Annotated in this window: 37 protein-coding genes (2 of these 37 running past the window's edge); 21 read left to right on the forward strand and 16 right to left on the reverse strand. The window is 44.8% G+C overall.

Annotation, left to right across the window (positions count from 1 at the left end; all coding sequences use genetic code 11):
- From NSQ91_RS08585 to NSQ91_RS08595, 3 genes are all read right to left on the reverse strand, one after another.
- Nucleotides 1-382, reverse strand: partial view of a SpoVR family protein gene (locus tag NSQ91_RS08585; RefSeq protein ID WP_340917358.1) — the start only. The gene continues 1,010 nt to the left of window position 1, outside the view; 382 of the gene's 1,392 nt are visible here — the first part of the coding sequence; it begins with the start codon at nucleotides 380-382; its stop codon lies off the left edge, out of view.
- A gap of 635 nt (nucleotides 383-1,017) precedes the next feature.
- Complete coding sequence (locus NSQ91_RS08590) at nucleotides 1,018-2,031, reverse strand: bifunctional glycosyltransferase family 2/GtrA family protein (RefSeq protein ID WP_076301347.1); 1,014 nt, start codon at nucleotides 2,029-2,031, stop codon at nucleotides 1,018-1,020.
- Nucleotides 2,028-2,999: a phosphodiester glycosidase family protein gene (locus tag NSQ91_RS08595; RefSeq protein WP_076303870.1), complete on the reverse strand. Its 972-nt coding sequence runs from the start codon at nucleotides 2,997-2,999 to the stop codon at nucleotides 2,028-2,030. The genes NSQ91_RS08590 and NSQ91_RS08595 overlap by 4 nt, the downstream gene beginning before the upstream one ends.
- Before the next feature lie 158 nt (nucleotides 3,000-3,157).
- On the opposite strand from NSQ91_RS08595, the gene NSQ91_RS08600 reads away from it, so the two are divergent.
- From NSQ91_RS08600 to NSQ91_RS08620, 5 genes are all read left to right on the forward strand, one after another.
- Entirely contained in the window at nucleotides 3,158-3,874 is a 717-nt protein-coding gene (locus NSQ91_RS08600; RefSeq protein WP_036684414.1) for a response regulator transcription factor, read from the forward strand.
- Nucleotides 3,874-4,809 (forward strand): sensor histidine kinase, encoded by a 936-nt coding sequence (locus NSQ91_RS08605; RefSeq protein WP_076301345.1) that lies wholly within the window; start codon nucleotides 3,874-3,876, stop codon nucleotides 4,807-4,809. Before NSQ91_RS08600 ends, NSQ91_RS08605 begins: the two co-directional genes overlap by 1 nt.
- A 117-nt stretch (nucleotides 4,810-4,926) precedes the next feature.
- Nucleotides 4,927-5,847 (forward strand): ABC transporter ATP-binding protein, encoded by a 921-nt coding sequence (locus tag NSQ91_RS08610; RefSeq protein ID WP_076126453.1) that lies wholly within the window; start codon nucleotides 4,927-4,929, stop codon nucleotides 5,845-5,847.
- Nucleotides 5,831-6,532, forward strand: coding sequence for an ABC transporter permease (locus NSQ91_RS08615; RefSeq protein WP_256716475.1), 702 nt, complete (start codon nucleotides 5,831-5,833; stop codon nucleotides 6,530-6,532). Before NSQ91_RS08610 ends, NSQ91_RS08615 begins: the two co-directional genes overlap by 17 nt.
- Before the next feature lie 209 nt (nucleotides 6,533-6,741).
- Entirely contained in the window at nucleotides 6,742-8,379 is a 1,638-nt protein-coding gene (locus tag NSQ91_RS08620; protein WP_076303872.1) for a PAS domain-containing protein, read from the forward strand.
- A gap of 64 nt (nucleotides 8,380-8,443) precedes the next feature.
- Here the strand turns inward: NSQ91_RS08620 and NSQ91_RS08625 are convergent, their stop codons facing one another.
- The 6 genes from NSQ91_RS08625 to NSQ91_RS08650 form a co-directional block, all read right to left on the reverse strand.
- Complete coding sequence (locus tag NSQ91_RS08625) at nucleotides 8,444-9,295, reverse strand: DegV family protein (RefSeq protein WP_076126458.1); 852 nt, start codon at nucleotides 9,293-9,295, stop codon at nucleotides 8,444-8,446.
- 158 nt (nucleotides 9,296-9,453) lie between these two features.
- Nucleotides 9,454-10,317 carry an AraC family transcriptional regulator gene (locus NSQ91_RS08630; protein ID WP_179088144.1) on the reverse strand — a complete coding sequence of 288 codons (864 nt, stop codon included), beginning with the start codon at nucleotides 10,315-10,317 and terminating at the stop codon, nucleotides 9,454-9,456.
- 145 nt (nucleotides 10,318-10,462) lie between these two features.
- Nucleotides 10,463-12,145, reverse strand: a complete 1,683-nt coding sequence (locus tag NSQ91_RS08635; protein ID WP_076303874.1) for a glycoside hydrolase family 13 protein — start codon at nucleotides 12,143-12,145, stop codon at nucleotides 10,463-10,465.
- Between the two features lie 88 nt (nucleotides 12,146-12,233).
- Nucleotides 12,234-14,552: a glycoside hydrolase family 65 protein gene (locus NSQ91_RS08640; RefSeq protein ID WP_076303875.1), complete on the reverse strand. Its 2,319-nt coding sequence runs from the start codon at nucleotides 14,550-14,552 to the stop codon at nucleotides 12,234-12,236.
- 319 nt (nucleotides 14,553-14,871) lie between these two features.
- Nucleotides 14,872-15,528 carry a beta-phosphoglucomutase gene (pgmB, locus tag NSQ91_RS08645; RefSeq protein ID WP_076279393.1) on the reverse strand — a complete coding sequence of 219 codons (657 nt, stop codon included), beginning with the start codon at nucleotides 15,526-15,528 and terminating at the stop codon, nucleotides 14,872-14,874.
- Between the two features lie 222 nt (nucleotides 15,529-15,750).
- Nucleotides 15,751-16,797, reverse strand: a complete 1,047-nt coding sequence (locus tag NSQ91_RS08650; protein WP_076195090.1) for a LacI family DNA-binding transcriptional regulator — start codon at nucleotides 16,795-16,797, stop codon at nucleotides 15,751-15,753.
- Nucleotides 16,798-17,485: 688 nt separating this feature from the next.
- Here NSQ91_RS08650 and NSQ91_RS08655 point away from each other — a divergent pair.
- Nucleotides 17,486-25,270 carry a pullulanase gene (locus tag NSQ91_RS08655; RefSeq protein WP_076303967.1) on the forward strand — a complete coding sequence of 2,595 codons (7,785 nt, stop codon included), beginning with the start codon at nucleotides 17,486-17,488 and terminating at the stop codon, nucleotides 25,268-25,270.
- Between the two features lie 163 nt (nucleotides 25,271-25,433).
- Here the strand turns inward: NSQ91_RS08655 and NSQ91_RS08660 are convergent, their stop codons facing one another.
- Nucleotides 25,434-27,179: an alpha-glycosidase gene (locus NSQ91_RS08660; protein ID WP_076303876.1), complete on the reverse strand. Its 1,746-nt coding sequence runs from the start codon at nucleotides 27,177-27,179 to the stop codon at nucleotides 25,434-25,436.
- A gap of 819 nt (nucleotides 27,180-27,998) precedes the next feature.
- Here NSQ91_RS08660 and NSQ91_RS08665 point away from each other — a divergent pair.
- The 6 genes from NSQ91_RS08665 (at nucleotide 27,999) to NSQ91_RS08690 (ending at nucleotide 36,451) form a co-directional block, all read left to right on the forward strand.
- Nucleotides 27,999-29,330: a sugar ABC transporter substrate-binding protein gene (locus tag NSQ91_RS08665; protein WP_076303877.1), complete on the forward strand. Its 1,332-nt coding sequence runs from the start codon at nucleotides 27,999-28,001 to the stop codon at nucleotides 29,328-29,330.
- 107 nt (nucleotides 29,331-29,437) lie between these two features.
- Nucleotides 29,438-30,751 carry a sugar ABC transporter permease gene (locus NSQ91_RS08670; RefSeq protein ID WP_036684375.1) on the forward strand — a complete coding sequence of 438 codons (1,314 nt, stop codon included), beginning with the start codon at nucleotides 29,438-29,440 and terminating at the stop codon, nucleotides 30,749-30,751.
- On the forward strand, nucleotides 30,748-31,590 hold the full coding sequence (locus NSQ91_RS08675; protein WP_076126471.1) for a sugar ABC transporter permease: 843 nt from the start codon (nucleotides 30,748-30,750) through the stop codon (nucleotides 31,588-31,590). The genes NSQ91_RS08670 and NSQ91_RS08675 overlap by 4 nt, the downstream gene beginning before the upstream one ends.
- 97 nt (nucleotides 31,591-31,687) lie before the next feature.
- Nucleotides 31,688-33,742, forward strand: a complete 2,055-nt coding sequence (locus NSQ91_RS08680; RefSeq protein ID WP_081383145.1) for a methyl-accepting chemotaxis protein — start codon at nucleotides 31,688-31,690, stop codon at nucleotides 33,740-33,742.
- Between the two features lie 167 nt (nucleotides 33,743-33,909).
- The gene (locus NSQ91_RS08685) at nucleotides 33,910-34,827 is read left to right on the forward strand and encodes an AraC family transcriptional regulator (protein ID WP_076279416.1); all 918 of its coding nucleotides are present in this window, start codon (nucleotides 33,910-33,912) and stop codon (nucleotides 34,825-34,827) included.
- Nucleotides 34,828-34,945: 118 nt separating this feature from the next.
- Nucleotides 34,946-36,451 carry an alpha-glucosidase/alpha-galactosidase gene (locus NSQ91_RS08690; RefSeq protein WP_340917385.1) on the forward strand — a complete coding sequence of 502 codons (1,506 nt, stop codon included), beginning with the start codon at nucleotides 34,946-34,948 and terminating at the stop codon, nucleotides 36,449-36,451.
- A gap of 1,457 nt (nucleotides 36,452-37,908) precedes the next feature.
- Here the strand turns inward: NSQ91_RS08690 and yhbH are convergent.
- The 4 genes from yhbH to NSQ91_RS08710 form a co-directional block, all read right to left on the reverse strand.
- Entirely contained in the window at nucleotides 37,909-39,072 is a 1,164-nt protein-coding gene (gene yhbH, locus NSQ91_RS08695) for a sporulation protein YhbH (protein WP_036684553.1), read from the reverse strand.
- Nucleotides 39,073-39,245: 173 nt separating this feature from the next.
- Complete coding sequence (locus NSQ91_RS08700; RefSeq protein ID WP_076303879.1) at nucleotides 39,246-40,931, reverse strand: DUF11 domain-containing protein; 1,686 nt, start codon at nucleotides 40,929-40,931, stop codon at nucleotides 39,246-39,248.
- The gene (locus NSQ91_RS08705; RefSeq protein WP_340917388.1) at nucleotides 40,928-47,665 is read right to left on the reverse strand and encodes a DUF7507 domain-containing protein; all 6,738 of its coding nucleotides are present in this window, start codon (nucleotides 47,663-47,665) and stop codon (nucleotides 40,928-40,930) included. The genes NSQ91_RS08700 and NSQ91_RS08705 overlap by 4 nt, the downstream gene beginning before the upstream one ends.
- Nucleotides 47,666-47,783: 118 nt before the next feature.
- Complete coding sequence (locus NSQ91_RS08710) at nucleotides 47,784-48,428, reverse strand: methyltransferase domain-containing protein (protein WP_340917391.1); 645 nt, start codon at nucleotides 48,426-48,428, stop codon at nucleotides 47,784-47,786.
- Nucleotides 48,429-48,628: 200 nt separating this feature from the next.
- Between NSQ91_RS08710 and NSQ91_RS08715 the strand changes: the two genes are divergently transcribed.
- Nucleotides 48,629-49,117: a hypothetical protein gene (locus NSQ91_RS08715; protein ID WP_340917393.1), complete on the forward strand. Its 489-nt coding sequence runs from the start codon at nucleotides 48,629-48,631 to the stop codon at nucleotides 49,115-49,117.
- A gap of 985 nt (nucleotides 49,118-50,102) precedes the next feature.
- On the opposite strand, the gene NSQ91_RS08720 is transcribed toward NSQ91_RS08715, so the two are convergent.
- Nucleotides 50,103-50,564: a hypothetical protein gene (locus NSQ91_RS08720; protein ID WP_076124771.1), complete on the reverse strand. Its 462-nt coding sequence runs from the start codon at nucleotides 50,562-50,564 to the stop codon at nucleotides 50,103-50,105.
- A gap of 170 nt (nucleotides 50,565-50,734) precedes the next feature.
- Here NSQ91_RS08720 and NSQ91_RS08725 point away from each other — a divergent pair, with 170 nt between their 5' ends.
- Nucleotides 50,735-51,118 (forward strand): DUF423 domain-containing protein, encoded by a 384-nt coding sequence (locus tag NSQ91_RS08725; protein WP_076124773.1) that lies wholly within the window; start codon nucleotides 50,735-50,737, stop codon nucleotides 51,116-51,118.
- A 78-nt stretch (nucleotides 51,119-51,196) separates the two neighbouring features.
- On the opposite strand, the gene NSQ91_RS08730 is transcribed toward NSQ91_RS08725, so the two are convergent.
- Complete coding sequence (locus NSQ91_RS08730; RefSeq protein ID WP_036684355.1) at nucleotides 51,197-51,724, reverse strand: hypothetical protein; 528 nt, start codon at nucleotides 51,722-51,724, stop codon at nucleotides 51,197-51,199.
- 214 nt (nucleotides 51,725-51,938) lie between these two features.
- On the opposite strand from NSQ91_RS08730, the gene NSQ91_RS08735 reads away from it, so the two are divergent.
- From NSQ91_RS08735 to sufB, 7 genes are all read left to right on the forward strand, one after another.
- Entirely contained in the window at nucleotides 51,939-52,241 is a 303-nt protein-coding gene (locus NSQ91_RS08735) for a YunC family protein (protein WP_036684352.1), read from the forward strand.
- 238 nt (nucleotides 52,242-52,479) lie between these two features.
- Nucleotides 52,480-52,941, forward strand: coding sequence for a Dps family protein (locus tag NSQ91_RS08740; protein WP_036684350.1), 462 nt, complete (start codon nucleotides 52,480-52,482; stop codon nucleotides 52,939-52,941).
- A gap of 279 nt (nucleotides 52,942-53,220) precedes the next feature.
- A complete protein-coding gene (gene sufC, locus NSQ91_RS08745; protein WP_036684347.1) occupies nucleotides 53,221-54,003 on the forward strand; it encodes a Fe-S cluster assembly ATPase SufC in 783 nt (260 codons plus the stop codon).
- Nucleotides 54,004-54,029: 26 nt separating this feature from the next.
- Nucleotides 54,030-55,331, forward strand: a complete 1,302-nt coding sequence (gene sufD / locus NSQ91_RS08750) for a Fe-S cluster assembly protein SufD (RefSeq protein WP_076303881.1) — start codon at nucleotides 54,030-54,032, stop codon at nucleotides 55,329-55,331.
- The gene (locus tag NSQ91_RS08755; protein ID WP_076219340.1) at nucleotides 55,328-56,554 is read left to right on the forward strand and encodes a cysteine desulfurase; all 1,227 of its coding nucleotides are present in this window, start codon (nucleotides 55,328-55,330) and stop codon (nucleotides 56,552-56,554) included. The genes sufD and NSQ91_RS08755 overlap by 4 nt, the downstream gene beginning before the upstream one ends.
- The gene (gene sufU / locus NSQ91_RS08760) at nucleotides 56,541-56,972 is read left to right on the forward strand and encodes a Fe-S cluster assembly sulfur transfer protein SufU (protein ID WP_036684339.1); all 432 of its coding nucleotides are present in this window, start codon (nucleotides 56,541-56,543) and stop codon (nucleotides 56,970-56,972) included. Before NSQ91_RS08755 ends, sufU begins: the two co-directional genes overlap by 14 nt.
- A gap of 24 nt (nucleotides 56,973-56,996) precedes the next feature.
- Nucleotides 56,997-57,671 carry the 5' portion of a Fe-S cluster assembly protein SufB gene (gene sufB / locus NSQ91_RS08765; RefSeq protein WP_036684335.1) on the forward strand. 723 nt of this gene lie beyond the right edge of the window, so only the first 675 of its 1,398 coding nucleotides appear in the window; the start codon lies at nucleotides 56,997-56,999; its stop codon lies beyond the right edge, outside the window.

The following is a 57,671-nucleotide window of genomic DNA, read 5'->3' on the forward strand; positions in this document are numbered from 1 at the left end:
TCTCGACCATATCTCGGTTGGACATGGAGAAACGCATATTATTTTTGAAAAAATCACAGTGCGCTAGCACATGGGCAACGATCAGCTTATTCTGAATCAGTGAATTTCCATCCAGCAGGAAGGCATAACAAGGGTTGGAGTTAATAACGAGCTCGTATATTTTGCTCAGTCCGAAATCGTATTGGGATTTCATTTTATGAAAGGTTTTTCCAAAACTCCAGTGTCCAAATCGTGTAGGCATTCCATAAGCGCCGAATGTATAAATAATATCTGCGGGGCATATTTCATAACGCATGGGATAAAAATCTAAACCGAAGCCAGTGGCTATTTCCGTAATCTCGGCAATGGCCCGCTCTAGCGCATTAATTTCTTCGCTTGGCATGAATCTTTCTCTCCCTCCAGCTTGGGCTTATGCTGCAACCTATTCTGACAAGGCTGCAAAGGTTCCGCGACAATGTCCGGGACTGTTCCATTTAAGTATATGGGAGAGAAGATGAGTGTATGACGTTCTGAATTTCTGAGTGAAGATAATGTGATTTTGTATACATTATTGGAAGGAAGCACTAGCTTTTTTTGTATGCGAATTCTATCAATGGCATCCTTCTCGGTGAATTCGGACTCAGCTGACGTTTTTTGCAAATTTCCAGCCTTTTGAACAGGGTTTCGGACCCCACAGACGCTATCCCACAGAAAGAGGCTCATATGTGGTGTCTTTCTTGCCAATAGCGGCTATGGGGTCCGTTAGCATACCAAAAGTGGAATAATACTGCGATTAGTGTCATCTGTGTCCGATAGGTGCCCAATAGGTGCCCAATAGGTACCCGATAGAAGCTCCATATGTGTTCGAAAAGTATTCCATAGGTACCCATAGTACTCCACAAGTATCCGATTAGTACTCCACAAGTATCCGATTAGTACTCCACAAGTGTCCAATTAGTACTCCACAAATTCCCGATTGCTCACCACACGAGCATAAGCAGTTCAGAGAACGTAACCTTCCCCATAGTTCCCAAACCCTCAGTACACAAACCTCCGTTGCGCCCAATAGCTGAATAGGAAGATTGAAGCCTCGGTCAGTAGCTTGGCGGCGACAAGCGGAATAATCAGCTTTTCATTATAGAAATAGAGTAGCCCATAGTTGAACAACAATACGAGGATCACCAGCGCAAAATATTTGGGAAGCGATGCCTGAATCTTGGAGCGTTTGCCGCCCGTGAAGACATATTTTCGGTTCATAGAATAGTTGAAGACAGAGCTGCACAATCTCGCGGCCGCGACGGACAGGAATAGGTTATGGCTGAGCCTTTGAAACAGGAATAAGAGTGTGAAGTCGAGCAGGGCTGACAGCAGCGAAGAAGTGCTGAACATCAGTATCGGCAGATAAATCCGGAAGGAGTCCATCAGAGGCCGGAAATGGGATGATTTATTATCGTCCAGATAGACGGTATCGATGTACTCTTCCGTAATGGTGTACCCCTCTTTATGGGCAGTCAGCAGCATGTTCATTTCATATTCAAACCGTTCGCCGGGAATCTGGCATAGCCAATCAAGCATTGATAGGGGGTAGCCGCGCAGCCCAGTTTGTGTATCATAAATCTTAGTACCTGTAGTTAAGGAAAAGACCGTCCGGGTTACAGAGTTGCCGAAGCGGCTGCGCAGAGGAATGGTTCCGGTGAACCGGCGGCTGCCGAGTACGATTCCCGGAGTAGTCTGGTTCCGCAGAGATTCAACGATCCGGTTAATATCATAAGGCAGATGTTGGCCGTCGCTATCCGCGCAGACTACATAATCCGGCAGACCGGCCTCCTGAATATACTGGAACCCTGTCTTCAGAGCACGTCCTTTTCCGAGGTTGACTTCATGGGTTAGGACAGTGCAGCCGAATGCTTCGGCCATATCGAAGATTCCACGGTAGTGCGGGCCGCTGCCGTCATCCACAAGAACAATAGGTTCAAGCTGGAAATTATACAGCTGTAAAATCAAATCGAGCAGTCGTTCATCGGGCTCATAGGCTGGGATCAGTATAGTCATGATGTTGCACCCTCCTTGATATAAAGAATGTCGCTGACGCCCCGCTCCTTGTTTTTGCCCTGCGGATTATTTACGACCCGTCCCATGAAGTACATAGTGGATGAACCACCGCCGTCCAGATTGTAGGCTTCTGTGGCGCCAAGGTCGGACATTACATCAGCTAGCTCAGTAAGGGTCATCCCACGGCTGTACCCTTCATTGCGCCCGTCAACTACGACAAACACATAATGGTTTGGTGCGATCATACCAACTGCGGTGCGGGGATTCGCGTTCTGGATGGAATGGTTGCCGAAGTTGGTATCGATTTTGACATTGCTGAAATCACTGGCAATCTCCCCGTCCTGAATCAGAATCGGACCAAAGGAAAGGGTATCGGTGGTCCCTTGCGCCAGCAGTTCAGAGGAAGAAATCTCTTCCTCGTTATAGGTTTGCATTGTCCCATCATCGAACAGCGCCATTGCATCCCGCACAGGATCATCACGATACACCGTGCCGTTACGGATTATCACTCCGTCATTGCGGAAGCCATAGTAATCACCATTGATGGCAAAAATCGCATGGTTCGCGGAAGCAATGTCCGAGGTATCCTCAGTGATGTTTGTTCCAAAGCTGTTGTCGGCAAAAGCAGTGCGCAGACTGCTCGCTTCCTTGAGGACGATATCAGCGACAAAATAAGTGATCTGGTCTGAACCGGAACCGGTCTGCACTTGGTCGATCTGGATCTGAATATCATCGCTGGAGTAATTCCAGTCGTCAGAGGTTGCGTTAACTTCGGCAGTTGTAACGGCTGTAGCTCCTGAGCTGCTAGTTGTAGCTGCATCATCCGCAACTACGACTTCGACATGTTCGATTAAGTAACGATCTGCCAGACTATATATCACTGTGCCGAGAAGCAGGAGGACAATGATCATCACGATCAGCAGCTTTCGTTTGAAGCTCCAGGCTTGCTTACTTCTCTTGTTCAACATTGAAGCATCACCTCATTTTGTAAGTTGTTAAGGCCATAATACCTGGGCTACCTTTAATGAAACTGAAATAAAAGCTGAAATAAAAACCGAAATAGTAAGAGCTCCGGGAAATTGGTATAATTTAACGAAGAGGTTTTCGACTACGGGGAGGTTTGGACATGCCACAGCGTGTGCTGCTGATTGAGGACGACGAAGCAATCAGTGAAATGGTCAGGTCTTATTTGGTAAAAGAAGGTTATGAGATTGAAGCTGTATTTGACGGTGAAGTAGCGGAGAGAACATTTCGGACCGGTGGTCCATTTGATCTTGTACTGTTAGACCTTATGCTGCCGAAGCGTAGCGGGACTGACATTCTTCAGACTATCCGTGCGGGGAGTCTGGTTCCAGTGTTGATCATGTCCGCCAAAGACAGTGATGTAGATAAAGCGCTTGGGTTAGGCTTTGGGGCGGATGATTATATTACGAAGCCCTTTTCTATGATTGAGCTAGCGGCTAGGGTGAAGGCAGCGATCCGTCGTGCAGGTTATGCATCTCCCAGTATCCAAGTGGAAGATCAAGCTCCGGTGAAGCAAATGATCTCCATTGGCCGATTGACTGTAGATTTAGATAACTTCTCTGCGTTGAAGAACGGGGAAGAAGTAAAGCTAACGTCGAAGGAATTTCATATTCTTAAGCTGTTTGTGACGCATCCGGGCCGAGTATTTACCAAAGCGCAGATTTATGCGAGCGTATGGGAGGATGATTATTTCGGGGATGAGAACGTCATTAATGTACATATGAGAAGATTGCGTGAAAAAATAGAAGACGATCCCTCCCATCCCGAATACATTAAGACGTTATGGGGCATCGGGTATAAGCTGGGAGAACAGCTATAATGATTGCGGTGCTAGGTGTTGTCATTGTGCTCTTACTCGCCGTCATTGTGTGGCAATATCAGAATTCGCGTAAAGCTTCTAATGATTTGCGATATATGCATGACAAGTTAAGCAGCATTATGGAGGAAGGCTCACATGAAAGATTGCTGCTGTTCAGCGGTAATTTGGAGCTGCAGAGCGTGCTGATTGACCTGAACCGGCTGCTGGATATCAATCATAAAGGAAGCATTGAGCGCGTAAGGCTGGAGAAATCCATGCGTAATATGCTGTCTAATATTTCTCATGATCTTAAGACTCCGCTAACGGTTGTGCTTGGTTATATTGAGACCATTCAACAGGATGAGCATTTGCCGGCCGGGGAACGGGAACGAATGATGAAGATGATTCATCAAAAAGCCCATGAAGTGATCCAGCTGATGAACAAGTTTTTTGATTTGTCCAAGCTGGAATCTGGGGATCGGGAAATTGCGCTTTCACGAGTTGAGGCAGGTGAAGTATGCAGACGCAACATCCTTTCTTTCTATGATATCCTCAGCGCTAAGGGCAGTGAGGTGGAGATTGAGATTCCGGATGAGGCTGTTTACTTCATGGGAAATGAAGAGGCTCTTGATCGAATATTGTCCAATCTGTTGTCGAACGCAATTTCTTATGGCGATGCTGGGAGCGTATTAGGATTAAGGCTCTATAGTGATGAGAACAAAGTATACATAGAGGTGTGGGACCGGGGAAAAGGCATCAGTGAAGTACACCAGGATAAAGTATTTGAGCGTCTGTATACGCTGGAAGACTCAAGAAATCGGGCTTATCAAGGCAGCGGTCTAGGTCTGACGATCACCAAAAGATTAACGGAGCAAATGAATGGAACGATTACATTGGTTAGTCAGCCGTATGTGAGAACGGTGTTTACCCTTACTTTTCGCAGATTACGCTTCTAAGGAATAGAATTGTGCGCAGCTTAAGATTTTCGTAAGAAACGAGTAATAAAAAAGAAAATTCTGCTGTGTACAATAAGAACTAAGGAAGACGAGACGAAAACAAAGGGGAGCGCGGAATTGACTACAATACTTCGGACAAGAAATTTAACGAAAACCTATCAAGGTAAAGAAGTCGTCAGCAATGTGAATATGAATATTAAGCAAGGTGAAATTTACGGGTTTCTTGGACCGAATGGTGCTGGCAAAACTACCGTGATGAAAATGGTCACGAACCTCGTTAAACCTACGAGTGGAGAAATTGAATTTTTTAATGAAAAAATGACTGAGCATTCTTACGAAATGCTGAAGCGGATGGGCTGCATCATTGAATATCCAGTGTTTTATGATAAATTGACAGCCAAAGAAAATCTGATTTTGCACGGAGAGTACATGGGCTATTATGATCCGCAAGCGATTGGTGAAGCGCTGGAGCTGGTAAAGCTCACAGGTGTCGATAAAAAGCCGGTGAAGCAATTTTCACTTGGGATGAAGCAACGTCTGGGTATTGCCAGAGCCTTCATGACGAAACCTGAGCTGCTCATTTTGGATGAGCCGATTAATGGGCTAGATCCTGTGGGAATCAAGGAGATGCGTGAAGTGTTCCGGATGCTTAGCCGTGAATATGGAATGACGTTACTTGTATCTAGTCATATTCTGGGGGAAATAGAGCAGATTGCTGATACGATCGGTGTGATCCGGCAGGGTGCTCTGGTAGAAGAAGTGGCGATGGATTCCATTCGTGGCCAAAATACTGAATATATCGAAGTGGTTACGAATGAGATTAATAAAGCAGTGTATGTGTTGGAGCATAAGCTTGGGCTTAATAATTTCAAAGTGCTGGACCATATTACAGTTAGAATATATGACGGTGGAATCTCACAACGTGATCTGAATAAGGCGTTAGTGCTAGCAGATGTGGAAATTGAAAGTATCAGCAAAAAACAACATACGCTGGAAGATCATTTTCTGCAATTGATTGGGGGTGAAGGCATTGCTTAAATTAATATCTTTGGAGATTCGGAAGAATAAGCTAAAAACGCTTCTTACAGGTGCAGTAATCGTCAATCTTGCGATTCTTGCGTTTATGATTATGGTTTTATTCGTTGATCAAAATGAGAGCGAACCGTCATTTGCTTCTTATAAAGAGTTGTTTGAGGGCGTGTTCGTTTTTGTAAAGGCTGCTTATATTATTTTCGCTTCGGTTATTATTAGCAAGTTGGTGATTGATGAGTATAAGAACAACACCATTACTCTTCTCTTCATGTATCCTATCTCACGTAAAAAGCTGATGACTGCGAAAATATTGATAGTGTTCGCCTTCACATTTGTTGCCATAATCGTGGCAGACATTGTAGTCGGCGCTATCCTAATAGGATTCAATTCCTTTGTAGGGCTTATTCCGGGTGAACTGACCCTTCATGTAATCACTTCAGAGCTGATTAAGTTAGGCGCAAACGCTTTTTACGCAGCGGGTATTGCTCTAATCCCATTGTACTTTGGAATGAAGAAAAAATCGGTCCCTGCCACCATCGTCTCAGCTGTGTTAGTTACCTCCTTAATTTCTGGGGGATTTGATCAAGCTCGCTTAGGTAATTTAGCGGCGGTGTCGATCTCACTTGGATTGCTAGGAGCAGGTATTGCCTATATGGCTATTCGCAACATTGAACATAAAGATATAGCCTAATAGATTCGGAATTCACCCCCTTTTATAACCCTTTTGTAACGATGAAAAAGCATCGTGATTGGGGTTATAAAGGGGGGATTTGACGTTTATCTACGACTGATTTCCGTAATTTTGATATAATAGATATGAAATATATTTTAAATTTTAGATGAACATTGCTCGTTTAGGGGTAATGATAATGGATGAGAGAGCCTGAGGGGATGTGAACTGTGGATAAAGACTGGACGTCCATTCTGAGACGGTTGCTTTCGGAAGAGAGCGCTTATAAATCGTTATATGACCAACATCCTGATTTGATATTCGTTCTGGATAGACAAGGTCGCTGCGTAGGAACCAACCGAACTTTTCATCTAGGCTTGAGCGCAGAAGCGAAGTTGCAAAATACAAGTCCGATATCAGCAAAGAGAAAAAATCTTGGCAATATTGCTAGTTTTGAGGCTGCTCTGCAGGGGAACTCCTCAAGCTTTGAGCTACAAGATTTAGAGAATCCCAAAAAAGGCTCGGGTTGCGTAGGCGTTAAACTTTTACCCATCAGAACGGAAGAAGGGATCGCCGGGGTATTCGCGATTACCCAAGTGGCTAACGGAAGCGCTCTTTTACATGCGGAACTGTTACAAGACTGGCTAGATGAATTAGCGGACACCTTAGATACTGAATTACCTATCACGGGCGAAGTGGAGATAAGCTCCAAAGATAGCTCAATAGTAGCTGTGAAGGATCAACAATCGAGCCTCATTCTGAATTCCGTCTCCGCGGGAATCTTTGTGCTAGATACAACGGGGCGTGCTCTATTTATTAACCGTGAGGCAGCGGATATGTTAGGCTACCAACCAACAGAATTGATGGGTCTGAAGCTTATGGATTATATCCATCATATCCAAGGTGATGGTTCGCGTTATTCGACACCTGATTGCCAGATTAGTCTTACGATAGAGGATGGAGTCATCCGCAAGAAAGATGATGAGATCTTCTGGCGTAAGGATGGCACCAGTTTTTTTGTTAATTATCGGGTAGCACCTCTTATTGATGAAGGGCTGATCGCAGGTGCGGTTATTGCCTTCAGTGATATTACGAATGAGCGAGAAATCATTCGTGCGAAAGAATCAGCAGAGCAGGCAGCGCAAGCCAAATCTGATTTCTTAATGATGATGAGCCATGAAATTCGGACGCCGATGAACGGGATGATCGGAATGGCTGATCTATTGTTGGATACTGAACTTGGAGAAGAGCAGCGAGGTTATGCCGAGATTTTACGCAGCAGTAGTTATACGTTATTACAGATCTTGAATGATATTCTTGATTTCAGCAAAATGGAAGCAGGTAAAATGTCACTGCAATCCGAGAAGTTTGATCTCCGCGAGATGATCTCAGACGTCATTGATTTATTTGCACCGAAAGCGGAAGAGAAGAAGCTGGCATTACGTTGGTGGATGGATACTAGCGTTCCAACCATAATCATTGCTGATCCGATCCGCTTGCGGCAGATTGTCGTGAATCTGGTAGGCAATGCGCTGAAATTCACGGAACGTGGGAGCGTGACCCTATCGGTGAAGAACATTCCACTATCTGATGAACAAGAATTTTTGTTGGAATTTTCAGTGCGGGATACAGGTGTAGGAATTGCCGGTAACAAACTCAATCTATTGTTTCAATCTTTCTCACAGCTGCATCCGTCCATAAACCGTAAATATGGAGGTACAGGATTGGGACTGGCTATTTGCAAGCAGCTTGTGGAGCTGATGGATGGGACGATCTTTGTAGAAAGTGAAGAGAATCAAGGTTCTACGTTTCGTTTTATGTTGCCTTGCAGAGCAGAAGATATAGAGCTGGAAGTAACTTCAAACTAGGGGGGTTACACACAAATCTCCGGTCCATTTGCTTAAGAGGCAATGGCCGGAGATTTGTGTGTTATTAGTCCTGAAGCATATACATGAGACCTACAGTATGCGGCCCACAATGGCTGCCAATTACACAACCCGCATGGAGGATTGCTATTTCATTAACTTGAGTTTTCTCTCGTAGTGCTGCCTCCAGATAGAGCGCATCTTCTTCCGCCAAGGTATGGACCACGATGAGCAACTCATTATCCATTCGATCGACATGAACCAAAGCGTTCTGGAGCATTTGTTCAACAGCTTTTTCTTTTTTGCCACGGATTTTGCTGGTAGGTATGATGCTTCCATCTACCAGTCTAAGAACAGGACGGATTTTGAGCAGACTACCGATGAAGTTCTGCATGCCTGAACAGCGTCCACCCATATATAAGTAATCTAGCGTATCCACAACGAATTCAGTTTCCACAAGGCTGCGGCTGTGCTCCAGCATGGCTGCAATCTCTACGGCAGAGTGGCCCTTTTCAGCAGCTCTGACAGCCTTCATAACAAGGAGGGCAATGCCTCCGCACAAGGTTTGTGAATCTATAACCTGTACGCGTCCCTCAGGAAATTCCCCGGCAGCCAAAAGTGCATTCTGATATGTAGAGGATAGTGAGGAGGAGAGACTGATATATACAATATCTTGTCCGCTGCTAATCACGGGTTGAAATGCAGCAATGAAATCTGCTGGCGAAGGTGCTGCCGTTTTCGGCAATACTCCACTAGCGGCTACACGGCGATACACTTCCTCGGGTGTAATATCTTCACCATCTTTGTAGGTACCTTCTTCAAATACAACATAAAGAGGAACGATGCCGATGTCATAAGTATCCTTCCAGTTTTGAGGTAAATCGGAAGTGCTGTCTGAAAATATTTTTACAGTAGACATGAAATTCTCCTTCACCGATAATTCGGATGACAATAATCAATAATCATTATAGAACTACATAATCTATTTATTATACCAAGACTATGCCAATTCTCAAAATGAAATAGTAGGCAATCACAAGAAAAAAGACTATCGGGATTTCGATAGTCTTTTTAGTTCTATTCTTTTTTCGTAACAGGGATCCATATCTCACAACGATAGTCCTCTACGTCTGGTCTCCCTGGAAGATATAGCTCAAACTCAGGTCCGCCTGTGTGCTCGTAGCCTGTGGAAGGGAACCACTCCTGGAAAATGCGTGCCCATACCTGCTGGATCGCATCAGGCATCGGCCCTACTGAGGTGAACACAGCCCAACTTGCAGCTGGGATTGTTGTAGAAGCAAAGCCCTGTGCATCAGTCTCTGGAGTAGCTTCGACAGCGATCCAATAGGAGAAGGTTTCTTTATCATGGTTCATGTCAGAGCAGATGCCTAATAAATCCTTATCTTCACCGAGCTCAATCAGCTTATCTGACGTACCATTTTCATTAGCCTCTATCCACAACTGAGGGATGCGGCGCAGATTCTCCCCATCCTTCGTTGTCATTTCCTCTACTAGTCCGATAACATTAAAAGCGTCTCTTTTCTCAATTCTGTAGTCCATTTCTTTATCTCCCTTCAGTGATAGATGGAAGGAGAGTCTAGGGAAAGCCTTGAGCTGTACCCCTGACTCCCGCGCAGCAGAAGGAGTAATTCCATGTGCCTTGCGGAATGCTTTGGCAAACGACTCGGGCGAGTCATATCCGTATTTCAGTGCAACATCCAGCACTTTAACTTTAGAAATAGCAAGCTCCTGTGCAGCCAGAGTTAATCTGCGCTTACGGATATAGTCTTTGATAGATACTCCGGTAAGCATATTGAACATGCGCTGGAAATGAAAGGGGGAGGAGTAAGCAACCTTGGCGATTTCTTCAATGGTCACAGATTCCTCCATCTTGCTCTCCATATAATCTAAAGCTTCTTTCATGCGGATAAGCCATTCCAAGTCCGTCATCTCCCTTTAAGTTCATACTATCAGGCTGCATTTGCAAAATCCTGTTATTCCGTGCTCTCTAATGACAGGTAGCAGGCAGAAGGATAATCTCATAAAAAATCATCCTAAATAGTATAACTCAGGAAGATAGACAAAGTTAGTCTTTCAATCGATACACTCTTGCTTCATAAGGTCGTAATAATTCCCGTGTGGGTGCATCATCAGGGTAATTTCCAATAATAAGTTCCGTAGCCTTACTTAGCTCTGCGGAAAGATCAACAGTCTGTGGAACCTCATTGAAATTGAGCAGCACCAGCCACTTCTCGTCATCCAGAGTACGCGTATAGGCATAAATATCCTCATGCTCTGGCAAAAGTAGCTTGTATTCGCCATAAGCCATGATCGGATTTTTTTTGCGCAAAGCAAGCAGCCTTTGGTAATAATAGAAGATGGAATCCGAATCCGCCAGGGCCTGCTCCACGTTAATTTCCTTGTAGTTCGGATTAACTTTGAGCCACGGCTCCCCTTCAGTAAAGCCGGCATTCGCAGAATCATCCCATTGCATCGGAGTGCGCGCATTATCACGGCCTTTGATATGAATAGCGTTTAGCACGCTGTTAGGATCAGCGCCGCCTTCGGTAACCTTTTCGCGATACATATTGAAAATTTCAATGTCTTTATAATGTTCAATGGCTGTGAACTTTACATTAGTCATCCCGATTTCTTCGCCTTGATAAATATAGGGCGTTCCTTTCAGCGTGTGCAGTAAGGTAGCGAGCATTTTGGCAGAGATCACACGATACTTACCGTCATCCCCGAATCTTGAGACCATACGTGGCTGGTCATGATTGTTAAGATAAAGACTATTCCAACCCTTATCCGCCAGACCCACTTGCCATTTATGAAGAATATCGCGCAGCTTCGACAACGTCCACGGGGCTACGTCCCATTTGCCGTCAGGACCCGAGTCCACATCCATATGCTCGAACTGGAATACCATTTGCAGCTCTTTGCGTTCCTCGTCCGTGTAAAGGATGGCATCTTCAACTGTAGCGCCAGGGGTTTCGCCGACAGTCATAATGTTATAGTTGGATAACACTTTGTCATTCATTTCATGTAAAAACTCATGAACACGTGGTCCATTCATATAATATTCGCCACCCCAAGCAAGTTCCCCGGGAGCAAGGCCGTCTCTATGAGAGGAAGGGAGACCTTCCACTTTGGAAATCATATTGATTACATCCATTCGTAGACCATCCACACCCTTGTCGAGCCAGAAGGTGATCATCTTGTATAACTCCTCACGCAGCTGCGGATTCTCCCAGTTGAGATCCGGTTGCTTGCGCGAAAACAGATGCAGATAGTATTCACCAGTGGTTTCATCCAGTTCCCAAGCCGGGCCGCTGAATACAGAACTCCAATTGTTGGGGCGCTCACCATCTGGTCCACCCGGACGCCAAATGTAGTAATCGCGATATGGATTATCTTTTGAAGAACGGGATTCTACGAACCAAGGATGCTCATCTGAGGAATGATTGATTACAAGGTCCATCATCAGTTTTATGCCACGGGCGTGCAATCCAGTCAGTAATTCTTCCCAATCCTGCAATGTGCCGAACTCATCCATAATATCTTGATAATCGCTGATGTCATAACCGTTATCGTCATTTGGTGATTTATATACAGGTGACAGCCAAACTACGTCGACACCTAGCTTTTGCAAATAATCCAGACGTGAAATGATTCCTTGCAGATCTCCAATCCCGTCACCATTGCTATCTTGAAAGCTGCGGGGATAGATTTGGTAGACAACGGCTTCTTTCCAAAAGGTTCTGTTCATTCAAAATCACTCCTTATATAAGTTATCTTCCTAAAAAATAAAGAGACCCCAAAAGCATTAAGCTTCAAGGGTCTCTTGGGTGTAAGTTTTATACTGTAACGGAATTGCTATCAGCAGTGATGCTGCTTAGTCCGTTTACGGTATATTCTTTGTCGTAGATAGTAATAGAAGCAGGGATATCAGTTTCATTCGTAACAGTAACTTGTGCATCCGTAACACTTACTTTCAGACGGGAGCCGCGGAACATGATTTTAAAAGAGTAAGCGGTCCAGTGACCTGGGTTAGATGGGCTCAGTGTCAGTCTGCCGTCATGCACGCGGAGTCCGCCGAAACCATGTACGATTGACATCCAAGTACCAGCCATGCTAGTGCTGTGCAAGCCGTCTTCTGTATCATTGTTATAGTTATCAAGATCCAGTCTTGAAGTACGCAAGTACATTTCATAGGCCTTATCCTTATATCCCAGCTCACTGGCTAGAATGGAGTGGATACAAGGGGAAAGGGAGGACTCATGAACAGTGATCGGTTCATAAAAGTCGAAGTTACGTTTTTTGGTATCGAGATCGTAACGGTCACCCAGGAAATATAATCCCTGCAGAACGTCTGCTTGTTTAATGAAGCAAGAACGCAGGATACGGTCCCATGACCATTTTTGGTTGAGTGGCAGATGCTCACGTTCCAGATCTTTGACTTGAATGATCTCTTTGTCCAGGAAGCCATCTTGTTGTAAGAAGATACCCAGCTCTTCATCCGCAGGATAATACATCTTAGCAATGATGTCTTTCCATTTTGTAGTTTCGCTCTCTTGCAGCCCTAGTTTGTCAACTAGCTCAGCATAACGAGTAGGCTCATTTTCTTGCAAGTATGCCAGTGCTTCCATGGTATATTCCATAGTCCACGAAGCCATACGGTTCGTATACCAGTTATTATTAACGTTATTCTCATATTCATTCGGGCCCGTTACGCCGAGCATTACGTATTTGTCTTTGCGTGATGCATAGTGAACACGTTCTTCCCAGAAGCGGGAGATTTCCACGAGAACCTCAAGGCCATATTGTCCCAGATAGGCTTTGTCTCCGGTGTAGTTCACATAGTTGTAAATAGCGTAGGCAATGGCACCATTCCGGTGAATTTCTTCAAATGTAATTTCCCACTCGTTGTGGCATTCTTCACCGTTCATCGTAACCATTGGGTATAGCGCACCTTTTTTGAATCCAAGCTTACGGGCATTTTCTTTAGCTTTCTCTAAGTGCTTGTAACGGTAGATCAACAAATTGCGGGCAATGGAGGAGTCCGCCGTACTGAGATAGAAGGGAACGCAATACGCCTCTGTATCCCAGTAAGTGCTGCCGCCGTATTTTTCACCGGTAAAGCCTTTCGGGCCAATGTTCAGGCGGTCATCTTCACCATTATAGGTTTGATTGAGTTGGAAAATATTAAAGCGAATCGCTTGCTGAGCCGAAACGTCACCTTCAATGATGATGTCGCTTTCTTTCCATTTTTCTCTCCAAGCTTCAATTTGTTCGGTCAAAAGAGTTACAAATCCGGCTTCCTTAGCAGCTTGCAGAGCAGTTTGGGCGGCGTCGACCAATTGTCCCAGACCGTGATTCCGAGAAGTAACATTGGCTACATATTTATAAATGACGATTTGATTGCCTGCTTGTGCGGTTACGTCCAGTTTGCTGGCTACATATTTCTCTTGTTCGATCGCTTCTGCTTCGGCAGTTACCTTCTCACCATTGACAAGGATATCAAAAGACATAGCAGAGGTGACATGGAAGTCGAGTTTCTTAGTCTTTAGAGTGAGATGTCCATGATCAGGTCCTGCTTGTTTCTCAACTTCATTCCAGAATTTCTCGTCATAGTTGGAATCCTTGTTCTTCACATCACCATCAAGATAAGGAGTAATCGTAATCTTGCCTGAGAAATTGACAGGAATGATGGAATAGCGAATCGCGCCGATTTCTTGACGAGTCATGCTTACGAACCGGATACTTTCTACTTTAACTTCCTTACCATCTTCGAGAGTGGCAGTGAAGCTACGGGAGAGCGTTCCTTCTTTCATATTAAGTACACGGCGGAATTCGGAAACGGTGCACTTTGCCAGATCAAGGGGGATACCCTCGATATCAATGTTAATACCGATCCAGTTCGTGCTGTTAAGTACTTTGGCAAAATATTCAGGATAGCCGTTTTTCCACCAGCCAACACGTGTTTTGTCAGGGTAGTAGACGCCCGCCATGTAGCTGCCTTGCAGGCTGTTGCCGCTATATTGCTCTTCGAAATTGGCCCGGCCACCCATAAATCCGTTACCAAGACTAAATACGCTTTCAGAAATTTCTTGCGTCTGTGGATCAAAGGATTCCTCAATAATGGACCATTCATCAATTGTTAAATATTGTTTCACGATAACCGCTCCTTTAAATATGTTAGGGGGATATATAAAATGAACAAATCTTTTGTTAAACTTCCGGTGATATAAAAGTGACTGCGATGAATCTTTGGACTTTCGATCGCTGTTATAATCAGATTTCTATATTTAAACCACATTTTGCGGATGAAATCTGATTATAAAGGCGAACGCTATGCTTCTACAGTTCCAAAATTCCTCTCCGTCACTTCATCACCAGAAAGTTAACGATTAATTATTAGTTCATTTAATCTCAGGTAGGAATGTCCATAACAACTCAAATCAGTACTATTTGAGTTCATTATGTTCACTATATTTATGCAAAAGATTCTTTGAGCATGGACACACTCATATGAGCGAGCGATGGAACCACAATATTCGCGGCACTGAGGGTTTCCGGCGAACCAATGCCAACACTGAACATACCGGCCCGGGTAGCGGCCTCAATTCCCGCTTCTGCATCTTCGAAGACTACACAATGTTCAGGTGCGGCATCCAGTGCTTTGGCTCCTAACAGGAACACTTCCGGATCTGGTTTAGCAGCACTAGTATGAGTTCCATCGATGATTGCATCAAAGTAAGGGGTTAATCCGGTATTATTCAAGATCGTCATAGCGTTTTTACTGGCAGAACCGAGAGCGACTTTGATGCCATTCGTACGGCACTCTTTTAGGAAATCAAGCGCACCTGGCAGAATCTCAGAACTGTCCATTTTCGCAATATATTCGACATAACGATTATTTTTCTGTTCCGCAAGCTTAGCTTTCTCTTCTTCAGCAATCGTTAGTCCACCGATTTCCAGCAAAATATTTAGTGAAGCCGTTCTGCTGACTCCCTTAAGGCGTTCGTTATCTTGTTCTGTGAAAAGAAACCCCAGTCCATCTGCAAGCTCTTTCCAAGCGATATAATGGTATTTGGCTGTATCGACGATTACTCCGTCCAAGTCGAACAAGCAGGCTTTAATTTCCGACATTGTAGTACCTCCTAAAAGTTTTGACAGCGTCGTGATCCAGCGGATGCCGTATTAGAATCTTATTAAACCGTTTAAACTTTGATTAAGATGTGTAAGTTTATCCTAACCTAAGATCCTAGAAATCACCCATAAAGAACTGGATCATTAAGTATTGTATGATTTAGCGCAAACGTTTGTACAGATTTTCAAAAAATAAATGAAGCGATTAAACGCTTCACTTATTCATTCGGTTTTATGCTTTGCCTGAGAGTGCATGGATGACTCTCTCACGATCAGACGATGGGGAATGACAAATCGGTTGGTATGACCTGAACCGTTATCCGGACTCTTGATATTTTGGATAAGTACTTGTGATGCGGTGTAGCCAAGATGATAAATTCCTATATCAATACTGCTGATCGGAGGACTAGATAATTCAGATAATGGAATATTGTTAAAGCTTACAATGGCGAGATCGTCTGGAACCTTGTATTTCAGTTCATTCAACCCGCGCAAAATTCCGAACGATACCATGTCATCCACCGCTACCAGCGCAGTGGGTCGATTCGGCAAATTCATGAAAAAGGACATCGCTCTATAGCCGCTATCCTGTAGAAATTCACCCTCTACAATCCATTCATCCCGCATTTCTAAACCGCTATTCTGCAATGCTTTACGATATCCGGCGAGACGGTCACGAGAAACGATTAGATTAGGTGGTCCACTTACGAAGCCAATACGTTTATGCCCCATGGAAATGAGGTGGTTCGTAGCATCGTATGCTGCCATCACATTATCATTATCGACTGATAAAATATTCTCATATTTATCACTCCGGCCAACAAGCACGAATGGATAATCGTTGCTCTCTAGAAAATCAATAACGGCATCATCCGTACGAGAGTAAAGCAGAATAACGCCGTCAACACGGCGACCCTTCAGAAGTCGTGAAACGGCTTCCAGTTCTTCTTTCTCGTTCGCTCCGGAGCTTATCAGCACATCATAACCGGAACGGCTGGCTTGTGTAACGATCCCGCGAATTAATTCCATAAAAAATAGATTAGAGAACAGCTCTTCAGCAGGTTTAGGAAGACTGAAGCAGATGCTGTTAGTAGTTTTCGACACCAAGCTCTTAGCCATCATGTTAGGGGTATAGCCCATATCCTCCATAATAGCTTTAACTTTGCGGGAAGTTTCCAGGCTGATTCTGGGATGGTTGGACAATACCCGGGATACCGTGGAGGGAGATACTCCCGCTTTCTTGGCCACATCCTTAATGGTAACTGTCATTGAAACCTCCTTATGGAACCGTTTGCTTTACACAGTAATATTAATCTAAGAGTTCTAAATTGTAAATAGATAAAGTCATTCAAAAGGAGGAAATTGCTACTTTTGGAAGGAACACAAGAAATTTCAATGTAATATTGTTGCTTTTCACCAAAAAAGTATGAATGATTCGGGAATTTTGATCTTAAAATGTATAAATGCGGTCTGAATTTTGTGAAAAGAGCATTCGCTGAATGCAAACGTATGGCTTAAAGGATGCAAGAACTTAGCTGAAAGGAAGGGAAGAACAAGTTTCGTTTTTATTGCGGCTTTAAATTGAGCTTTTATTTTAGAAAATACTGGTTGACAATACCGTAAATTCGGCATTAGTATGTAAATCAAAATACAGCAAGCGTTTTCATTGGGTATTTTTAGGCTGTAATCAGTTGCACTAACGATCGGGTTTTATGGACTAGTGTTTGTGCATAGCTTTTTGCAAACGATTGCACTAATTTTGACATGATGTATCAAGCTTTTACTTTGATAAAAGGATGGTGACAGCGTTGATTTGGCTTGACGAGCCCTACATATAGACCTTCTTCACCTTCAGAAGGAATATGCATGATTTATAATCTCATAAATTGGAGGGGTTTGTGAAATCATGTATCCGCTTGCAAAAAGGGAATTCATAATTATGGGAGGTTTTGCAAAAATGAAAATAACTTTATGGGGGAAGAGGGCATTTGCGATCTTTATGATCATTGCTCTCGTGTTCTCTGGTCTTGGACTACATCCTGTTAATGTTAAAGCAGCAACGACGAAGGTTGTATTGGTTGGGGATCTGCAGTCTAAATTTACATCGACAGGTGCGGAAGCGCCGGGTAAGGATTGGGATGAGACATCAGTAGTTACCCAAATGACCTATTCAGATAATGGCCTATATTCTTTTACAGGCACTCTGCCAGCAGGAGAATATAACTACAAGGTTACTCTAAATGATTTATGGGATGAGAATTATGGATTCACAAGTTACACCAATCCTCAGGGGACCAATGATGGGGAGAATATCCATATCAAGCTGGAAACAGAGACTGCCGTAATCTTTTATTATAATGACTTGACTCATAAAATAGCTGATTCCACGTATTACACACCGATTGCTTCCGCTAAACTACCAAGATTGACAGGAAACCTGCCGGCAGAAGCACTTACTACATTATCTGATCCTGATTTTGATGATGTTTACAGTACGGTGGCTACCCTTCCTAAGGGAGATTACACCTACCAAGTTTCTGTTCCAGGAGACGGTGAAGCCGGGGATCAATTGTATCCCGAAACTGCTAATAATCTGAGTCTTCCTTCAGATCTGCCGGTTACCTTTAAATTTAATCCACTGGATGGCAGTGTGACAGCCGAATATAAAATTCCTTCTGAACCTGTTGAGGTTACCCCTGTTCCGGCTGGACACATCCGTATTCACTACACTCGGACAGCTGGTGACTATGAAAATCAGGGATTATGGACATGGGATGATGTTCAATCCCCTTCCGCAAATTGGCCAACAGGGGCAACTCCATTTCCTGAAGGGCAAATTGATTCTTATGGTGCTTATGTTGACGTGCCAGTGAAGGATGGAGCTAAGAAAATTTCGTTCCTTGTGGTAAACCGAGTCACTCAGGCTAAGGATGAAGGCGATAAACTCTTTGCCATTAACACGCCTGAGACGAATGAAATTTGGATCAAGCAAGGGTCAAATGATGTAACACCGTATGAACCAGTTGCACTTGCTCCTAATATAGTGCGAATTCACTATACCAGAGCTGATACAAATCATGATCAATACGGACTTTGGCTGTGGGATGACGTCGTAGCCCCATCCGAAAATTGGCCGTCTGGTGCCACTCCTTTTGTGGCAGATCAAACAGATCGTTATGGTGCATATGTTGATGTTCCACTTATTGAGAACGCGAAGAAAATCGGCTTTATTGTGATGAAACCTTCGAACGGTGATAAGGACGGTGACAATAAAACCTTTAGCCTGCTGGATCGATACAATCAGCTATGGGTTAAAGAAGGAGACAACAATGTTTATGTTTCTCCGTTTGGAGAGACACCAATTGGCTTAGTATCCGCAGAGGTGTTGTCGACGAGCAAAATCCTTCTCGGCTTCACACTGACTGACGGTTTGGATCCAGCTGCCTTAAAGACAGCAATTACAGTTAAGGATAAAGAGGGTGCTGCAGTCCCGATTACTGCGGTAACCCTTACAAGCAAAACTTCAATCGAAGTGGATACAGAAGCTTTTGATTTGGAAAAAGTTCCGCTTAGCGTTACTTATTCAGGTAAAACAGTCTCCGCCGCAAGTGGCTGGAGAATGCTTGATGAAATGTACAATTATACAGGAGACGATCTTGGAGCTACGTATAATGCTGACAAAACAGCCACATTGAAATTATGGGCACCTAAAGCAAGCGGAGTCGTTGTAAATCTTTACGATAAGAATGACTCTAACGTGCAAGTGGGTAGTGTTGCTTTAACACTCGGCGAGCAAGGGGTTTGGTCAGTCCAGCTGAAGCCAGCTGATTTGACAGGCACAGCGGCAACAGATGTAAGGGGCTTCTTTTATCAATACGAAGTAACGAATGACGGTGTAACCCATAAGGTCCTTGATCCTTATGCTAAATCAATGGCGGTATTCACTGTTGATACCACAGGTGCTGCTGGTGCCGGCGGGGATACAGTGGGCAAAGCGGCTATCGTTGATTTAAGCCAGACGAACCCTGATACCTTTGGGTATGCTGATATAAAAGGCTACGAAAAACGTGAGGACGCCATCATCTACGAAGTCCACGTGAGAGATTTTACGTCAGATGTATCGATCGAGGATAGTCTGAGTGGGGAAAGATGGGGTTCTTATAGCGCTTTTGAAAAGAAACTTGATTATATTAAATCTCTTGGTGTAACGCATGTTCAGTTGCTTCCTGTGATGGCTTGGTATTACGGGGATGAGACGAAGATGGGGACTAGAGAGCCAGAGTATTCCGCAAAAAACAATGAATACAACTGGGGGTATGATCCTCACAGCTATTTCTCTCCGGACGGGGCTTATTCACAGAATCCTGCCGATCCAGAAGAGCGGATTAAAGAATTAAAAGGTTTGATTGATGCCGTGCATGAAGCTGGAATGGGTGTCGTTCTGGACGTAGTGTATACTCACATGGCTAAAAAAGAATTTTTAAACGACATCGTACCTAATTATTATGCCTTCCAAGATGCAAACGGCAACTTTATCGGGGGGTTCGGCAACAATTTAGCCACCAACCATAAAATGGCTGAGAAGCTTATGGTTGATTCGGTAAAATACTGGTTTGAAGAGTATAAGATTGATGGAATGCGCTGGGATATGATGGGCGATGCGACAGCTGATGCTGTTCAGCATGCTTATGATGCCGCGGCAGCAGTGAATCCGAAGGCACTCTTTATTGGTGAAGGCTGGAGAACATTCGGCGGCGCTGCGGCTGATCCTTCTCTCGCTGGGCAAGGTGCAGATCAGGATTGGATGGACAAAACGGATAGTGTCGGTGTTTTCTCCGATGAATTCCGTAATGAATTGAAGTCTGGTTATGGTTCTGAAGGTCAGCCTAGATTTATTACCGGTGGAGCACGTCCGATCGCTACAATCCTGGACAATATCAAAGCTCAACCTTCGAATACACCAGCAGATGATCCGGGTGATATCGTCCCATATATCGAAGCTCATGATAATCTGACACTTCATGATGTCATAGCACAATCGATCAAGAAGGATCCGGATATTGCTGAGAATGAGCTGGAAATTCAGCAGCGGATCAGATTAGGAAATATGCTCGTATTAACTTCTCAAGGTACAGCCTTCATCCATGCCGGTCAGGAATATGGGCGGACTAAGCAGTGGAAGGGCACAACGGATCCTGAGGATAAATTCACAGAGATGTTCGACAATAACAACCAATCGTTTGGCTATTTCATTCATGATTCTTACGATTCATCGGATGCAGTTAACATGTTTGATTGGACCAAAGCAACGGATGAATCTAAATTCCCAGTACAGAACACGACAAGAAAATATACGTCGGGTCTGATGGAGCTAAGAAAATCAACGGATGCCTTCCGATTGGGCGATAAGGATTTGGTTGACTCTAACATTAACCTGATCCCTGCTCCAGAAATGAAGGATAACGATCTTGTCATCGGTTATTCCAACAAAGCAACAGATGGTACTGGCATCTATTATGTCTTCATGAATGGTGACAGCACAACTAGAAAACTGACCTTATCTGAGGATTTGACGGGTGGTCAAGTGCTTGTGGACAACGATGAAGCTGGTGTTACAGCGATACCGGCTGCGCAGCAGACAGGTTTTATTTTGACAGCAAATTCAATTACATTAGAGCCTTTGACGGCTGTGATTATTCAAAAGGAAGCTGCACCAGTTACGCTTACCTCTTTGGAAACAGATAGTGCAAGCTACACGCTGGCAGCAGGAAATACGCATCAAACCGCTGTTTTTGCGAAATATGATGACAATAGCAGAAGTAATGTTACTAAGAAGGCTACTTACCTTTCCAATAAACCTGAAGTGGCTACAGTAACTGATAAAGGTCTAGTCAAAGCGGTTGGGCTAGGAACGGCAACCCTTACTATCTCTTATGAGGGTGTTTCCACAACCGTCACCGTTAAAGTTACTGACAAACGATATGTTCAATTCACTTATACCCGTAGCGATAAGGACTATAAGGATTGGAATATCTGGGTTTGGAACACTGGAGCTAAAAATGACCAGATTGATTTCACAACCTTTAAGAATGGCACAGCGAGCGTTCTGATTGAGGTTGCGGAGAATGCAACAAGCGTTGGATTTGTCCTGCGCAAAGGTACGGATTGGAACACGGGAAAACAAGACTACCCGGACGATCGTGTCATACCGTTGACCCCTGGTGAACCGTTCACTAAAGTGTATGTAACCAGTATGGTTAAAGAGCTTGATATCAAACCAAGTATTAGCGGCCCTATTTTAAAAGATGGAACGATTACTTTCAGATACCGCGACGACGCTTTGTTCCGTAATGGAAATATGGACGCAATAACAGCTGCTAAAGTAAAAGTGAACGGCACTTCGTATCCAATGATCTATGATCCGGCTAACGAGTGGTTCACTTATACACTGGCTGATTTAAAAGAAGGTATGTATAAATATACTTTCTTGATTACTAAAGATGGCGTCACTACCGAAATTACAGATCCAAAGAATACGGTGAATGATGAATCTGTTATTGATTATCATCAACCTGTCGTTACGATTACGGCATCCGTAAGTCCAGAGGCAGTCACATCCAATCAGAATGCTGTTGTAAGCATCAACGCTTCCTCTTCGGAAGAAGTAACTTACTCTGAAGCATATATGGATTTAACCAATCTTGGAGGACCTAGCAAAGTTAAGCTGGATACGGAACTCTTGAAACAAACGGTTGCTGTGAAAGACACGGTGTCAGCGGGCATCAAGGATATTCCGATTACGCTCGTAGACCAATACGGCAATGCACATAAGGAAAAGGCTACACTTGAGGTAAAAGCAAGAACCTATACAGGGGATAAGCTGGATTTTGATTGGGATGAGGCCCGGATTTATTTCGCGCTTACAGACCGGTTTAAAGACGGTGACCCAACGAATAATGAGAATGTAAATAAAGATCATCTGGAAGCTTATCATGGTGGAGATTTCCGAGGGATGATCGACAATCTCGATTATTTGCAAGAGCTAGGAATTAACACGTTATGGATCACGCCAATCGTAGATAATATTGATTTTAACAAAGGCGTTGACTTTGGCAGCGAACAATATGGATACCATGGGTATTGGGCAAAAGATTTTACCAAGCTCGACGAGCATCTTGGCGATATGGCAACCTTCAAGGAGCTGATCGAAAAGGCGCATGACAAAGGGATCAAGATCATGGTTGACGTTGTACTCAATCATACGGGTTACGGTCTGAAAGCTGAGGATACCTATCCGACAATTACAGCTGAGGATAAAGCACGTTTCGAAGGGATGCTGCGCACGGATGGTGTATCCGCAGATACAGATCCAATTAAGGGTGAGCTTGCTTTCCTGCCAGATTTCAAGACGGAAGATCCAGCCGTTCGTGAAAAAATTATCGCTTGGCAAACAGGCTGGTTAGACAACGCACGTACGGAACGTGGAGACACGATTGATTATTTCCGTGTGGATACAGTCAAGCACGTGGACGATACGACTTGGAAAGCCTTTAAAAATGCACTGACAGCGATTGATCCAAACTTCAAAATGACCGGCGAATACTTCGGTGGAACCATTGATAACAATGGTGGAATGCTCGAAACTAGCCAGATGGATGGTCTGCTTGATTTTGGATTTAAAGATGCAGCCAGAGATTTTGCAAATGGTAAGGTAAACAGTGTGGATGCTTATCTGCAGGAACGTGAATTAAAGATCGACAATACGAAGATGATGGCTCAATTCCTGAGCAGTCACGATGAGAATGGTTTCTTGTCTGATTACGTGGGAGGCGATAAAGGCAAGCTGAAGATTGCTGCAGCTCTGCAAATTACCGCCAAAGGACAGCCGGTAATATACTACGGAGAAGAACTGGGGAATTCCGGAAGCAATGCTGGAAATATGTCTGAAGGTCAATTCAGTGAGAACCGTAAGGATATGCCTTGGGATCAATTGACGGCAGAGAAGCCACTACATGACCATTATCAAAAGCTGTTGAATATCCGTGCGAAGTACTCCAAAGTGTATTCCAAAGGTGCGCGCACGAAGCTCGCAGGTTCAGATGATTCAGGTTATTTAGCTTTCAACAAATCTTATGAAGATGAGAACGTAGTGACGGTAATCAATACTAAAACTAGTGAGAATTCTGTAACGATTCCAGTACCGTTTGCTGCCAATTCATCGGTAACCGATGAATATAGCGGTAAAACATACATGGTTTCCGAAGATCAAAAGGTAAATATTGATCTGCCAGGCATAGATGATGGAGGCACGGTTATTTTGGCGGAAGTATCGGATGTTATACCGACACCAACGCCGACACCAACACCAACGCCGACGCCGACACCGACACCGACACCAACGCCAACGCCGACACCGACACCAACGCCAACGCCGACACCAGAAGTAACACCGTCGCCTGAGGTGACACCAACACCAACATCGACGCCGACGCCGACGCCGACACCAACGCCGACGCCGACACCAACGCCGACGCCGACACCAGAAGTAACACCGTCGCCTGAGGTGACACCAACGCCAGAAGCCACAGCGGCACCAACTTCTGGAGTTGTTGTTAACCCTAGCCCTACACCGCCAGCGGATACTCAGGTTGTGAATGAGGATAGCTTGAAGAATGGTAAAGACGGCAAGGTGCAAATTGATGTTGTTGCCGGTAAGACAGCGGTACGCTTACCTTTACAAGCTGCACAAATACTAGGAACTAATGATCTTGTGTTTAAAATGGGAGATCTGTTAGTTACTATCCCTAGCCTGCTTTTAAGTACAATGCCAAGTTTAGCTTCAAGTATTGATGGGGTAGGTGCCCAAATCTTGCTTGAACTGAATCCACTGGCGCAGTCTGCTGCGAAAGCCATAGTAGACGGTTTAAACAAAGACAGTGCTCATGTTAGCTCTCTTTCCGATGTATTTGAATTCAGACTTAGCGTGCTGATGAAAGACGGTACTCGGATTGTAATTAAGCAGTTCGATGAGCCGATTACGATCTCATTCAAGATTAAAGGGCAATTCAACAAGGACTTAATCGGAATCTATTATTTAAGTGATAATGGCGGGTTAGAGTACGTGGGAGGACAGCTGAATGGAGAGGTGATCACGGCACAAGTCACACATTTCAGTAAGTATGCTGTGCTTGAAATCGATAAGTCGTTCAAAGATGTTCCTGCAACCTATTGGGCATTTAAGGCGATTCAATCACTTGCCGCCAAACAAATTGTGTCAGGGGTCACTACCTCTGAGTTTGATCCGAAAAGTAATGTTAGCCGTGCGGAATTTACAGCACTACTAGTACGTGCACTTGGCTTAAAAGCGGAAGGGCAGGTCCTGTTTACTGACATCAGGTCAGATGCATGGTATGCCTCATATGTAGCCACAGCTACTAAGCTGGGTATTGTTAGTGGACGGAGTAATAATATTTTTGCGCCAAATGCATCAATTACCCGTGAGGAAATGGCTGTTATGGCGATCCGCGCACTTGAAGTGAAGTCTGGTAAGAAGCTTGAACCTGTAGCAGCCTCTACGGCCTTTACTGACGCTTCAAGTATTAGCAAGTGGGCGGAAGCCTATGTGAAGACTGCAGCAGACTTAGGACTCCTGCAAGGCCGAGAGAACAATCGATTCGCTCCAAAAGCATGGATGACCCGCGCAGAAAGCGCACAGGTTATTTATACGCTGCTGAGCAAGTAGGCTAAACTAAGGTGTGCTGAATTCTGGCACCCCTTAGTTTGAGCAGCGGTTAGCATTTTAGTATGCTCCAAAAGAAAACAGGGTATCCCGAAGCGATTATCGCTTGCGAGATACCCTGTTTTGTTATGCTGTATGGCTGAGCAGTGGGAAGAAAAGAAGTCTTTTAGATGATTGCCTTTAGTATAGCGAATCCATAGGCTGGCATCTTCACGATCAGCTTGCTGCGTTCTGTGCGCAGTGTTTCGCCTGTAAACAAGTTCTCCCAATCCCGCTCGTCTACGTCAATACGGAAGGTCTGAGCGGTCTCTTCACTGTTGATTAGTACCACAATCGTCTGCAGATCCAGCCGGCGCTCATAGGCTAGTTTGCTGCCTTGTTGTCCTGCCTCCAGGAAGGTAAATGTACCTGTGCGGAGAGCAGGGTGGTCGTTGCGTATTTTAATAAGCTGACGATAGAACTCGAAGAGCTCTCGATCCTGCTTTTCAGGGTTCCACTCCATGCATTTGCGGCAACCAGGGTCACCTTCACCGTCCATGCCGATCTCGTCACCGTAATAGATGCAGGGAGTGCCCATAAAGGTGAATTGGAACAGTGCCGCTAATCGCATCTTGTTTTTGTCTCCAGCAGCCAGCGTAAGCAGTCGTGGAGTATCGTGGCTGTCCAGCAGATTAAAAGCAACTTCACTAGCCTGCAGCGGGTAGCGTGATAACTGTTTACCAATGGAATTGGCGAATCCTTCAGCATCAAGAGTGCCATTCACAAAGAAGTCAAGGACGGCGTCAGTGAAAGGATAGTTCATAACGGCATCAAATTTATCGCCTTCCAGCCAAGGTGCAGATTCATGCCAGATTTCCCCCAATATGTAGGCCTCAGGATTAGCACGTTTAACCACCTTGCGGAATTCCCGCCAGAAATCATGATCCACTTCATTGGCAACGTCCAGACGCCAGCCATCGATCCCGACTTCTTTGATCCAGTATTCTGCGACTTTCAGTAAGTATTGTTTAACTTCAGGGTGTTCTGTGTTTAGCTTTGGCATTAGCGGTTCAAAAGCAAAGGTGTCATAAGTAGGGACACCGTTTTCAATCTGAAGCGGAAACTTGCGAATATGGAACCAATCTTTAAAGGCGGAAGCCTCTCCTTTTTCTTGAACATCTACAAAAGGAGCAAAGGTTCTGCCAGAATGATTGAATACGGCATCTAGCAGGACACGAATCCCACGTTTATGGCAGCTATCGACGAGCTTTTTTAAAGTCTCAATATCTCCAAAATGCGGATCGACTTTCATATAGTCTTCTGTATCGTATTTGTGATTAGTAGTTGCATCAAAGATAGGTGTGAAATAAATAGCAGTGATCCCAAGCTCGTTAAGATGATCTAAATGATCAATAACCCCTTGCAGGTCGCCGCCAAAAAAATTTGTTGGTGTTGGTTCGGAGCCCCATGGCTGAACATTTTCCGGATCAAGGCTTGGGTCGCCATTTGCAAAGCGTTCTGGGAAGATCTGATAAAAAACAGCGTCCTTTACCCAGGCAGGCGGAGCAAATACATCAACGCGGTTAATGAAAGGGAATTCGAACAGCTTGTTTGGGTTTTCCGGCCGCACCGTTTGAAAGTCACTTTCGGTCATCCAAATTCGTTCGTTATCTTTTTGAAGTAAGAAGCCGTATTTCAAGCGGCGGTAGAGAGGTACTGAAGCACATTCCCAATAGTCAAACATAGCATCGGAGGTGAAGAGGGTCATGGGAATTAGCTCTTTTGTGGTATCCCAAGCATATTTATCTCCAGCAAAGGCGAACACTTCGGTTAAATCCCCTTTTTTAGCGCGTAGACGCAGGTGAATCGTACTTTCATTATAGGCATAAGACCAATTTAACCGCGGACGATGATACACTGCTTCCAGTAACATGATAAATCCTCCTAAAGTTTTGTTAGCGTTACTTCCTCGAACACTTCGGCAAAACCACCTCGAAAGCATACGCTAAGTTTTGTTAGCGTTACTTCCTCGAAAGCATAAACTATTCCCGGACGATACTCCACAGAGCGCGTGGAATGTAGAATGTCGCTATTGTTATTGGTTGCACAGTTTTTTATGCAACATGCACTAAATCAGTAGCAGAGTAGCACATAACAAAGAGGCACAACCACCGCGAAGTAGCTTGCCCGAGGTTGTACCTTTGATAAGTAACATTGCCTTTTAATTATATAGAACAGGAGGCAGACAAGGGATGTTGTGCTTCATGCTGGACAGCCTCTTAATGTTTTGGATTATAGCATGGAATAAAAGGGCTTTCAATACTCTTGTTCAAACCATTGCACTAAATTTCACTAAAGTAAACGAGCATTGTGAAGGGCAAATTATGAGAAATCTCTTGAAATAGAGAAAATGTGGCATATTAGGGGCAAATAAAATAGATATTCCAATAATAAACACATGAATTATCGACTAATTAAAAGATATCATGTGAAAAATGGAGATATATGCCTATAATGTATATCAAATAATGGAAAATGACCCAATACAGTATATGCAAACGTTTTTAAAAACAATCGTTACTGTTGTATGATGTACTCATGAATGAAGCGCTTTCTTACCTGTGAAATGCAGATACAGAAGGAGCAAGCTAAAAGAAGAACTTTTTTTTTAGCCTTTCTGAAATCGTTTGCGCAGATTGCAGCACTACTATTTTCCATCTTACGTTTTTAAAAATTGGGAGGGGTTAAAGTAATGAAATTGAAAAAAATGATGGTTATCACCGCAGCTTTCTCAATGGCTCTGTCCGTTACAGCATGCGGTTCGAACAACAACAGTACGAATAACGGGGGCAACAACGCAGCAAAAGCAACTAATAATGCTACTACAGAGACTGCAGCGCCAGCGAGCACAGATGCAGCAGCAACAGATGAAATTGTACCTGAAGATGGCGCAACTCTAGTGGTATGGGAAAGTAAAGAAGAAAGACCTTTTGCAGATGAGATTGCTAAACAGTTCACAGCAAAATATAACGTTCCAGTCAAGGTTGAAGAATTGGCACCACCAGATCAAGTAACTAAACTTACTCAAGATGGTCCTTCAGGATTAGCGGCAGACGTTATTCTTATCCCTCACGATAACTTAGGTAAAGCGGCAAGCGCGAGCTTGGTTCTTCCTAACGATGTCTTCGGTGAAGAAACAAAAGCTAACAATACTGAAGCTTCGATTATCGGATCTTCGTACGAAGGCGAATTGTATGGTTACCCAAGAGCAGCAGAAACTTATGCATTGTTCTACAATAAATCGCTTGTTAAAGAAGCACCTAAATCATTTGATGATGTTCTTGCATTCAGCAAAACATTCACGGATAAATCGAAAAATAGATATGGGATTATGTGGGAAGTAGGAAACTTGTACTTCAACTACATGTTTATCGCTTCCGATGGCGGATACCTCTTCGGTAAGGATGGTACGGATAAAGATGATATCGGTCTTGCTAACGATGGCGCAATTGCAGGACTTAAAGAATTTGTGAAACTGAAGGAAGCATTGCCAATTAAGAGTGGTGATATCAACAGTGATATCAAACGCAGCTTGTTCAACTCTGGTGATGTAGCTATGGATATCACAGGTCCATGGGAGCTTGGAGGATACAAAGAAGCTCTTGGTGACAACCTTGGTATTGCTCCAATCCCTACAGTGAATGGCAAAACAGCAATTACATTCTCTGGTATTAAAATTTTCGCAGTTAACTCGTTTACTCAATATCCGAATGCTGCTAAATTGTATGCGAATTTTGCTTCAAGCAAAGACGCTCAGCTGTTACTGAACAAAACGATTGGTTCGGTTCCTACAAACAACGAGGCGCTTCTTGATCCACAGATCTCTAGCGATCCATATGTCTCTGTTTTTGCAGAACAAGCTAAGAACTCCCAACCGATGCCTTCTATTCCTGAAATGGGTAACGTATGGAGCCCAGTAAATGCTGCCCTTCCAGAAATTTGGGATAAAAATGGGGATCCAAAAGCAGCAATGGACAAAGCTGTACAACAAATCAAAGATTTGAATAACAGTGCATCCCAATAAGGATCATAATTCACTGTCTTAACAGCATACAGTGAATCAAGCTGCCCGCCGCATGTTTAGCGGCTGGCAGCTTCTTATTTTCACTCGGAGAGGAGAACGGAAGCGAAATGCAACGACATCGCACGAGGGCCGCAATACTGTCGACGATTTTTATGGGATTGGGACAAATATATAACCGCCAATTCGTTAAAGGAATATTATATTTAGCCGTAGAAGCTGTAGCCGTTTTTTATTTTATTGAGAACCTTGCCAACTCTTTATGGGGCATCGTAACACTAGGAGAGAATCCGAGTCGTCTGGTTAAAGTGAAGGGGATCGCCAAGATGGTTACCGGTGATCACTCGATTTATATCATGATCCAAAGCTTGATCACCATCCTTATTCTTATTCTATTGATTATCGCCTGGTATTTGAATATCAGAGATGCTTACAAGATTGGAGAAAAACGTGATAACGGTCTTCAGGCAAACACTTTTAAACAAAGTGTTCGTTATATCCTGGATTACAAGTTTGCTCAAGCGTTTCTAGTCTTGCCGGGCATTGGTGTTCTATTCTTTACGATTATGCCAATTATCTTCATGATCCTGTTGGCCTTTACGAACTATTCCGCACCTGATCATCTTCCACCCGCCAAATTGGTGGACTGGGTTGGATTTCAGACCTTTCGTAATTTATTGGTCCTTAAGACATGGAGCCACACTTTTTATGGTGTATTAACATGGACAATTATATGGGCAGTTCTTTCAACCATTACTACATACTTCGGAGGACTGTTGGTCGCTTTGCTGGTGAGTCAGAAGGGCATTCGCTTCAAAGGAATGTGGAGAGTAATTCTGATTGTGCCTTACGCGGTGCCACAGTTAATCTCGCTTCTGCTCATGCGCAACTTATTTAACGGTCAATTCGGGCCTATCAATCAATACATGGGGTATTTTGGATTGGATGGTTTACCGTGGCTGACTGACCCATTCTGGGCTAAGGTTACCGTAATTATCGTTAATATGTGGGTAGGTATTCCTGTTTCTATGCTGCTTATCATGGGCGTTCTGACTACTATCCCACGGGATATGTATGAAGCTGCTGAGGTGGATGGAGCATCGGGTTATCAGAAGTTCCGTATCGTAACGTTGCCGATGGTATTGTTCTCTACAGCACCGACCTTGATTACGCAGTTTGCAGGTAACATCAACAACTTTAACGCGATCTTCCTATTAACTGGTGGTAGTCCGGTAAATGGTGACTATCAATATGCCGGTTCTACGGACTTGCTAGTAACCTGGTTATACAAATTAACGCTAGATCAGAATAAAAACAACATGGCTTCGGCAATAGGGATTATTATCTTTATCATTGTCGCTTCATTCTCCCTGTACAATTACCGCCGGACGAAGTCATTTAAAGAGGAGGATATGATCCAATGAGCAGAAAAGTCGCGAACTTTATTCGCTTAGCAGGTAGTTATATTATCTTGATTGCTTTGTCGATAGCTGCACTCTATCCTGCCCTTTGGATTCTTTTAGCTTCTTTCCGACCTGGTAAATCATTGTACAGCAAAACGTTTATTCCCGAGCAATTCACTTTATCACATTACAGAGAATTGTTCACATCACCCAGCTATATGTTTGGGACTTGGTATGCCAATACCTTGAAAATAGCTGTGTTCTCGATGCTTATCGGGGTAGTTCTTACTTTGTTAACCAGTTATGCCGTATCCAGATTCCGGTTTAAAGCGCGTAAAACAGCGTTATCCACCGTATTGATTCTTGGTATGTTCCCTGGTTTTATGAGTATGATCGCTATTTATATGCTGCTTAAAGAGTTTAATTTGCTGGATACACATATTGCGTTAATTATCGTTTATGCGGCCGGGGCGCCGCTGGGAGGGACCTTTATCGCCAAAGGTTTCCTCGATACGATTCCTCGTTCCTTGGATGAGGCCGCTCGTATTGACGGGGCGAGCAATTTCGGAATATTTATGCGAATCATCTTACCTTTGTCACGTCCTATGATCACATATATGGCGCTGACTCAGTTTGTTGGACCATGGGTGGACTTCATTTTTGCGAGACTCATTCTGCGGACTAAGGAGAACTGGACAGTGGCAGTGGGGATGTGGGATATGGTTAACACCAATCAAAACACTAACTTTACCTTGTTCTCTGCGGGTGCGGTTTTGATCTCCATTCCAATTATGATTTTGTTTGTATTCTTGCAACGTCTGCTAGTAGATGGCTTGACAGCAGGAGCTAGTAAGGGGTAAACCCATTCGCTCGCTTCATGCTAATAAATGATCAGGGTACAGCCTTTATACAGAAATGGAGGGCTGTACCCTTATTTCGTCATGGGGAGTGAACTTAATGAAAAAGTCCTGGACTCTATATTTTAAATCTGTTGGAGTTAAACTGTTCGTTATTTTATTTAGTTCTATAGTTCTCTTATCCTCCGTGCTAGGATTGACTTCCTATTTTGCCGCTAAAAATATCATTACGAATGAGGTTGCTGCAGCCTCCACACAATCTGTAGTTCAGGCAGCGGACAAGCTGGATTTTGTGCTGGCAGAGTATGAGGCACTATCAAGGCAGTTTGCACTCGACTCTGTGTTAAAGGGTGATTTAGAAAAAATAAATAGCGGCGAGCTTACAACTGTGGCCAAAGCCGGTGCTGAAGATCGGATTCGCAGAAAGCTGGACTTGGTAAAAGGGTCTGATGAGCGGATGTATGGCGTCAGGCTGGTATCCAAGAGCTTGGTAGACTCAGAATCTTATAAGTCTGCTGGTATAAGTGGGATTCGTAGTGATGAAGGCATTTCCGCAAGATTAGAGCAAATTGCCGCAGCTAAAGGAGAGCCAGTCTGGTTTCCCGTTCGTGAGAAAGGCTTTTTTGATGCTTATACTGAGCCCTCCTTAACTATGGGGAGATTGCTACGTAATCTTTTACATCCCGAAGCGGAGTATTACATGCTAATCGAAGTGAAAGGGAAGGCCATGACTGAAATGCTGTCTAACCTTCAGATTGGGATGACCGGTGAAATTCGTATCTTGAGTGCGGATGGCAGCATTGTGTATGGTGCGGATCATGCCAAGCTGGGTCAACCCTCTTACATAAAAGTTTCAGAAGAACAAGGGAAAGAGCAAAATCATTCATTTACAGCGGAGGATGAGAACGGAAGTTCTCAGCTTGTTGTATACCAGCCCCTGGCGACTGCCAAGTGGATGCTTATGGGGTATGCTCCTGTCAGTGATTTTACTAAGTCTGCGGACAAGCTTTTATATATCACATTTTCTGTGGTGCTGGCGGCAGCCTTAATAGCACTACTAATTGGTTATATTCTTGTTCGATTGGTAGGGCGCCCGCTGGGTAAGCTGGCAATCTTGATGGAGGAAGGAGAGCGTGGGAACCTGCAGGTACGAACCAATTTCAAGGGCAAAGATGAGATTGGCCGCTTGGGTCAAAGCTTCAACAAAATGATGGAGCAGATCTCCTTACTTGCAAGGCAGAGCGGGAATTCGGCAGATGAGGTCCTCCTTACTTCGGAACAATTAGTACAAGCATCAAGTACAATCTCCCTCCATGCCAGAGAGGTTGCGACCGCTACCGGTGAGATTGCAGCGGGGTCAGCCAGCCTCGCTGTTGAAGCCGAACGTAGTTATCACAATGTTGAGATTATCGGCAACAAAATGAGTGAAGTGACGGAAATAAATACAGTGATGGACCATTCAGCAGAACGGGTCATTGAGGTTAGCAATCAAGGTACAGAGCTGATGAAACTGCTGGTAGAGCAGAGTGAGTCTACGGTAGAGATGATCAATCGAATTCAAGATAATTCTACTAAGCTCAGAGAAAGCACTCATTTAATTCGCAGTATACTCAGCCCTATGATTGCTGTGAATAAGCAGACCAATATTTTGGCACTAAATGCTACCATAGAAGCAGTTAGAGCAGGTGCGGCAGGTAGAGGGTTCATAGTGATTGCTGATGAAATTAGGCAGCTCGCTAACCAGTCGAATGAATCGATTCAATCGGTCTCCAAGATCACGGAAGAGATTGGTCTACATATCGAGAACACCGTTAAGGATATCAATGAAGCCGCTCCTAAGTTCCGTGAACAAATCTCTTCTGTAAGAGAGTCGTCAACGATATTCGCGAGTGTCAAAGAGGAAATGGAACATTTCATGAGACATATTAGTGAATCTTCTGCTTCTGTCCTCGAACTGATTGAGTTCCAGCGTCAACTCGGTGAATCCATGGCCAGCGTAAGCTCCATCGTCCAGCAAACCACTGCTTCGACGGAGGAGGTAGCTTCTATGTCATCTCAGCAATTCACGGTTAGTGAGGAATTGGTTGCCCTATCGGAAAAGCTGGAGGGTTTGGCAGCCGATCTTAAGCACTCTTTGGTTTCTTTTCAAGTATGACAATATTATTCTAATAGAGACGGGCAATTTTCCAATATAATGGAGAGTTGCTCGTTTTTGTTGATTTGATTGCTATCGGACGTTATCTTGTCTTCGAAGTGGCTAAAGAGATACACTTGTATTAAGTAATAAATGAAGAAAGTAGTGATCCATTGACGAACTTAAATCTGAGCCCCAGCGGGAGTCTTTTTCAGCAGGTTTTAATCGAGGGAGATTATAGTCCTCATTTTTTTGCTTACTATTATAAACAGTGGAATAACTACAATATGTCTTACCATCAGCATAATTCAACGGAAATCATGTATTTGATCTCAGGAAGTTGTATCGTAGATGTCCGCCCAAGCTCAGGAGGAGAAGAGAGAGTTCGGCTGAAGCGGGGAGAATTGATCATTTTAGACGCGAATGTTCCGCATAGGCTGATTGTTGAAGAGGGGGCACCTTGTCGGATGCTAAATGTGGAATTTGGGTTCATGGAATATAGAGGGGTTGCACCCTCTGTCGGCAAGCTAGCCCGTGAAGAAACGGCGCTCGCAGAAATGCTGCAGCTTCCTTTTTCCAGTTTAGTAATGCCTGATCCGGAGGAAATCTATCATGTTCTAAAGGGACTTGTGTTAGAGCTTGATCAGAGCGGCGGAAAGGGTGGAAGTATGGTTGATTTATTATTTTGTGAGCTTCTGTTGCGGTTATCCAGACTTCGGCAAGAGCAGCTTCATACCAGCCAACAGCCCTCGCAGCTTTATGTGCGGCGGAGCATTGAATTCCTGCATCAGAACTATGACCAGAACATTCAGGTTAAGGACATCGCTGCCGCAGTTAATCTGCATCCCGGATATTTGCATCGAATTTTTAAGAGCCATACGGGTCGGACGCTCAGCGATTACTTGAACATGTTGCGAATGGAGAAAGCGAAGATGCTGCTTGGGCAGAGCGACATCCCGATTGCTGAAATTGCAGATTACGTAGGAATTAGCAGCAGGCAATATTTTCACCTTCTTTTTAAAAAATACGCCGATTGCACACCTGTAGAATTCCGCAATTCCATTGAGCGTCACGCCTGGAGTTATGAAGAGCATGATTTTCAGTAGATAGGTTAGGATTTTTGACACCTTCTTTCAAAAGAGGTCATGATATTGGTTACGCTTTCCTAAGGTCCCTTGCTACAATGGACAGGAACAACCAATTCATTACCGGAGGATGATAACCATGTCATTTAAAGTGTCTTTTATAGGGGCAGGCAGCATTGGATTTACCCGTGGATTGTTGCGGGACTTACTAACTGTACCGGAATTTAAAAATATCGAAGTCTCATTTATGGATATTAACAGCCACAATCTGGAGATGGTCACGGAGCTATGCCAGCGTGATATTAAGGAGAATGGTTTAAATATACAAATTCAGGCGACAACGGATCGCAGAGAAGCACTGAAGGATGCCAAGTACGTATTTTGTACTATTCGGATGGGTGGGCTTGAAGCCTTTGCTACGGATGTGGACATTCCCTTAAAATACGGAGTGGATCAGTGTGTGGGAGATACTCTGTGTGCGGGTGGCATCATGTACGGGCAACGCGGAATTGCGGAGATGCTGAATATTTGCCGTGATATTAGGGAGATGGCAGCACCGGATGTACTTTTGCTTAACTATTCGAATCCGATGGCTATGCTGACCTGGGCCTGCAATAAATATGGTGGTGTTCGGACCATCGGTCTATGTCATGGTGTACAGCATGGGCACCAACAAATTGCGGATGTGTATGGTCTTAAGAAATCCGAAGTTGATATTATCTGTGCGGGCATCAATCACCAGACCTGGTATATTTCAGCAAGTCATGAGGGGAAGGATCTGACCGAAGGTCTTTTAGAGGCTTTTGAGAAACATCCGGAATTCAGCCGTACGGAAAAAGTGCGCATCGATATGCTTCGTCGCTTTGGCTACTATAGTACAGAATCCAATGGACACTTAAGTGAGTACGTGCCATGGTACCGTAAACGCAGTGATGAAATTATGGATTGGATCGATCTTGGGAGCTGGATTAACGGAGAAACAGGCGGTTATCTGCGTGTCTGCACGGAAGGTCGGAATTGGTTCGAGACCGATTTTCCAAACTGGATGAAAGACCCGGCATTGGAGTATACGAAGGAGAATCGCGGGGAAGAGCACGGCTCTTATATTATAGAAGGATTGGAAACGGGACGAGTGTACCGGGGGCACTTTAATACAGTGAACAATGGCGTAATCTCTAATCTGCCAGATGATGCCATCATCGAAGCACCGGGATATGTAGACCGGAACGGGATCTCCATGCCATTGGTAGGTGAATTGCCGCTGGGTCCTGCCGCCGTATGTAACGTGAGCATTTCAGTGCAACGTCTGGCGGTTGAAGCAGCTGTACACGGCGATGATAAGCTGTTACGTCAGGCATTTATGATGGATCCACTCGTTGGTGCTGTATGTAATCCAAAAGAAGTCTGGCAGATGGTCGATGAGATGCTCGTCGCAGGGGAACAGTGGCTGCCTCAATACAGCGAAGCTATTGCTAAAGCCAAGGAACATTTGGCTTCAGGAGAGCTTATCCCAACGAACGCTAACAACGAGGGCGCTGCTCGCCTGAAGGTGAAGACGGTGGATGAGATGATGCAGGACCGGGAAGCAGCGAACAAAAATGCTGGTGAGTCTGATAAAGGCAAGGATAGAGAGAAGGTTCAATAAGGTGTAGCATTGAAAGCTTTTTAACTATAAATAACCTCCACATTCCAGAGTTTGGGATTGGAGGTTTTTTTAGGATGGAAGTCTAAGAGGGGAAAAACAAAACAGCAGTCATAGCTTACGAAAACAAGCTGACATGGGTGGGGAGTACAAGTTTATCGGTACCGATCCAAATTGTGAAATTAGGTTTATAGTAGGAGTTATTATGTAACTGAAAAAAGAAAGTTAGTTTAATTTCACTGGCTTATTTTTTTATCTATACCGTAGCGCCGAGGGCTACAGTAATCCCACACAGTTGCCCTACATACTATACTGACGCATTCCTCGATACTTACGGACTCAGATGAGCAATTTGCCCATCCCCGATACTTGCGGTCCCATATGACGCTATTCGCCCATACCCCGGTACTTGCGGGCCTAGATGACGCTATTTGCCCATCCCTCGATCTTACGGACCCAGATGACGCTATTTGTCCATCCCTCGATACTTGCGGACCTAGATGACGCTATTTAGCAATTTATCGCCTTTGGAGCGTATTATCGGACCCCAGTGCAGCTATTGCTCAGAATGAGGCTCGTTTTTGGTGTTTTTCGTGCTAATAGTATATGGGGTCCGATAGCAAGCCAAATATGCGCTAAAGCTACGTATAAGGTCATCTGTGTCCGAAAGCGCCGCCCCCCAGTAATCCCTCAGTTGCCCTAATTGGATTTCCAGCGCATTCCCTGATACTTACGGACCTAGGTGACGCTATTCGCCCATCCCTCGATCTTACGGACCCAGATGACGCTATTCGCCCATCCCCTGATCTTGCGGACCCAGATGACCCTATTTGCAAATTTATCGCCATTGGAGCGTATTATCGGACTCCAGTGCAGCTATTGCTCAGAAAGAGGCTCTTTTTTGGTGTTTTTCGTGCTAATAGTAGCTATGGGGTCCGATAGCAAGCCAAATATGCGCTAAAGCTACGTATAAGGTCATCTGTGTCCGAAAGCGCCGCCCCCCCAGTAATCCTACAGTTGCCCTACATACTATTCTGACGCATCCCCGATACTTACGGACCCAGATGACCCTATTTGCAAATTTATCGCCTTTGGAGCGTATTATCGGACTCCAGTGCAGCTATTGCTCAGAATGAGGCTCGTTTTTGGTGTTTTTCATGCCTATAGCGGCTATGGGGTCCGATAGCAAGCCAAATATGCGATAAAGCTACGTATAAGGTCATCTGTGTCCGAAAGCGCCGATCTCCCAGAATCCCCAGTTGCCCTAATTGGATTTCCAGCGCATTCCCTGATACTTACGGACCCAGATGAAGCTATTTGCCCATCCCCTGATACTTGCGAACTTAGATGACGCAATTTACGAAGTTTGTTGTTTTGTTCAAGAAGGAGCAACACCAAAAACGCGGATGTCCCATCAGCCATTTTTGGCTTTTGGGATACCCGCGTTTTGGAGTGGGGGATTAAGAATTAACCGTACCCTTTGGACTAAAGAAGGTCTTCAGCGCCTGATACACTTCTTTTTTGTCTTTAATGACGTAATGCATGAATTGTTCATGTTTCAGATGGCGATAAGCTGACATCAAGGTACTGCTACGATTGTATTGGTTCACCTCACCGTAGCCGAACATATTGCTTCGTTTCAGCAGTTCTCCGATCAGCTTCACGCAACGTTCGTTGTCGGAGGTGAGATTATCACCATCGGAGAAGTGAAATGGATAAATGTTGTACTGCGCAGGTGGGTAGCGGCTATCGATAATTTCAATCGCTCGCTGATATGCCGAGGAACAAATCGTTCCCCCGCTTTCGCCACGGGTGAAGAAATCATGCTCACTGACTTCCTTAGCCTCCGTATGGTGGGCGAGAAAAACAATCTCTACCTTCTCATATTGGCGGCGCAGAAAACGGGTCATCCAGAAGAAGAAGCTGCGGGCGCAGTATTTTTCAAATGAACCCATCGAACCTGACGTATCCATCATCGCAATAATGACCGCATTGGAATGAGGTGTTCTAATATCATCCCATGTTTTGTAGCGCAGATCATCTGGGCTGATACTGTGAATGCCGGGATTTCCGCTGCTTGCATTGCGTCGGAGATTCTCCAGCAGCGTACGTTTTTTATCGATGTTGGACATCATCCCTTTTTTACGAATATCGTTAAAAATAATGGATTTGACCTCGATCTCTTCCTTATTCTTAGGCTTCAGATGAGGCAATTCCATATCCTGAAACAGAATGTCCTCCAGATCTTCCAGATTGACCTCTGCTTCCACGGTATCTTGGCCCGGCTGATCGCCTGCTTTTTCTCCTTTACCGGGCTGTGCCGATTGTGAATCGCGCCCAAGCACATCGCCAACCTGACTTTCCCCGTCCCCCTGTCCTACATGCTTCTGTTTACGGAAGTTATAAATAATCCGGTATTCATCCAGACTGCGAATCGGAACCTTCACAATCTGCTTACCGCCTGACAAAATAATATTTTCTTCGGTAACGAGGTCAGGCAAATTATCCTTGATGGCTTCTCTGACCTTTTGCTGATGGCGTTCCTGATCCTGATGACCTTTACGATGAAGGGACCAGTCTTCTTTTGAGACTACGAAGGAAAAGGGACCGGATGATTGCGACAGGATGACCACCTCCCATGGAATATGAATGTTGATTGAGGGAATTTTTTACAAAGTATATAGTTGGATCCCCCGCAAAGTACCTGAGTACGCATAGAAAGCAAAGCCTCACTTTGTGGGGATGTTTTGGGGTTGTAACTAAAGTATATTCATGGGGATGAGGGATATGTGATTTCTTATTCACTGATCTCATCTACGGTCAGCACATAGCTGTTAGATTGGCTTTCGCCAGAGTAGTTACGTCCATCCATATTGAAAGAGAATTGAGCATTTACGGATCCCTTAAGGAAACGACCCATTACCTGTTCACTCACCTGGACAAAATAATGAATGTTAACCATAGATGCAGCATTAACTATCCCCAGCGGCAAGGTGCCGGTAAATGAAGATTGTGGGTTCGGAACTCCATCAATCACAATGCTGTTGGGATCAAGAAAACATTTTTCCGGGGTTAGACGATTCAGAGATATTTCCGCTGGCCAATTTCCGCTATTGGTTAGTGAGATCCAGCATTGGACTCGCTCTCCTGCTTCTACGATAGTTGGTTTTGCATGGACTACGAGTGAAATGACAGGTGTGACTACTAGGGTGGTAACTGTATTGGAACGAGAGGTTTGCCGTACGGTCCGTCCGTCTGGAAGCACAAAGGTATACTGAACACTACCATGGTTTTGTACGGCTGCGATTTCATGAATGTTAATGGCTGCAGGTATACTCACTTGAAAAACTACAACTGCTGTAGTACCGCCTCTTAAAGTACCTAACTGGATGCCTTCCGCTGGTCGTGCACCTTTTTGCAACACTCCATTTAAGAGAACACTATCCCATACGAAAAGAGTACCTGAAGGTATGGCATCTGTTAGGACTGCATTTACAGCCAGATTCCCGTTGTTCGTTACCGTAAGCTCATATCTCAAATTATCGCCCGGAGCTGCTGTAACATGATCCACTTTTTTACTAATGGTGACCCCCGCTTGGACAAGTGAGACAACCGCAGTGTTACTTTCGGTCGTAATTGTATGCTCATCGACTGAATAGGTGACAACCGCGCTGTTGGTTAAGGCCAACGAGGGAGAAAACTCTGTTACTCGGACACGAAAAGTAATATCAACGCTTAGGTCTGTGTCCAGGGAACCGAGTAATATCCCCTGTGCCGGGTCTGATTCTGGGTAATAAATCCCACCTGCGATGACACTCCCCGGTATAAACACCGCCCCGTCTGGAATAGAAATTGTTGCACTGATTTGAGTTAAGAGGCTGTTTCCTTCATTTGTAAGCCGCAAGGTGTAAGTGACTACATCCCCTATAAAAGAAGTCGGAGTACTTGCAGACAAGGAGGTCGAGAGCTGGTAGGAGCGTAAAGAAACCTGTACGGAATTTGAAAATAGATCTCCTTTAACGATTCTTCCCTCCGGTGTGGAAAAAGAAAAACGGCCTAGCGCTTTATTTTGCAGCACTAGGGAAGACGGCAGGGAAATGATGACGACTTGAAAGGCGATGCTCACTTGATTCTGCGGTGCAATAGAACCAAGGGGGATGCCTGAAGACGGTGTAGCCCCCGGAAGAGGCACACCGTCTCTGAGCACACTGTTGGAAATAAAGGATACACCTTCTGGAAGAATGTCAAACACCGTCAAAAAAGCATCTGTATTTCCATTATTACTGGCTGTAATGGTATACACCAAAGTGTCGCCTAAAGAGGCGTGGAGTTTATCTGTACTCTTCAGCAATGAAAGCACGGGGCCCACGACCGGGGTGTTAACGGTATTGGAATAGACAATTCCGTCAACACCCGCTGCCGAGTTGAAGAGTACCATGGACTGATTGGTTACGACAGGTTGGGTACGTGAGCCGGGAATCATAACGCTACTACCTGAACCTGGAAGGTAATGGTTGAAGAAGCACCTGCAGCAATTGTACCAATTGCGATTCCCGAAGCCGGACTGCCACTAGGACGTGGGGCTCCATCTACGGTAATGCTTCCCGTTACAAACTGGCTGCCAGCTGGAATAGGGTCAACCATGATGACATTATTAACTGGTGAAATCCCTAAGTTGGTGACAACAATCGTATAGGTGATGATATCGCCCACAACCGCATCAATAGAAGTAGTGCTCTTAACCACACTTACGTCTGGTGAAGATACAGGGATAATTAGGACGTTTGAGACAGAGGATCCCGTGAGTAAACGTCCATCTGGTGGTGTGAATGTGAAATTTGCTGTAGCTTGATTGACTAACTGTTGTGGCGAAGGGAGGGAAGCAATAGTAACCTGCAACGTAATGGTTACTGTTACTGTACTTCCCGGAGCTACCGACCCAATACTTAAGCCAGTAGCCGGATCTGATCCTGGTTGTGGTACCCCATTCACGAGCACGCTGTTTGGAACAAAGACAGCTCCGTTCGGAATGGTATCGGTAATAACTACATTTGCTATGAGGTTACCAGTATTCGTCACATTTAAGGAGTAAGTAATCGTATCTCCGACAGTTGCGGCGGTTCTGTCCGCCCCTTTGACAACTACAATGATAGGTTGATATACCGGAATAACAAGTGTATTTGAGAATGAAGATCCTGAGAATGCGCCGGAGGTGAAACTGACGGAAGCTTGATTACTAAGCGTTGTAGGATTAGGCAGCACATTGACAATCGTGTTGAACGAGACTTGAAAAGATGCTCCCGGTGCAAGTGTACCGAGCGAGATCCCGTTGGCTGGATTGGCGCTAGGGCGTGGAGTGCCATCTACGGTCACACTGCCAGCGACAAAGCTAGAGCCTGCAGGTATTGGATCACTGAGGTTAACGTTACTGATATTTGCTATTCCGCTGTTGGTAACAGTGAAGTTATAAGTGATGGTATCGCCAACAACGGCATCGGTAGCTGTCGAAGATTTAGTGACGATAACGTTCGGTGAGGATACTGAGATTGTTGTTGTATTGGAATTGATCGAATTGTTAAATGTCCGTCCATCTGGAAGTGTGTATGCAAACGCGACGGAAGCTTGATTGAGCAGCTGTTGGCTTGCCGGCAATGTTGTGATAAGCACTGAGAACATTACAGACAGGCTTCCATTCGCGGAGATTACCCCCAGTGGGATCCCGGCAGCTGGGTCTGCTCCTGGAGCAGGAGCGCCTTGAATGAGTACACTGTTTGGAATAAACGTTGTACCCGCTGGAATGGTGTCACTCAGGGTTGCTAAAGCTCCGTAGTTACCTGTGTTGGTCACATTTATAGTATAAGTAATCGTATCCCCAACGGTAGCATTGACTGAATTGGAGCTTTTTGCTGCTGCAAGGATAGGCAGATAGACAGGCGTCGTGACGATATTTGAGAAGGCTACATTTGAGACAACACCTGAGGTGAAGCTGACTGTTGACTGATTATTTAACAATCCAGTAGGCGGTAGTGAAACTACATTTACGGTAAAAGCAACAGTTACGGTTACACCGGGTGCTATGCTGCCTAGGGTCACTCCAGTAGCTGGGCTAACTCCTGTGCGAGGCACACCGTCCACAAGCACGCTGCCTGTCACAAAGGTGGTGCCGGCAGGAAGGGCGTCTGTGAAGACCACATTATTTACAGTGGCAATCCCGTTATTAGTTAAAGCTATGGAATAAGTGATTGTGTCACCGACTGTAGTTGATGTTGTGGTTGTAGTTTTAATTACAGCAATATTAGGTGAGGAGACCGGAATAGTGACGGTGTTAGAGAGTGCAGTCCCATTAAGTGTACGTCCGTCGGGTAAGGTGAAGCTGTATGCTGCGGTTCCTTGATTGACCAGTTGCTGAGGACTAGGCAATGAAGTGATGTCAACCGTGAAAATGACTACGGTCGTTCCTCCAGGCTGTATTATTCCAGCTGCAATTCCGGTGGAAGGATCCGCTTGCGCTAAAGGGAGTCCATTGATGAGCACGCTATTCGGAACAAAAGCCGTACCTGCGGGAATATTATCCGTCAATGTTAAATTAGCAGCATAGTTTCCTGTGTTACTAACTGTCAGTGTGTAGCTAACGGAATCGCCAACCGTGGCATTGGCTGTACTAGCACTCTTGACTACGGCAATGTTCGGCTGGAACACAGGGACTGTAACGGTATTAGAAAAAGTGGAGCTTGAAATAACGCCTGAAGTGAAGGTAACGGATGCCTGATTGATGAGTGAAGCTGTAGGAGGGACGGAGGTAACAGTAACACTGTAGGTAACCAGCGCTGATGCACCAGCTGCTAGAGTGCCGATAGATATCCCCGAAGCAGGATTCAAGTTCGGGAATGGAACTCCGTTGACAGACACGCTGCCTGTTACAAAAGTACTCCCTACCGGTGTAGGATCATTGAGTAAGACGCTAGTAACAGATTCTATACCATTATTAGTTATATTGACGTTGTATGTGACCGTTTCACCAACAGCAACTGATGTTGAAGTAGTGCTCTTGGTAACGACAATGTTAGGAGCAGAGACTTGTAAAGTTACAGTGTTAGACACAGCAGTCCCAGATAACGGTCTACCGTCAGGCGGAGTAAAGGTAAAGCTTGCAGAAGCCTGATTACTAATCTGCTGAGGTGTTGGCAGGGAGATGATATCAACGGTGAAGCTGACTGCAATACTGGCACCAGGAGCGACATTTCCTACAGCTATCCCTGTATCAGGGGCTGATCCGGGTTGAGGCATACCACCTACAATGACACTATTAGGAACAAAAACTGTACCTGCTGGAATGTTATCAGTTAGCGTAAGATTTGCAGCCAGATTACCTGTGTTGCTAACAATCACTGTGTAGATGACAGAATCACCGACAACTAAAGCATCGAAATCGCCGTCTCCATCAGCGGCACTTTTTACTAAGGAGATTTGGGGCTGAATAACTGGTGTAGTTGTGATATTAGATGAAGAAGAACCGGAGAATACACCGGATGTAAAACTGACAGACGACTGATTGTTAATCTGTGATGGTATCGGCATCGTTATCCTCACCTCGAATGTTACGGTAGCTGTGGCGCCAGGGCTCAAACTACCGATTGGAATGCCGGCGGACGGAACTGCTAGCGGCAGGGTAGTGCCACTTACAATTACGGTTCCGGGAATAAAAGCGACATTCTCAGGCAGAGGATCGCTGAGAATGATATTGCTTACTGTTGCAATACTGTTATTGGTCAATACAGAGGTAAAGGTAAGGATATCACCAGTAACAGCAGTAGCAGCGTTTACGCTTTTTACAACACTGACGTTAGGGGCGGACACTGGGACAGAGAGCGTATTGGATACTACATTTCCTCCGAGCTGACGCCCGTCTGGAAGGGTAAAGCTATATGTCGCTGAAGCAGAGTTCAGTAATACTTGTGATGGAGGCAGGGCTGTGATTGTGACCAGAAAACTTACGGTGACACTATCACCAGGAGCGAGCGGTCCAACTGGAATGCCAGTTGCCGGATTATATCCGGGCAAAGGTGTTCCTCCAATAATGACACTATTCGTGTCAAACACGGCTTGGGGTGGCAGGATATCAGTTACTAATAGAGTAGCTGCAATATTCCCGGTGTTGCTGATCAGGATGGAGTATGAGAGAGATCCCCCTACAGATGCCTGGGCTGCATTGGCGCTTTTGACCATACTAAGGATGGGCTGAAATACAGGTGTTACTATCGTGTTTGAGAGCGAAGAACCGGTGAACGCCCCAGAGGTGAAGGAGGCGCTGGCTCTGTTTGTAAACTGTGCTGGACTTGGCAAGGAAGCAACATTCACTCTAAAAGACACCGTGACAGAGCTGCCCGCGGCGATACTTCCGATTGCTATACCTGTACTTGGGTTAGCCGCTGCAACCGTCGAACCGTTGACAGTCACACTGCCTGCTACAAAAGCTCCCCCCGTAGGAATAGGGTCAGAGACAACAACGTTAGTAACAGTGACGCTGCTTGGGTTGGACACTATGACTGAATAAGTAAGATTTTCTCCAACCGCTACATTAGTTAGATTTGCAGTTTTGGTTAGTGTAATGTTTGGAGCGGAGACCGGAATGGTTAGGGTATTGGATAGACTGGTCCCGGAGAATGATCTTCCACTTGGCAGTTGGTAGGTGTAATTGCTATTGCCTTGATTATTCAGAACAGGTGGAGCAGGCAGAGATTGTACAGAGACAAGAAAGGTCACAGGAACAGCTGCCCCTGAAGCTAAAGTGCCTAAGTTAATTCCTGTAAGTGGAGAGTCAGCAGGTCTAGCAACACCGTTAACAGTTACACTTCCCGAGACAAAGGTGCTTCCTGAAGGAATATTGTCGCTCAGAGTTACAGCCGCCCCGATATTCCCTGAATTCTGAACATTTAACGTATAAAGAATATTGCCACCTACAGTTGCACTGGAAACGTTCGAGCTTTTTGCAATTTGGATTACAGGCTGATACACGGGAGTTGTAGTCGTGTTTGAGACTGAAATGCCAGTAAAAGCACCCGAGCTAAAAGAGGCACTAGATTTATTCAATAGCTGAGCGGGACTTGGTAATGAGATAACGTTGACTTGAAAAGTGACGGCGACGGAGCTTCCTGGAGCGATGGTACCGACAGCAATCCCTGTTCCAGGATTAGCTGAGGGTTGTGATACACCGGCGACGGTGACACTTCCGGGAACCAGCGATGTACCCGCAGGTATGGTATCTGAGAGTGAAACGTTGGTAACTGCTGCAATTCCGTTGTTACTGATTACTGAGGTGTAGAGCAGTATATCTCCGACAGTTACGTCGGTGAATCCAGCGCTTTTGACTACGGTAACATTGGGTGTTGTAACGGGAATAGACAAAGTGTTGGACGAGGCAGAACCAGCTACCGTTCGCCCATCTGGAACTTGAAACGTATAAGCGGCGCTTGCTTGGTCAACCAACTGCGGCGGTGAGGGAAGACTATTCACGATGACCCGAAATTGAACAGTAGAACTGCCACCGGCTGGAACCGTACCGATAGCAATCCCCGTGGCAGGGTTACCAGCGACAGGATTTCCATTGACGGTGAAGCTGCCTGCGACGTAAGAGCTGCCTGAGGGAATGTTATCCGTAAGTGTTGTTAACGCGCCGATATTTCCTGTGTTCGTGATTTGAAGAGTATAGGTGATCTGATCTCCAACCGTAGCATTGGCGGTACTGGCTGATTTCACAATGTTAAGGACGGGTGAATATACAGGTAAGGTTACTGTATTAGATGGAATGACCCCCGTCATGATAGGGCCTCCGGCTACACTTTGAAACGTAAAGGCAGCGTTGGCAGTATTTGCGATATTTTGTGGACTTGGCGGCAATGAAGTGACTTTGGCTTGATATGTAACCGTTATTGAACTGCTTAAAGCTAATGAGCCTAATGGGATTCCTGCTGTAATATCAAAAGTAGGCCTTACGACGCCAGCAACGACTACGCTTCCAGTTACAAAAGTGGATCCTGCCGGCAGCGCATCTGATAAAACGACACTTGCTGCTCCTGCTGTTCCTGTATTACTGACAGTCACCGTATAAGTTACCGTATCACCGACTATGGGGCCGGCTACATTAGCGCTTTTAGTGAGGTTTATTTTAGGAGCATTGATATCAACCTGTATGGCATTACCGTTGAGTACATAAGCATCGCCTGAGGTGGTTAATTGTAATACGGCAGAAGATTGATTGTTTATCAGCCGGGCGGAGACGTCAACATTGGTAATATCCCAGCCTTGACGGCCGCCGATAATGTTGGTCCCTGGGTTTCCATTGGTTTGATTGCGGTTTCCAAAGGTACCTGTTGTGTTTAGATTACCTGCATCATTGTTAATCTGTGACGCAAAAAAGTTGTTGGCAAAGTTGTTTGGTCCCGATAAAGCAACAAGTGTAGCCGAGGTTGGACCAAATAACGCTTGATCCCCCGAACGGTTGGCATCCCCCTCCTGTGCGCTGAATAACGCTCTGCCGCCAAGCGCACCTGTAATTGGTGTTGCGAAGCCTGTGATCGTAGTTGAAACTGGGGCTGAGGTTGCCTGTACAAGTATTGCACCTGCCCGTAGGGACATATTGCGAAAAGGTAAGGCTGTATTTTGGTAGATTACGCCTAATGTCCAGCCAGCATGGTTGGCCGTGGAATCACTAGGGATAACAATCGTACCCACTACACCGCCAGTGGTGTAGGTGCCGGCGCCGCCTTGTTGGATAATGCTGGTCACGTTGGCGGAACGAACATATGCTGATGCACCACCTCCCAAATCGACTACGTTGCTCGTTGCTGAATCGGGAGTAACGCTGAATGTAGTGCCAGCAGGAGTTATTAGGGAGACAGGATTGTTAATGGCCGAACTGAGGTTAACGGTTCCGTTAATATAGGTACCGCCCCATATCAGTTCTGCATACAGCACTGTGCTGCCAGATGGTAGGACCAGTATGGCTGCTGAACTGTTGCTTGTATAAAGACTAGTAGTTCCGCTAGGATAGGAACCAAATGTCGATGAAGTATTAACAGTAGTAAAGCCACCGATGCTGTCTAGTGTCCCTGGCACTCCGATCGTATCGGAGCGGCTAAGTCCAAGCGTGTTGCCGGTAAATGTGATAGCACCGGTCGCATTGATCGTTGCCCGTACGACTAGTGGAATGATTCTCACCTCCTTCGAGGTTGATTTTGGCCAAAAGTGAACCGTCCTATAGTTAGGACGGCACAGTTAATACCTGTATGTTAGCCTATGATACAAAATGGGTATTAGTGTATGTCCCATCTTAAAATTATAGAAAAAAATGTCTGTTTTGTGATTTAAGTCTTCGTTCGACAAGAACATGAGGTTCAGGATAATGAGTTCTGCTCATCAGCTCCAGCTCCTGATCAGTGATATTGTGCTTGACTACGACAAAATGGTACATGATTTCATGCACTACATTTGCTTGAAGGGTCTTTAGTATTTCTAGTTCTTCAGTTTCGTAAAGCGGATCTTCATAAGGGTGTTGATAGAATAACTCCATCCGCAGCAACCGATAATCGAAGGGTGGTGCGGGTACAGGGTAGTCTGGAATAGCTGGGCATACTGGACCGGATGGGGGTTGGAAGAAGGATCCTGTAAAATGCCGGGGGGTATATTCGTCAAACTTCTGCTTAAAGGAAGGATTGGACATATGGGCAAAGCTGTGGGCATAGGGTGCTAGAATGCAAACAACTGCTTTATGGATGCTAATTCTGTGAATTTCCGCCATGGCTGTGAATAAATTGTCCACATAAGGCAGTACACGGCTAGCCATAACAAACTCAGCACTATTGTCAGGGAGAGGAATCTCTTGGCAAATATCGCAGACAATATCTACAACAGGACCCGCGATCCGATCGATCCCGAGATAACCTGCTTCCTTATTAGATCCACAGCCGATATCGATTTTCAAGGGGCTCACTCCTTTGGGATAAATCAGGCTCACACTATTGTATTAATACCGCTGTAGCCTGCATCCGACGGATGCCTAATAGAGGCTGGAAGTTATCTATAATTACTTCATATGAAACTTTCATAGAGTGGTTAACGTTATAAGAGTATACTTATGAAGATGACTTTGAAAATAATCGCCACATAGAGGAGGCACTCAACATGAAAAAACAACGTTCATTACCCGCCATAGCAGCGATTGCTGCCTTAACATTTGCCTTAACCGCTTGCGGCGGGAATAATTCGGCACAGACTTCAGGAGAACCGACTGCAACACCTTCTCCAACTTCAACCGAGAGCTCAAGCACAGCTGAGCCTACAGAAGCTCCAAGCACTCCCGTACCCACTGAGAACCCAAGTACAGCCACACCAACCGAAAATCCGAGCACAGCTAAACCTAGTTCTACTCCAAAAGCAGAAGGTAAAACAATAAAAATGACGGCCGTTTATATCGGACAAATAGATAGTCATTCCGTTGAGATTGCGACAAAAGAAGGTCCAACCGCTTTTGAGATTTCAGCTGGAATGGAGAGTATACTTGATACTTTGAATTCAGATGATTCCGTAGTTATTGAATACCTGGAAAAAGCAGTGGAGGGCGATCCGTCTGTTAAGCAACGTGTGCTGACAAAGCTGGCTCTAGCGAAATAATTGAATGTATTAATTTGCAAATAGAGGGTGTCTCAGCAATCATATAGTGGTTGCTGGGACACCCTCGTTTTTTTTAAGCATAGTTCTTGCTCAAACAATAAACTTAGTTTGGTCGATCACAGTCCGCATACCTAGCTGCATCATTATGGATTAGGAGCTACACTATTGGATCTAGCTGCACCACTATGGATCTAGCAACCCCACTAACGGAACTAGTAGCACCACTATGGATCTAGCAGCCCCACTAACGGAACTAGTAGCACCACTATGGATCTAGCAGCATACTAACGGATCTAGCAGCACCACTATGGATCTAGCTGCCCCACTATGGATCTAGTAGCCCCACTAACGGATCTAGTAGCCCCACTATGGATCTAGCAGCCCCACTATTGGATCTAGCAGCACCACTATGGATCTAGTAGCCCCACTAACGGATCTAGTAACCCCTATATTGGACTCAGCATTATCGGACCCAGCAGCCCTAAAACGCAGCTTTTCCCTACATTTGGTTCGCTATCGGACCCCATCGCAGCTATTGCCATAAAAAACGCCCAATAGGATCCTTTTTCGATGCAATAGCGTCACTGGGGTCCGAAACTGTGCTCCAAAGGGCGAAAATCCGTAAATAACGTCATCTGAGTCCGTGAGCCGCGGATGACGGGGAAAACTCAGCATTATCGGACCCAGCAGCCCTTAAACGCAGCTTTTCCCCACATTTGATTCGCTATCGGACCCCATAGCAGTTATTTCTATGAAAATCGCTCAATATGATCCTTTTTCGATGCAATAGCGACACTGGGGTCCGAAACTGTGCTCCAAAGGCGAAAAAAACGTAAATAACGTCATTTGAGTCCGTGAGCCACGGATGAAGATGAGGACTCCCCAATGCAGATTTTAGCTTCATACATAAATAAAGGTATCCTCACAACCCGCTCAAAGTTGTTGGGATACCCTTTTTAATGAAGTTAGCATGTTTAAAAGAAGCTTAAAGCGTTCCAGCATTGACTAGGAAGGTTGTAATAAGCAGCATAAAGAGTAAGATAATAACACCATTGACTATCGTGCCAATAATGCCAAACACCTTGCGACGTTTCCGAATGGAAAGCCCAATGATGCCGATGACTACACCGATTACATTAAGAGCAGCCAGAATAATAACCGTTAATCCTAGAAGCATTATGAATTGCGAGGACTGGCTTAATAGTTCGGAATTCTCATTAACCAATGAAGAAGACTTCATTATAATAGAGATAAAGATGGCTGCATAGCCGATGATCGACACGAGACAGATAATGAACGAAGCAATACCAGGTCCAGAATGTTGAAGATCATGTTCTACTTTTTGATGCGTAGATGATAAATCAGCGCTTGGGTAATCCGGATGAGGGTTGGGATTTCCCACCTCTGCCGCAGGTACGTCTGATTTTGACAGAGAATTTAAGTCCATGGTTTGCACTCCTTGAGAGATTAGAATGAAAATGTTGTTAATATCCACTTTTTCATATTGATGCTAAAAAAGCAACCCCTGAATGAGGCAAAATAAAAAATGACTGCTGGAAATAGGAACGGGCATTACGTTATGATAGAATGAGTCTAAAATTAAGGGGGTGTAATCATTTGCAACGGAAATTTATGGCCTGGGGGGCTGTGCTAGCAATGCTGGCAGTAGGAATTGGTGCTTTCGGTGCCCATCTACTAAAACCAGTGATCAGTGAAGACTATATGAAGGTATATGAGACTGGTGTGCAGTATCACTTGGTACATGCGCTGGGGGTAATTCTCATCGCACTGGCTGTGGGCCAATGGGGCGAAAGTGTCCGATTACGTTGGGCGGGCCGATTGTTAATTGCAGGTACCATTTTGTTCTCTGGCAGTTTGTATGTTCTGAGTATCTCCGGAATTAAGGTGCTAGGAGCGATTACACCTATCGGTGGGGTATGCTTTATAATTGGCTGGTTATGCCTTGCGATAGAGGGATTTTCACGTAAAACGTCGTCTTAGTTGTTAAAAAAAAAGAAAGACCAATAAGCACCTGTTCCCCAAAGAGGGAGGGTGCTTATTGGCTTGTAACGCATGCGCTTACAGAAACTCGTCGATTTCATTTAGATTAAAGCTGTACACCTGCTTCTCATCCACATGGTAGACACTTATAGAGTTGGCTGCTTCATCAAAGTTTAAAATACGACAGGGCATGGACACTTGTTTCCCGTACCGGTTCGCTCGTAAACGTACCAATTGATTATTCTGAATATACTGACGAATCTTCCCGTATGCATCAGCTGGCGTCTCAATGGCCGTTTGCTGTGCAGGCGTTTCTGCCTGTTTTTTTATCGGTGTATCCAGCTGCTTCTTCGTAGATTTTGGAGGCAGCTTTAATGAAATGGGAGGAGCAGAGTTTTGATTCAAAGCTAGTTTAGCGGAGCGTAGCAAGCTGTCAATGGTTCTCCCTAATTCAAGACCGGAGTTAATGTTGAAATCTGTGATATGGTCATTATTGTTCAACATTTCGAGCAGAAATTGCAGTGCAAGCGGGTTGGTACGGGCATTAATCAGGATGTCGACGTTAAATAAATAATTGCCGTCTGTGCGTTGTAGTTTCTCGTCCATAAATCCCCCAGCTTTTCGTTTAGAACATCTCTGAATGGTTACAGGAATGTAATTAACTATAACATTAAACATGCAATATTCATATACCCAGGACTACTGGAATAGGGACTATTATACTGCATTTTATACTAGGCATAGGACTACCGTCAGCACACCCACAGGAAAATTAGCATACATATACAACGTGGATAGTGAAAAAAAGGAGGTGCTGCTATTGGTTACTATGGAGCCTATTACAGTAGGTGAACATACGCTGATCGGGGTAGAGGTTAAGCTTCCCAAAACTACACTGCTCTCCATCAGCACGAACCGAGGTTATATTATGTGCGGTGCACTGGATGTCGGTCTCCTTAATGAAACACTTAGTGATCGGCATATCATCGCGGCTCGTGCGGTGGGTGTACGGACACTTGCCCAGCTTTTAGCTGCCCCGTTGGAGTCTGTAACGATAGAAGCAGAGAGTCTTGGCATCGTACCAGGTATGACGGGTGCGGAAGCGTTACTTCTTATGGTCTGACCGGAAATTTAACAATTCCAAACAAACGGGGCTTAGGCCCTTTTTGTTTGTTTGCAAGTATTCACATTTAAGCATAATCGGGTGCGTCTTTGCTCATGCTAGTACAAATAAAGGTGTTATGGAAGGCTTCTCCTTGTTTCGTATTACAGGTAAAAGGGTAAATTAAGAATAGACAAGTTACTACCGGACGAAGGAAATAGTAACCGGTAAATATAATGGATAAGGTAGGGATCATCTCATGGCTAAAGCATCGAATAAAGTAAATACAACTTCACTGGAACAGATCATGAATCGTCAGGTTGCTAACTTAAATGTCCTGTACGTAAAAATTCATAACTTTCATTGGTATGTCAAAGGAGAACAGTTCTTCTCCCTTCATGTGAAATTTGAGGAATTATATAATGAAGTAACCCTTCACATGGATGAAGTAGCAGAACGCTTGCTAACCATCAAAGGCAGTCCGGCAGCAACATTGAAAGAATATTTGGAATTAGCTACAATTCAAGAAGCTACAGGTAAGGAAGATACACGGGGAATGGTTCAGTCTCTGATTGAAGACTTCGCCACCATCTCTGAAGAGCTGACAGAAGGCATCGAGCTTGCCGAAGAAACCAAGGATCAGCCAACCTCAGATATGTTCATTAAAATCCGTAGTGATCTGGAGAAACACCAATGGATGCTACGTTCGTTTCTTAGCTAATCATTAAGCAGTTTGAATAAGGCTTCCTGCGGGAAGTCTTATTTTTGCGTAGTCTTATGTTTAATGAAAATCTTCTCTGAGTCACAAGTGATTAGCTAAAGAGAAATTTGTAAAAAAACAAGGTTTGATATAAAATTAGTGAGAATCATTGATAATCATTGTGATTCAATTTATAATAATTATAATGTGATAGAAAATCTAATTGTGCTGGGAATCAGGATTATCCTGTTTCAATACAACTTTTGATTTCGCAAATCGATCAATGGAGGGAATAATATTATGGCAGCAGAATTTGTCATTGAGGGTCTTAAAGCGACGATTGAGGGAAAAGAAATTTTGAAGGGGATTAACCTTCAAATGAAAGGTGGCGAAATTCACGCCATCATGGGACCAAACGGTACAGGTAAAAGTACTTTGGCTTCGGCGCTAATGGGTCATCCTAAATACGAAGTAACTGATGGAACTGCAACTCTTGATGGTGAAGATCTTCTGGAGATGGCTGTTGATGAACGCGCACGTGCAGGTCTTTTCCTTGCAATGCAATATCCAAGCGAAATCTCTGGAGTAACTAACTCCGACTTCTTGCGTTCTGCCATTAATTCCCGTCGTGAAGAGGGAAGCGAAATCTCGTTGATTCGTTTTATTCGCCAAATGGAAGCAAAGATGAAAGAACTAGATATGAACCCTGAGTTTTTACACCGTTACTTGAACGAAGGCTTCTCCGGTGGTGAGAAGAAACGTAATGAAATTCTACAAATGATGATGCTGGATCCAAAAATCGTGATCTTGGACGAAATTGACTCCGGTCTTGATATTGATGCTTTGAAAATTGTAGCTGAAGGCGTAAACTCCATGCGGAGCGAAGAACGCGGCTTCTTAGTTATTACCCACTATCAACGTCTTTTGAACTACATCAAACCTGATTATGTTCACGTTATGATGCAAGGTAGAATCGTGAAATCCGGTGGTCCAGAGCTTGCACAGCGTCTGGAAGCAGAGGGTTATGAATGGATTAAAGAAGAACTCGGAATTGAAGATGAAACTGTAGGGCAAGAAGCGTAAGAAACGCCAGGAAGGAGGAGACCACTATGACGACACAGACCATTCTTCCGGTGGATGCCGAACGCTTGAGCGAATTATCGCACAGCAGCGGCGAACCGGGTTGGCTGAAAGAAAGCCGCTTGAAGGCACTAGAATTGGCAGCTACTCTGACACTGCCTAAATTAGAGAAGACACGGATTGATCGTTGGAATGTCAATAATTATGGTAGCTATAAAGCAAGTGAACCTTTTGCTTCGCTAAGTGATGCACCTGCATCTATTTCTTCCTTGATCAAGGATCAGGAGGAAGGCAGCCTGATTATTCAACGCAACTCCGGTGCAGTATATACACGTATCGCTCCTGAGCTTGCAGAACAGGGTGTTATTTTTACAGATCTACAGACAGCTGTTAAAGAACACGGAGATTTGGCTCAACGTTACTTGCATAAAGCCATTCAGCCAGACGAACATTCTATCGCAGCGCTTCATGCTGCATTGTGGAATGGTGGAGTATTCCTCTATGTTCCTAAGAATGTTGTTATTGAAACTCCGCTTCAAGCAGTGCTGTTAACGGATGATGCGGAAGCTACTTTTGTTCCACACATTCTGGTCGTAGCTGATACTAACAGTTCCGTAACCTATGTAGACAACTACGTATCGGATAAAGAAGAAGCTGGACTACACAATGGTGCGGTAGAGGTATTCGTGGGCGCTGGCGCTAAAGTTCGTTATGCTACAGTGCATCAGCTTGGTGTAGATACTACAGATGTAACTTATCGCCGGGCTGTTGTTGAGAATGACGGAGTCATCGAATGGATCGTTGGTGAGATGAACTACGGAGATACTGCGAGTGATACCAAGTCTGTGCTTAAAGGCAACGGTTCTAGCTCCGATGCTAAAGTAATTGCAGTAGGTACGGGATCACAGAAACTGAATTACACCACTCAAGCTCAGCATTTTGGCAAAAGCACACCAAGTGACATGATCACTCGTGCAGTTATGCGTGATTCTGCTACTTCTATCATCAACGGAATCACCAAGATTGAGAAAGGTGCTACTAGAGCGGACGGCCAGCAAACGGAAAAAGTATTGATGCTGAGTCCAAAAGCCCGTGGTGACGCCAATCCGATCCTGCTTATTGATGAAGATGATGTTACAGCCGGCCATGCCGCTTCCGTAGGACAGGTCAATCACGAGCAAGTCTTTTACCTAATGTCCCGCGGAATTACACGGCATGATGCAGAGACTCTGATCATCTACGGCTTCTTGGCTCCTGTTGTGTCACAAATTCCACTGGAGGGACTGCGCAATCAGCTCCAATCTCTTGTGGAAAGGAAGTTAGTGCAATGATTAGCAACGCCATCCGGGAGCAATTCCCCATACTGAACCAAAATGTGAACGGACATCCACTGGTCTATCTGGACAGTGCTGCTACTTCACAGAAGCCTCGGAAAGTAATTGAGGCGGTCAAATCGTATTATGAGTGGGATAACGCCAACGTACACCGTGGCGTCCATACTTTAGGCAGCCGAGCAACCGATGCCTACGAGGGAGCCCGGGAGAAGCTAGCTAAGTTTATTAACGCCCGCAGCACTAAAGAAATTATCTTTACGCGCGGAACAACTACAGCCTTAAATCTTGTGGCCTCTTCTTACGGACCCTCTGCTGTGGGTGAAGGCGACGAAATCGTCATCACCTTAATGGAGCATCATAGTAATCTGATTCCATGGCAGCAGCTCGCTAAGAAGACCGGTGCTACATTAAAATATATACCGTTGCAACCTGATGGAACGGTTACGTTGGAAGCTGCCGAGCAGACGATTACGGATAAAACCAAAATCGTTGCTATCGCTTATGTATCCAACGTTATGGGAGTAACTCATCCTATTAAAGAGCTTGCGGCTATTGCTCATCGTCATGGTGCAGTAATTGTCGTAGATGGTGCACAAAGCACACCACATATGAAGGTCGATGTGCAGGATCTGGATTGTGATTTCTATGCACTATCTGGTCATAAAATGCTCGCACCCACCGGAATTGGCGCTTTGTATGGCAAGAGAGCACTTCTCGAAGCCATGGAGCCCGTCGAATTCGGTGGCGAGATGATCGATGATGTGGGTCTTTATGAATCCACATGGAAAGAATTGCCTTGGAAGTTTGAAGGCGGTACGCCGATCATAGCTGGTGCTGTTGGTCTAGGTGCAGCCATTGATTTCTTACAAGAAATCGGTTTGGATGAGATACACCGCCATGAGAAAGCTCTTGCAGCGTATGCAGAGCAACGTCTGTCAGAGATCGAGGGTCTGAACATTTATGGCCCTCGAAATCGAGAAGTCGGCGTTGTCACCTTTAATCTGGGTGACGTTCACCCGCATGATGTCGCTACAGTGCTAGATGCGGAAGGCATTGCCATCCGCGCCGGGCATCACTGCTGTCAGCCGCTGATGCGCTGGCTGGAAGCCAGCTCTACAGCACGTGCAAGCTTTTATCTGTATAATAACGAGCAGGATGTAGATCGACTGGTGGACGCTTTAATCAAGACAAAGGAGTACTTCAGCTATGAACTTGGATGACTTATACAGACGCGTAATTATGGATCATTATAAAAGTCCTCGAAATCGCGGTTCATTTGAAGATGATGCTCTAAAAATTGAACTGAATAACCCAACCTGTGGTGACCGGATTACTCTTCAGCTTAAGGTAGAGGATGGAATCGTAAAGGATGCCCGTTATAATGGTGAAGGCTGTTCGATCAGTATGTCGTCGGCTTCGATGATGACTGAGGCGATCAAAGGACAAACGGTTGAACGTGCGCTTGAACTGGCTGATAACTTCTCCTTACTGATGAAGGGTGAAGACGTGGATTTTGGAGATTACGAAGACATTGAAGCCCTTTCGGGTGTGAATAAATTCCCTGCGCGGATCAAATGCGCAACACTGGCTTGGAACGCACTTCGTAAAGGAATTGACGAAGAAGAGCAACATAAATAACAGTAGAACAAGGAGGCTGACACCATGGCTAAGAAAGCGCCTGATATGGAAGAATACCAGTACGGGTTCCGTGATGAGCATAAATCGATATTCCAGTCTGGTAAAGGTTTGACGGCCGAAATTGTTAAAGAAATTTCAGCAATCAAAAATGAACCACAGTGGATGCTTGACTTCCGCTTGAAATCTTTGGAGCAGTTCCGTAAAATGCCAATGCCAACATGGGGCGGCAATATGGATGATTTGGACTTCGAGGATATTCAATACTATGTAAGACCTTCAGAGAAGCAAGGGAAGACTTGGGAAGAAGTTCCTTCCGAAATCAAAGAAACCTTTGATAAGCTGGGGATTCCGGAAGCGGAACAGAAGTTCCTCGCCGGCGTTTCGGCACAATATGAATCTGAGGTAGTCTATCACAGCATGCAGAAGAGCCTTGAAGATCAAGGGGTTATTTTTACAGATACCGACACTGCATTGCGTGAGCACCCAGAGCTTCTGAAAAAATATTTCGGGACGATCATCCCTCCAACCGATAATAAGTTTGCCGCACTTAACAGTGCAGTTTGGTCAGGCGGCAGCTTCATCTATGTTCCTAAAGGTGTGAAATGTGAAGTTCCTTTGCAGGCTTACTTCCGTATTAACTCTGAGAACATGGGACAATTCGAACGTACTTTGATCCTTGCTGATGAAGACAGCTTCGTG

Origin of the sequence: Paenibacillus sp. FSL R7-0048 (assembly GCF_038004505.1) — a bacterium.
GTDB lineage: Bacteria > Bacillota > Bacilli > Paenibacillales > Paenibacillaceae > Paenibacillus_AQ > Paenibacillus_AQ odorifer.

Bases quoted from the DNA above. Each gene is read 5' to 3' on its own strand.
- NSQ91_RS08590 (WP_076301347.1), bottom strand. From the start codon at position 2,031: ATGACTATACTGATCCCAGCCTATGAGCCCGATGAACGACTGCTCGAT.
- NSQ91_RS08595 (WP_076303870.1), bottom strand. From the start codon at position 2,999: ATGTTGAACAAGAGAAGTAAGCAAGCCTGGAGCTTCAAACGAAAGCTG.
- NSQ91_RS08600 (WP_036684414.1), top strand. From the start codon at position 3,158: ATGCCACAGCGTGTGCTGCTGATTGAGGACGACGAAGCAATCAGTGAA.
- NSQ91_RS08605 (WP_076301345.1), top strand. From the start codon at position 3,874: ATGATTGCGGTGCTAGGTGTTGTCATTGTGCTCTTACTCGCCGTCATT.
- NSQ91_RS08625 (WP_076126458.1), bottom strand. From the start codon at position 9,295: ATGTCTACTGTAAAAATATTTTCAGACAGCACTTCCGATTTACCTCAA.
- NSQ91_RS08635 (WP_076303874.1), bottom strand. From the start codon at position 12,145: ATGAACAGAACCTTTTGGAAAGAAGCCGTTGTCTACCAAATCTATCCC.
- pgmB (WP_076279393.1), bottom strand. From the start codon at position 15,528: ATGTCGGAAATTAAAGCCTGCTTGTTCGACTTGGACGGAGTAATCGTC.
- NSQ91_RS08650 (WP_076195090.1), bottom strand. From the start codon at position 16,797: ATGACAGTTACCATTAAGGATGTGGCCAAGAAAGCGGGAGTATCTCCC.
- NSQ91_RS08655 (WP_076303967.1), top strand. From the start codon at position 17,486: ATGAAAATAACTTTATGGGGGAAGAGGGCATTTGCGATCTTTATGATC.
- NSQ91_RS08660 (WP_076303876.1), bottom strand. From the start codon at position 27,179: ATGTTACTGGAAGCAGTGTATCATCGTCCGCGGTTAAATTGGTCTTAT.
- NSQ91_RS08665 (WP_076303877.1), top strand. From the start codon at position 27,999: ATGAAATTGAAAAAAATGATGGTTATCACCGCAGCTTTCTCAATGGCT.
- NSQ91_RS08670 (WP_036684375.1), top strand. From the start codon at position 29,438: ATGCAACGACATCGCACGAGGGCCGCAATACTGTCGACGATTTTTATG.
- NSQ91_RS08675 (WP_076126471.1), top strand. From the start codon at position 30,748: ATGAGCAGAAAAGTCGCGAACTTTATTCGCTTAGCAGGTAGTTATATT.
- NSQ91_RS08680 (WP_081383145.1), top strand. From the start codon at position 31,688: ATGAAAAAGTCCTGGACTCTATATTTTAAATCTGTTGGAGTTAAACTG.
- NSQ91_RS08690 (WP_340917385.1), top strand. From the start codon at position 34,946: ATGTCATTTAAAGTGTCTTTTATAGGGGCAGGCAGCATTGGATTTACC.
- NSQ91_RS08700 (WP_076303879.1), bottom strand. From the start codon at position 40,931: ATGATTCCCGGCTCACGTACCCAACCTGTCGTAACCAATCAGTCCATG.
- NSQ91_RS08715 (WP_340917393.1), top strand. From the start codon at position 48,629: ATGAAAAAACAACGTTCATTACCCGCCATAGCAGCGATTGCTGCCTTA.
- NSQ91_RS08720 (WP_076124771.1), bottom strand. From the start codon at position 50,564: ATGGACTTAAATTCTCTGTCAAAATCAGACGTACCTGCGGCAGAGGTG.
- NSQ91_RS08730 (WP_036684355.1), bottom strand. From the start codon at position 51,724: ATGGACGAGAAACTACAACGCACAGACGGCAATTATTTATTTAACGTC.
- NSQ91_RS08740 (WP_036684350.1), top strand. From the start codon at position 52,480: ATGGCTAAAGCATCGAATAAAGTAAATACAACTTCACTGGAACAGATC.
- sufC (WP_036684347.1), top strand. From the start codon at position 53,221: ATGGCAGCAGAATTTGTCATTGAGGGTCTTAAAGCGACGATTGAGGGA.
- sufD (WP_076303881.1), top strand. From the start codon at position 54,030: ATGACGACACAGACCATTCTTCCGGTGGATGCCGAACGCTTGAGCGAA.
- NSQ91_RS08755 (WP_076219340.1), top strand. From the start codon at position 55,328: ATGATTAGCAACGCCATCCGGGAGCAATTCCCCATACTGAACCAAAAT.
- sufU (WP_036684339.1), top strand. From the start codon at position 56,541: ATGAACTTGGATGACTTATACAGACGCGTAATTATGGATCATTATAAA.